Here is a 54277-nt window from a genome sequence, read left to right on the forward strand (position 1 = left end):
GGCGCACCATCTCCGTACCTGCACGGACGGGCCTGACCGGCCGGCACCGGCGAGTCGGAGAACAGATGCAGATATTCACTCTACGACACCATACTGATACTCTGGGTGCCGCTGCGGTAAACGGACCCGGCTCCGCGCGAGAGGATGGCCCGCTATGGTCAAGAAGGTCCTCACCTGGGCCGGCGTCGCATTCTTGATCTTCTTCATCGCCTACCGGCCGAACTCCGCCGCCGACGTGTTCAAGTCCCTGGGCGGCGGCATCATGGACATCGCGCAGGGCTTCGGCGACTTCTTCACCAACCTCGTCGCCTAGCCGCCCATGGGAAGCCCCTCCGGTCCACCCTTCGACCCGGACGACCCCGATCGGGAGCGCCGGGAGCGCGACACCGAGCCGATCCCGCGGATCGACCCCGACGACGGCCCGGGCTTCGGCTCCGGTTCCGGCTACGGCGGCGGCCCGTCCCTTTCGGACGACGCCGCCTTCGGTGACGGCCCGGGTTACGCCGGGGAGGGGCGGTCCGGGCGCGCCTGGATCCGCGACCCCGAGGCCGGCTACCAGGACCCGCAGATCTCCGAGGAGGAGCTGGCCGGGCTGCGCGCCGACGCCGCCGGCATGGCCCCGCGCCGAGTGCTGCCCATGGAGGACGAGCCGAGCGCGCTGGCGGCCCGCTACCTCTTCCCGACCGAGCGTTTCCGGGGCGAGTGGAAGCGGCACTGGGTCCACCTCTCCACGCCGATCATCGTGGGCATCGCGGCGACCTTCGTGCTCGGCTACCTCTCCGGTTTCCTCGCCGGGCGCGACGTCGGTGCGCTGACCACCGTCGCGGTGCTGCTCTGGTTCGGCGTGATGGGCTGGGTCGCCTGGCGGGTCGCCGACTGGTGGTACGACCGCTTCATCCTCACCAACAAGCGGGTCATGGTGGTCAACGGCATCATCACCCGCCGGGTGGCGATGATGCCGCTGGTCCGGGTCACCGACATGAAGTACGAGCAGACCCCGACCGGGCGCGCGCTCAACTACGGCACCTTCGTGCTGGAGTCGGCCGGCCAGGAACAGGCGCTCCGGGAGATCAAGAACCTGCCCAACCCGAACGAGCTCTACCTGCGCGTCGTGGAGGAGATGTACGAGCCGCAGGCCGTCGAGGCGCGGATCGGCAAGGAGCAGGACGAGGCGAAGGCCGACGACGGCGCCTGAAGGTTTCTGTCCGAACATCGGAGGAACTGCGCACCTTTTGCCGTCGACCCATTCCGCCCTGCCGTGAAAGCCTGCCAGGCAGGACGGGGTGTGGAGGTGGGCGTGGCGAGCAGGGATCCGCTGGAGGAGGAGTTCCGCGACTTCGTCGCGGCCCGCTCCGGTGCCCTGCTGCGCACCGCCTACCTGCTCGCCGGCGACTGGGCGACGGCCGAGGACCTGCTCCAGACCGCGTTGACCAAGACCTACCTGGCGTGGAAGCGGCTCGGGGGGATCGACGCCCTCGAGCCGTACGCCCGCCGGGTGCTGGTCAACACCTCGACGAGCTGGTGGCGCCGGCGCTGGCACGGGGAGCGCCCGACCGAGGTGCTGCCGGAGCGGGCCGGGGTCGACGAGATCGAGCAGCAGCTCGACCGGGACGCGCTGTGGCGGCACCTCCAGGCGCTCCCCGCCCGGCAGCGGGCCGTGCTGGTGCTCCGCTTCTACGAGGACATGTCCGAGGCGCAGACCGCCGCCCTGCTGGAGATCTCTCCGGGCACCGTGAAGAGCCAGACCTCCCGGGCGTTGGGCACCCTGCGCCGCCGGCTCGGCTCCGAGGCCGCCCTCGGCCTGCCCGCCGCGCCGCAGGAGACCCCGGCGACGCCCGCGCCGCGTACCCCGCCGCGGGTGGTCCGGCAGCCCGCCCCGCCGCCGCCCGCCCCGGCGGTCCGGCCGACCGTGCGACCCGCCGCGTCCGTCCCGGTGGAGTCCCGATGAGCCGCACGCCGGACTCCTGCGACAACCGGACGGGCCGCCCGGAGCGTCCATTCCCCGTGACCGAGGACGAGCTGGAACGGGCGCTGCGGCAGACGCTGGCCGGCCGCGTCGCCACGCCCCGGCCCCTCGCCGCCGACCCGGCCGGCGCCGTGCTCCGCCGGGCCCGGGGCGCCGCACGGCGCCGCACGCTGACCGGGCTCGCCCTGGCCGGGGTGGCGACCGTGCTGGTCACCACCGGCATGGCCCAGCTCGGCGGGCCGACCGGGCACAGCGGCACGCCCACCGTGGTGCTCGGTGACCCGGGCGGGTTCTCGCCCGTGCCGCTGCCCACCGCCACCAGCCCGGCCCCCGGGAAGGGGCCGATGCGCGCCGAGCTGGACCTGATCGTCGGCTCGTGGCTGGAGACCAGCGGGGGCGAGCGCCGGGAACTGATCGGGTTGAGCGGCGTCGAGCGGGCCCAGCGGATCCCGGACAACGGCGGCTGGCTCGTCACCTCGGCGGCCACGGCGGCCGGCCGTACCCTCTGGTGGGTGCCGCCCAACGGCAGCGACCCGCGGGTGCTGCTCGCCGGTGCGGACGCCGTCGTCGTGGCCGGCGACGGGCGGCAGGTGGCCTGGCGCGACGGCGCCTACCTGGCCGCCGCCGGCGTGGTCGGCGGCCAGCTCCTGGCCAGCAGCCGGACGCCGGCCCCCGCGGGAGCGGTCCCGATCGGCTTCGCCGGTGACGCAGTGCTGGTCCGGCAGCCGGGCCGGGGTGGGGTCAGCGTCTGGCGGCGGCCCGTGGGTGGGCTGCCGGGCCCGGCGAACCCGGACGTGCTCACCGTCTACGGCGCGCAGCCCGACGGCCTGGTGGTCGGTCTGGTCTCCGCCGGCACGCCCCGGCAGCCCTGCCTGGCGCTGCTCGACCCGGCCCGCGAACTCGTCCCCGTCCGCACCGCGTGCGGCACCGCGGTGGCCACCGACGGCCTCGGCGGGGTCTCCGCCGACGGGCGTTGGCTGCTGCTCAACGCCGCGCGCCGGAACGCCCTGCTGATCGACCTGGCCAGCCTCGGCGGCGCCACCGCCGCGACCCACCCGGCCGGCCCGGTGGTCACCGGGGCGGTGGCCTGGACCCGCAGCGGAGCGGCGCTGCACGTCGACGCCACCGGCGGCCTGGTCCGGGTCCGGCCCGACCGGGTGCTGGCCGGCGAGCGTCCCACCGCCTCGGCGCCCGACGCGGTGCCCCCGGGCGAGCGCCTCGTGGTGGTGGCGGACACCCGCTCCTGACCGCGGCGGGGTGGGCGTAGCGTCGGCGGGGTGAGCGCCGCTGCCCGGATCGACCTGCACACCCACTCCACCGCCAGCGACGGCACCCTCGGCCCCGCCGAGCTGGTCCGGGCCGCCGCCGCGGCCGGCCTCGACGTGGTGGCGCTCACCGACCACGACACCACCGCCGGCTGGGAGCCGGCCGTCGCGGCCCTGCCGCCCGGGCTCACCCTGGTCCAGGGTGCCGAGCTGTCCTGCCGCTGGTTCGGTGTCGAGCCGGCGATCCCGCTGCACCTGCTCGCGTACCTCTTCGACCCGGCCGAACCGGAGCTGGCCGCCGAGCTGGCCCGGGTCCGGCGCGCCCGGGAGGAGCGGGGCGAGCGCATCGTGCGGCTGCTCCAGGCCGACGGGATCCCGGTGAGCTGGTCGGAGATCCTGGCCGGGGCCGCCGGCGGGACGGTCGGTCGGCCGCACATCGCGCAGGCGCTGATCCGGGCCGGGCTGGTGGCCACCACCACCGAGGCGTTCGGGCCGCGGTGGCTGGGGGAGCGGTACCGGCTGCCCAAGGAGGACATCGACGTGTTCCGGGCGGTGGCGCTGGTCCGGGCGGCCGGCGGGGTGCCGGTCTTCGCCCACCCCCGCGCCAGCCGGCGCGGCCGGATCGTGCCGGACGAGCTGATCGTGGACCTGGCGGCGGCCGGGCTGGCCGGCCTGGAGGCCGACCACGAGGACCACAGCTCCGCCGAGCGGGAGCACGTCCGCGCGCTCGCCGCCGACCTGGGCCTGCTCGTCACCGGGTCGTCGGATTTCCACGGCACCCACAAGACCGTCCGGCTCGGCGCGTTCACCACCGCCGCCGGGGCGTACGAGCGGATCGTCGAGCTGGCCCGGGGGGTGACCCCGGTCGCTTCGAGCTGAAGCGATCCGGCCACGCGGCTACCGTGTCCGAGTGGATCTCAAGCTCTTCGGCGAGGTCTTCGTGACCCTGCTGGTGATCGTCGACCCGCCCGGCATGATGCCGATCTTCCTGGCGCTGACCGGCCCGCTGGCCGCCCGCGACCGGAACCGGGCCGCCTGGCAGGCCGTCGCGCTGGCGCTCGGGGTGATCGTGGTGTTCGCCGTCGCCGGCCAGACCCTCCTGGCCTACCTGCACGTCGACCTGCCCGCGCTGCAGGCCGCCGGCGGGCTGCTGCTGATCCTCGTCGCGCTGGAACTGCTCACCGGCAAGTCCGACGACCCGAACCAGCAGGCCACCAGCAACATCGCGCTGGTGCCGCTGGGCACCCCGCTGCTGGCCGGCCCCGGCGCCATCGTCGCCACCATGCTCTTCGTGCAGCGGGCCGGTGGCTTCACCGACTACGTGGCCATCGCCGCCGCGATCGTCGCGGTCATGGTCGCCGTCTGGGTGGTGCTGCGCTTCTCCGGCGGCATCGTCAAGGTCCTCCGGCCGGGCGGCATCGAGGTGCTGACCCGGATCGCCGGCCTGCTGCTGGCCGCCATCGCCGTGCAGCTCATCGCCGATGCCATCGCCGCGTTCGTCACCCAGTACCTCACCATGAGCTGAGCCGGCGCGGCGCTGTCGCACCCGGATGGCAGGATCTGAGGCGTGCGACGACCCTCCCCGACCGGGCGACCCACCGGCGGCCGGCCACCCCGGCCCCGCGCCGAGCAGGCCGAGCAGCTCGGCTTCGAGGGCATGCCGGAACGGCTCTTCGTCTGCACCCCCAGCAAGCTGGGCGCCTACACCGACTGCCCCCGGCGCTACCGCTACTCGTACGTGGACCGCCCAGCGCCGCCCAAGGGCCCGCCGTGGGCGCACAACTCGCTCGGCGCCAGCGTCCACACGGCCCTGAAGAACTGGTACGCGCTGGCGCCCGACCGCCGCCGCCCCGAGGTGCTGGGCACCCTGCTCAAGGGCACCTGGGTCCGCGAGGGCTACCGCGACGACGAGCAGGAGCGGGACGCGTTCCGCCGGGCGCTGTCCTGGCTGGAGTCCTACGTGGCGGGGCTCGACCCGGCCGACGAGCCGGTCGGGGTGGAGCGCGTGGTCGCCGTGAAGACCGCCGTTCTCGCCTTCAACGGCCGCACCGACCGGATCGACTCCCGCCCCGGCCCGGACGGCCGGCCCGAGCTGGTCATCGTCGACTACAAGACCGGCCGCACCGGGCTCGACGGCGACGACGCGCGCGGCTCACAGGCCCTCGCGCTCTACGCGTACGCCGCCGAGCGGGTGTTCCGCCGCCCGTGCCGCCGGGTCGAGCTGCACCACCTGCCCACCGGCACGGTCGCCGCACACGAGCACAGCCCCGAGTCGTTGCAGCGGCAGCTCACCCGCGCCGAGGACACCGCGCGGGACATCATGGCCGCCGAGCGGGCCGTCGCCGACGGCGCCGACCCCGACGAGGCGTTCCCCACCGAGCCGGGGCCCCGCTGCGGCTGGTGCGACTACCGGCGCACCTGCCCGGCCGGCTCACGGGCACCGGGCAAGGATCCGTGGGCGGCCGTGGAACGCCCCGCCGAGCCGGCCGCCGACCAGGGCTGACAGCGGCTTCTCAGGCCGCCGCGGCGCGGGCGGCGCGCTCCTTGGCGGCCTGCAGCAACGGGCCCTCCCGGTAACGCCGCGGCACCGCCGCCAGGGCGAGCCGCAGCGCGCGCACGCTCAGGTCCGCCGAGAGCGCGGTGGTCGGCAGGCCCAGACCGCCGTACAGCCGCTGGGCCCAGGCCGGCAGCAGCGCCAGCGCCGTGCCGGCGATCCCCAGGTACGCCCAGCGCGGCGGGCCGAGGTGCAGGCCGAGCTTCAGCGGCAGGCTGAGCTTCCACGGGATCGGCGGGGCGGTCAGGAAGAGCGCCGTCTCCGCCGCCTCCCTGGTCATCCGCAGCTCGGGCCGGATCCGGCGGTAGTAGTCGGCCACCTCGGCGGCGGTGCCCGGCACGCCGGCCGGGTCCAACCCGACAAGCGCCGCCGCCCGGCGCTGCTCGGTGTAGTAGCCGTCCACCTCGTCGTCGGTCAGCGCGAGCCCGGCGCGCCGTGCGGTGCTCACGAACGACTCGACCTCGGTGACGTGCACCCAGCGCAGCAGGTCAGGTTCGTCGATCCGGAAACGCTCGCCGGTGAACGGGTCGGTGGCCCGCATCCGGGCGTGCAGCGTGCGCAGCCGCCGGCCGGCCGCCTCCGCCTCGGCGGTCGTGCCGTAGATCGTCGTGGCCACGTAGGTGGCCGTGCGGACCAGGCGGCCCCAGGCGTCCGTGCGGTAGTTGCTGTTCTGGGCCACGCCCGCCATGGCGCGCGGGTGCAACGCCTGGAGATAGAGCGAACGCAGGCCGGCGACGATCAGGATCGGCTCCTCGTGCACCTTCCACGTGACCGATCCCGGACCGAACAGGCCGAGGTCATCGGTGTCCACCGACCAAGAGTGCCACGCCGGCGGCCCCGTTCGTGCCGGCAGTTCGTCGGGGCCGGCGCGCGCGACGGTCAGTCGTCGGCGGAGCGGCGGGCCTGGCAGGCCGGGCAGAGGCCCCAGAAGGTCACTTCCGCCTCGTCGACCTCGAAGCCGTGCGCGACGTTCGGGTCCAGGCAGGGGGCGCTGCCGGTGGCGCAGTCTACGTCGGCGATCTCGCCGCAGCCCCGGCACACCACGTGGTGGTGGTTGTCGCCGACGCGGGCCTCGTAGCGGGCGGGGCTGCCGGCCGGCTCGATCCGGCGGGACAGCCCCGCCCGGGAGAGCGCGCCGAGCACGTCGTAGACGGCCTGGGTGGAGACCGAGTCGAGGCGCTCACGGACCCGGCGGGTGATCTCGTCGACCTCCAGGTGACCGCCGGCGGCGAGCACGTCCAGCACGGCGAGACGCGGCCGGGTGACCCGTAGGCCCCTCGACCGGAGCAGCTCCTCACCCGTGGACATGCGTCCATGACAGCACGGCGCCCCGGGGCCGACAAGCGAGCGTCACCCCGGGTGGTTCGGGCCACAGGTGAACCACGCCAATGCCCCGTGCGTGTGTCGGTGTACGGAAGCGGGACGGCGGATCATCACGCCGTACGCTGACCGCGCGATCCCGTCCACTCGCCGGAGGTGTCGGTGTTCAGGGAAGTCAACGGCCTACCGGGCCACGTCCTGGTCGTACACGCCGCGGTGGTGCTGGTGCCGCTGCTGGCGTTGCTCTCCGTCGCGTACGGGGTGCTGCCCCGCTGGCGGCCCCGGCTGGACTGGGCGGTGGCGATCCTCGCCGTGCTCACCCCGATCGTCACCTGGGTGGCGACCGAGTCCGGCGAGGCGCTGGAAGAGGTGCTGCGGCAGCGGGGCTACCCGCCCGAGGGCCTGCAGAAGATCCACGAGCACTCCGAGTACGGCGAGAACCTGTTCTGGTTCACCGTCGGGTTGGCCGTGGCGGCGCTCCTGCTGCTGCTGGTGACCAGCGGTCTCGCCCGCACCCGCAACCTGCCCCGCTGGCTGTCCCTGGTGCTCACCGCCGTCGTGCTCGTGCTCGCCGTGTTCGCGCTGGTCTACGTCTACCTGACCGGTGACAGCGGCGCGAAGATGGTGTGGAGCGGCATCGTCTGACCCGGACCGGCCGGGCCGCCCTGAGCCGGGGCGTCCCGGCCGGCTCAGAAGAGCAGGCGCGAGCAGAGCAGGCAGGTGAGCAGCACCAGCACGACACCGACGACGGCGCCGACGCCGTAGGTGAGCCGCTGGGCCTGCCCCTCGGCCTGGTCCATGGCGGCCATGTCCTGCGGCGGCAGCCGGCGCGGTGGCGTCGGCTGCACGTGCACCGGCGGCCGCCAGCCGGGCGGCGGCGGGACGGTCGGCGGCGGGCCCGCATATCCGGCCGGCGCGCCCCCCGGCCCCCAACCACCGGCCGGGACGGGCTGCTGCGGCCAACCACCCGGGGCGGCCGGTCCGGGTGGTTGGCCGCCGCCCGGTCCGGCCGATCCGGGCCAGCCGCCGGCCGGGGCGGCGCCCTGGCCGGGCCTCGCCCACGGGCTGTCGGTGTGGCCGGCGCGCGACCAGGGGCTGGCAGGGGTCGTCGGAGCGTCGCCGGTCGAGCTGTCGGACCGGTCGCTCCCGGCCAGCGGACCGGGAGCCCGATTCTCGCCGGCCGCCGAGCCGGGCTCGTCCTCGCCGGGCGTCACGACCGCGCGGGCCGAGCCGGGCTCGTCCTCGCCGGCCGTGGGGGCCGAGCCGGGCGTGGGGGCCGAGCCGGGCGTGGGGGCCGAGCCGGGCGTCGGGGCCGCGCCGGCCGGCTCGTCCGGGCGTCGCCAGGTCTCGTCCTCGGGGCTGCCACCGCTCGGCGTCGTCACGCCGACCGACGCTACCAACGCGCCGGCCGGTCGGCCGCCCGACGCGACGGGCCACGGCGTCCCGGCGTTCCGCCCGACCTGTCGATCCGTCGCCCTCGCCCCGGTATCCTTGCCGCTCGTGACCGATCCCGGCATCCGTGTCCCGCGCGGCGACGACGACCGCGTGGTCGACCTCAGCGAAGACTTCGTGGTGCTGCCCGAGCAGACCACCGACGACACCGACCGCGGCTGGGGCGAGCGCTCCGCCGGCAACGACGACTGGCTGCTCGCCGAGCGCCCGCCGCACTGGGACTGACCCCACCGGTCATCCGCGCACCACCACGGCGAAGCGGCTGCCCTCGGGCAGGCCGACCGCGCGCTGGGCCTGCTCCGGCCGGAGTGCCAGGTAGAGCGCGGAGGAGCCGTCGACCGCCCCGGCCGCACCGACCACGTCGAGAACCAGCGCCCGCGGCGCGAGCAGGGTGGCCGCGCCCGCCGTGCCGCCGGCCGGCACGACCAGCAGGTCCACCCGGGCGCCGGGGCGCAGCACCGCGAGCGCGGCCGGCTCGGCGAGCCGGACCGGCACCCCGACCGCCCCGGACGGCAGCGGCAGGGCGGCGGCGCGACGGTCACCACCGGCCGGGACGCCCCCACCGGGCGAGAGGCCACCGCCGGCCGGGACGTCGCCGGTCGGGGCGGGAGCCCGGGCCGGGACCGTGCCCGGCGGACAGCCGCTGGGGGTCTGCAGGACGGCCGCGGCCAGCCCGAGCAGCACCGCGACCAGCGTCACCCGGAGCAGGGTGCGCCCCCGGGGCAGCCCGCGCCAGCGCACCGGCCGCAGCGATGCCTCCGCACCCGCCACCAGCACCCTCCCGCCCACCCGATCCGACCGGTACGCAGGCAGGCTAGGCGGGGGACGGCGGCTCCCGCCGCCCCCGGCGGCTCACCTGTGGAAAACCCGCCGGCCTGTGGACAGGCGCCCCGGGGGATCGCCCGGTGACGGCCAGACGGACCCCGGGAAACGCGAAAAGTGGCCACCCGCGCGGGATGACCACTTTCCGGAAGAAGCGTCAGGAGGAGCTGCTGGCCGCCGGCGCCTTGCTGGTCGACGAACCGGAGGACGAGCTGGACGACGCGGCGGACGAGCCGCTGCCCGAGCCCGACGACGAGCTGTCGGACGAGCCGCCGGTCGACGACTCGGACGTGGCCGGCTTGCTCGTGGTGCTCGTGGTGCTGTCGGAACCGGACGAACGGGAGTCCGTGCGGTAGAAGCCCGAGCCCTTGAACACGATGCCGACGGAGTTGAAGACCTTGCGCAGCCGCCCCTCACATGCCGGGCACTCGGTCAGCGGCGCGTCGGAGAAGGACTGCACCGCCTCGAGCTGGTGGCCGCACGCGGTGCAGGCGTACTGGTACGTGGGCACGTTCTCCTCCGGATCTTGGCTCGGCCGGTTGGCACTCGACGGATTCGAGTGCCAATGGTGCGTCATGGAACCCGGGTTCGTCCAGCGGAAGCGCCTTGGGCCACACCGGGCACCTCCACCAGACCCTCCGCCGGTGTGATCACGAAGCGCACCGGCCGGTCGTGCGGCTGCGCCGGGACCGCCTCGACCAGCTCCCCGTCGTGCAGCAGCGCCACCGTGGGGACCGTGGCGGGCACCCGGGCCAGCGCCCGGTCGTACGAGCCACCGCCCCGGCCCAGCCGGAAGCCCCGGCGATCCACCGCCAGCGCCGGCACCACCACGAGATCGGCTCCGGCGACCGCCGCGCTCCCCAGGGACGGTCCGGTCGGCTCGCGCAGGCCCCGACCGGCGGCCCGCAGCGACTCCGGGCCGGTGTAGGCGGCCCAGTCCAGGTCGAGGTCGTCGAGGAGCACCGGCAGCAGCAGCTCGGCCTCCGGCGCCAGCGCCGCCCGCAGCGCGGCGGGCAGGTCGCTCCCGCCCGGCTCGGAGCCGACCGGCACGTACGCGGTCATCCGCGTCGGTCGCAGCCGGCGTACCAGATCGACAAGCTCGGCCCGGACGGACGCGGCCGCCTCGGCCCGGCGCGGCGGCGGCAGCATCCGGCGGTGCGCGAGCAGCGCGACCCGCAGGTCTCGCTTGGTCACATCCGCTCCATCAGAAAATTCCGGCACGCAACACTCCTGACGCAACGCTTGCCTCCCGGTCGCTCTGTGTCAGCATCGCAGGAAGGGGCGCAGGACTTCCGGGGGGCAGCTTGACGCTACGCGGGCGGTTGACGGCGGCCTTCCTCACGGTGGTGCTCGGCCCCGTCCTGCTCGGCGCCTTCTTCGTCGGGTCCACCCTGAGCGCCGTCGACCGCGGCCGGGCCACCGAGCGGCTGGGTGTCGCCGCGGCCGGGGTGCGTACCTCCGTCGACGCCCTCTGCCAGCAGCTCCGCGCGGCGGCCGACGCGGTCGCGCTGGTCGCCGACCCGGTCGCCCGGTCCCGCGCGGCCGACCAGGTGGTGGGCCGGGGCCTGGCCGCCGCCGTGCTGATCGCCGACCCGGCCGGCCGCACGAGCTACGCCACCGCCGGCGGCCCGGCCGGGCCCTGGCAGGACTGCGCCGCCGACGCGACGACCGGTCCGGTGCGCGCCCTCGCCGCCCAGGTCCGGCTCCGGGACCCGGCGGGCGCCGACCTGGGCACGGTCGCCGCCGCGCAGCCCGTCGACCCGGCGTTCGTGGCGCGGCTCGCCGCGGTGACCGGCGCCGGGGTCACCCTCCTCGACGACCCGGGCCGGATCACCCACACGACCGAGGACCGGGAGGTACGCGCGGCCGTGCTGGCCGCCGCCCGCCAGGCGGACGGGGACCGGGTGACCGGCACCGCCGACGGCCGGTACGTGCGCCGGGTCGGCCCCGCCCCCGGCCAGCCGCTGCCGCTGGTGCTCTCGGTGCCGGGGGAGCGCCCGCCCGGGCTCTACGCCGCCCTGGTCGGCGCGGTGGTGCTGGCCGCCCTGCTGGCCGTGGTGGCCGCCTGGCGGCTGGCCCGGGTGACCACCCGGCCCCTGGTCGAGCTGGCGGGCGCCGTGGACCGGGTGGCGCACGGCGACCTCACCACCCGGGTGCCGGTCCGCAGCCGCGACGAGATCGGGCGGCTGGCCGGCGCGTTCAACCGGATGACCCGGGAGACCGGCAGCTACGTGGCCGCCCTGACCAGCAGCCGCGACCAGCTCCGCGGCCACCTGACCGTGCTCGGGGACACCCTGGCCAGCACCCACGACCTGCAACGCATCCTGCGGGTGATCCTGCACAGCGCGATCGCCGCCACCGGCGCCCGGGCCGGCGCCGTGCTGCTGGTCGACGGCGACGGCGCGCTGGTCGGCCAGTGCGTCGAGGGGCTGGACGGCCGCTGGCCGACCGAGGACCCGGCCGATCCGGCGACGCTGAGGGTGCCGGTCGGCGCCGGGGTGCTCGGCAGGGTGGCCGCCACCGGGGAGCCGCTGCGCGGCCGGTGGGAGGCGACGGACGCGCCGACCGGGGAGCCGTCCTGCGAGACGTACGTGGCGGTGCCCTTCGCCGCCCCCCGCGGCACGGAACCGCGCGGTGGCCCGGACCGTCCGGGTCACCCGCCGCCCGACGACCCCGACGGCCCGTGCGCGCTCGGTGTGCTCGCCCTCTACGACCGGCTCGGCGCGGACGAGTTCGACGACGACGACCTGGTCACCCTGCGGACCTTCGCCGGGCACGCGGCGGTGGCGGTGGAGAACGTCCGGGTGCACGAGGAGGCGCAGCGGCTCTCCCTCACCGACCCGCTCACCGGGCTGTGGAACTACCGCTACCTGCGCGAGTCGATCCGGCGCGAGGTGGAGCGGGCCAACCGGTTCGGCCGGATGCTCGGCGTGCTGGCCCTCGACCTGGACCGGTTCAAGCACGTCAACGACACCTGGGGCCACGCCGCCGGGGACGCGGTGCTTGTCGAGTTCGCCCGCCGGGTACGCGGCGAGATCCGCGAGGTCGACCTCGCGTTCCGGCAGGGCGGCGAGGAGTTCGTGGTGCTGCTGCCGGAGACCGACGCCCGGGGCGCCACGATCGTCGCCGAGCGGCTCGGCGCGGTGATCCGGGACCAGCCGGTGCCGGTGGAGGTGCACACGGGGGAGCCCGTCCGGGTGCCGGTGACCGTCTCCATCGGCATCGCCGTCTACCCGGACCACGCGGCCGGTGGGCAGCAGGTTCTCGACGCCGCCGACGACGCTCTCTACGCGGCCAAGGCCGCCGGCCGCGACGGCTACCGGCTGGCCCGGCCCCCCGATCCCGTCCCCACCCAGGAGATCCCCGTGGTGGTCGCCGCGGTCAGCCCGCCCGACGGACTGCCCCGGGCCGGGGCCGGGGACGCCGCGACGGCGGCACAGGGCGGCGCGTCTTCCGGTCCTCACCCGCCGCGGCAGAGCCGTGGCCGATAGTCTCGCGGCATGTCGGAGCACTCAGCGAACCCCTCAGCGACCGCCGCGACCGGTCGCTCCCGCGCCGTCAAGGCCGTCATCCCGGCCGCCGGCCTGGCCACCCGGTTCCTGCCGGCCACCAAGGCGGTGCCCAAGGAGCTGCTGCCGGTCGTCGACCGGCCGGTGCTCCAGTACATCGTCGAGGAGGCCGCGCAGGCCGGGCTCAACGACGTGCTGCTGATCACCGGGCGCGGCAAGACGGCCATGGTGGACCACTTCGACCGCCGGCCCGACCTGGAGGAGCGGCTGGAGAAGAAGCCCGAGCTGCTGGCCGCCGTCAAGCGCACCGAGGACCTGGCCGAGATCTACACCTGCCGCCAGCCCGAGCAGCTCGGCCTCGGCCACGCCGTGGGCTACGCCGAGTCGCACGTCGGCGACGCGCCCTTCGCGGTGCTGCTCGGCGACGAGTTCGTCAAGATGGACGAGCCGCTCCTGCCGGCCATGCTGGACCTACAGGCCCGCACCGGCGGCATCGTGCTCGCCTTCTTCGAGGTCGACCCGGCCGAGACCTCCCGCTACGGGATCGCCTCCGTCGAGCCGGCCGGGCCCGAGTTCGGCGACCTCGCCGAGGTCGTCCGGGTCACCGGCATGGTCGAGAAGCCGAAGCCGGAGGACGCGCCGAGCAACCTCGCCGTCCTCGGCCGCTACGTGCTCCCCGGCCGGATCTTCGACGCGATCCGGCGCACCGAGCCGGGCAGTGGCGGCGAGATCCAGCTGACCGACGCCATGGAGATCCTGCGCAACGAGGGCGTGCCCGTGCACGCCATCGTCTACCGGGGCACCCGCTACGACACCGGCCAGCCGCTCGGCTACCTCCAGACCGTGGTGCAGATCGCCGTCGAGCGGGAGGACCTGGGCGCCGAGTTCCGCAAGTGGCTCACCGAGTTCGTCAACGCCGGCGACGAGACGGTCACCGCGGCGATTCTCAACGGGATGCGCGACACGTCCGGCGGTGCCGGTACATGACCGCGACGGCCGACGCCGAGGCGGCCGCGAACGAGTTGACGCCGCTCGCCGACTACCTGGGCAGCGTGCTGCGCAGGTTACGCGCGCTGCCTCCGCTCGACCTCGACCTCACCCAGGCGTACGGCAACGTCCTCGCCGAGGACGTGGTCGCGCCGCACTCGTTCCCCGCCTTCGACCAGGCGGCGGTGGACGGGTACGCCGCGCGCTGGGAGGACATCTCCGGAGGGAGCCGGGGGCCGGGCTACGTCCCGGCCCCCTCCGGTATCCCCGGCGGCCGCAGCATCCGGCTGAACGTGGTCGGTGACCTGGGCGCGGCGAGCTGGCGCCCGGTCCGGCTCACCCCCGGCTCCTGCTTCTCCGTGGCGGCCGGCGCGCCGCTGCCCGTCGGCGCCGACGTGGTGGTCCCCGTGGAGTGGACCGACCAGGGCATGGCCGCCGTGGAGATCTTCCGCGCCCCCAAGCGGGGCTACGGCGTCCGGCGCGCCGGTGAGGAACTGCCCGCCGGCACCCTGCTCGCCCGCGCCGGCACGTACGTCTCGCCCGCCCTGGTCGCGGTCTGCGCCGCCACCGGCATCGGTCACGTCGTGGTCCGGCCCAGCCCGCGGGTGGTCATCGTGGCCACCGGCGACGAGCTGGTCGACGTGGGCCGGGGCAGCCAGCCCGGCCAGGTGGTGGACACGAACTCGCACGCGCTGACCGCCGCCGCGGCCGAGGCGGGCGCGCTGGCGTACCGGGTCGGGATCTGCGACGACGACCCGGAGGCGCTGCGCGGCCTGCTGGAGGACCAGACCCTGCGGGCCGACCTGATCATCACCACCGGCGGCACCGGCACCGGCCCCGGCGACATGGTCCGCCGGATCCTGTCCCGCCGGGAGGGCGGCCGGGCCGGGCCGGTCACCTTCACCGAGGTCGCCCTCTATCCCGGAACGGCCCTCGGATTCGGTACGGTCGGCGCCGAGGAGGTGCCGGTGGTGTGTCTTCCCGGTGAGCCCGGCGCGGCGCTTATCGGCTTCGAGGTGCTGGCCCGCCCGGCCATCCAGTTGCTGGCCGGCGCCGAGCCCGTGTTCCGGCCCAGCGTCCGGGCGCACCTGCTGGAGACGGTCTCGTCCCCGGTGGGCCTGCGCGAGTTCCGCCCGGCGCACGTGGCCGAGCGGCGCGGCGGCGGCTACACCGTGCAGCCGCTCGCCGGTGGGCCGTTCACCCTCTCCGGCCTGGCCGAGGCGAACGGCCTGCTCGTCCTCGGCGAGCGGGTCACCACCGCGGCGGCCGGGTCGACTGTGGACGTCCTCCTGCTGGACCGGCGCCGGTGAGCGCGAGTGGGTTCGCGAGCCGCGCGGGAGCGAACGGATGGCTGACTCGGTGAGTTGGTTCCGGCGGCAGCCGGGATGGCCGGCGGTGCTGGTGGACGGTCCGGTGGTGCTGCGGCCGTACCGGCGTTCCGACGCGACCGGCTGGTCGGAGATCCGGCGGGCCAACAAGGCCTGGCTGTCCCCCTGGGAGTCGCACCTGCCCGGCAGCTGGGACGAGATGAACTCGCCGGCCGCGTTCCGCTACGTCCACGCCGACCAGCGCCGGTCCGCGCGGACCGGCGACGGCATGCCGTTCGCGGTCTGCCTGCGCGAGAACGGCGAGGAACGACTCGTCGGCCACCTCAACGTGGGCAGCATCGTGCGGCGCGCGTTCTGCTCCGGCTACGTGGGCTACTGGGTGGACTCCCGGGTGGCCGGTCGCGGCGTCATGCCCACCGCGGTGGCCCTCGCCGTGGACCACGCGTTCGGCCCCGGCGGGCTGCACCGCATCGAGGTGAACATCCGGCCGGAGAACCAGCCGTCCCGCCGGGTGGTGGAGAAGCTCGGCTTCCGCGAGGAGGCCTACCACGTGCGCTACATGCATATCGACGGCGCGTGGCGTGACCACATCGGATACGCGATGACAAGTGAGGAAGTGGTCGCCGAGGGCGGGCTGCTGGCCCGTTGGCACCGCGTGCGTGACAACCGCGGTTGAAGGCTCCCACCCGCCACGCCCGGCGCGGCGCACGGTGAAGTGGGTCGACGGCCCGTAACCTCAAGTAACTGCAAGCTGTGGCAAGCGCTGCCTGCCCGCACGATCTGCGCCATCAACGACGGGCGACGGAAGAAGTTGCGGTCGTGTGGCGCTCGCCCCGAACTTGGTGACGGGAGGGGTGAGGGTGCCGACCTCGGTGCTCCTCGCCGTCCTCGCCGCCGCCGGTCTGCTCGCCCTCGCGCCGGCGCTGGTCCGCCGGTACGACGCCACCGAGCGGCTGGTGGCGGAGCGGGCGCAGTCGACGGCCCGGGTGCTCCAGCGCCGCCGTCGACGTCGCACCGTGCCCGGACGGCGGCCGGTGCACCCGCCCCGCTCCCTCGTCGTCACTCTCAGTGAAGACACCGACACGGGCGGTCTCTCCCGTCCGGTGTCGGCGCCACCCGCACGCCGCCGGTCGGGCCGGCTCCGCTCGGTGCCGCCCGCCCCCGCCAAGTCCCGCCGACGGCACCCCCCGAGGCGCCGGCACACCCCGGCCGTCTACCGACGGCGCCGGGTGCTCGCCGCGCTGCTGCTGCTCAACTTCGTCGAACTGGTCGGCGTGGTGCTGGTGAGCCCCGGCTTCTGGATCAGCGTCTCGGTCACCGGCGCCCTGCTGGTGGCATACGTCGTACACCTGCGGCAGCGGGCCCTCGCCGAGCGCCGGCGGCGGCGCGCGGAGGCCCGCGAGGCGGCGTGGCTGGCCGCCCGCCAGGCCGAGGTACGCCGCGAGCAGGCGCGGCGCGCTGCCGCCCGACGGGAGGCGCAGCGCCGGCTGGCCGCCCAGCGGGAGGCCGTCCGGCGCACCGCCATGGGGCTGGACCGGCCCGCGGACCTGCCGCCCGCCGCGAGCGGCGGCTCGGTCTCCTACCGCCGGGCGGGTGGCCTGCGGGGGCGGCCGTACCAGAGCGGGCGGGGCGCCTGAAAAGGTCTTCCCCGCTGATGCGTGCCCTCGAAGAGGCGCCGGCCGTGCCCCACGGCGATCACGATCTTGGCCATCACAAGCTCCCCTGTCCGCGGCCGGCTTCCGCACCGGCCTTCATCAACCCGTCGGATGAAGGACGCCGGATTCGATCTTGGAGGGTTTCGGCCCCTATGGGGGCCGTTTCCCTCCAAGATCTCCTGCCGCGGTGGGGCGGTTCGCCTCGGCGGCGCCCGACCTGTTAGCCTTGTCGCCGGCCCGCCCGGTGCAAGCCGGGTGGGACCGACGCTGGTACGCCAGCGGAGGGGCTGTGGCGCAGACCGGTAGCGCACCTCGTTCGCATCGAGGGGGTCAGGGGTTCAAATCCCCTCAGCTCCACCCAGTTCGAAGGCCGTTTCCGCTCGTCGGAGACGGCCTTTCCCGCGTTCTGGCGGGATCGGCGGCGCCCCGCCGACCTCGGCACTATGGTCGATCAATGATCAATGGTGCTCATGTGATCATCTACAGCCGCGACCCGGAGGCGGACCGCGCCTTCTTCCGGGACACGCTCGACTACGGCCACGTCGACGCCGGCCATGGCTGGCTCATCTTCACGCTCCCACCGGCCGAGCTCGCCGTGCACCCGACCGGGGGCGCGCCGGCCCACGAGCTGTTCCTCATGTGCGACGACCTCGCGGCGACCATGGCCGACCTCGCCGGGAAGGGCGTCGAGTTCACGATCCCGGTCACCGAGGAGCGGTGGGGGCTGCGCACCGCCCTGCGGCTGCCCGGCGGGAGCGAACTCGGTCTCTACGAACCGCGCCACCCCGTCGCGATCCGACACGACCGGTAGGACGACGGGTTGACTCGTCAGACCCGGCGCACGTCGGTGACCATGGCGGGATAGGGCCCGGCGGACTTCTCGGCCGTGGCCCGGTCGGCCGGGATGACGTTGTCCATCCGCATCCGCAGGTTTGCCGCGTCGGCGGCGTCGAAGACGATCCGCCACGCCCAACCGCCGCCGTACTCCGCCGACAGTTCGAACGTCGCGTCCGACCCCGGGCCCCCGGTCAACGACATGGGCGTCGGCTGCTGGTGCCACGAGTCGCCCCAGACGGCGACCAGCGAGCCCTCCCGGTCGCCGGCCCCGATGACGACCAGGCCGTCCTGCGGCCCGTCGTCCGGGTGGGTCCAGGAATAGGCGACCGAGGTGAGATGACCGCTGGCGGCGGTCGTCACGGTCAGCGTGGCCGGCGACTCGACGAGCGGGTCGGCGGGCATCAACCGGAACCCGTTGGTGCCGGCCCAGGATCCGGCGAAATCGGCGAGGATCATCCGCCCACCCTAGGGGCGAGGTGGGACTCCCGGCCGCCGACGCACTGCCCCGTCTGACTGCCAGCGGCCCGACCACCGTGGTACGACTGCGGGAAACCGGTGCGAAGCGGACAGGGGCGTTGGCGGTAGATGTCGATCGGTGGCTGGCGCGGACTGCTGCAGGGCCGGGAGGGGGAGCTGCTCCTCGACCTGGTCTTCGTCTTCGTGCTGACCCGGTTCTCGCAGCGCCTGATCGAGGACTTCACCACCGACCGTCAGGTCGTCCTGCCCGAGGTCGGTCAGACGGTGCTCCTGCTGCTGGCCCTGTGGATGGTCTGGGTCCACGCGGCGTGGGTGACCAGCCGGGTGGAACCCCGGCAACCGGTGACCCAGCTGCTGATCGTCTGGACGATGTTCGGCAGCATGATCATCGCGGTCACCCTGCCGCACGCGTTCGGCGCGCGAGGGCTGCTCTTCGCGGTCACGTACGTCGCCATCCAGGTCGGAAAGCCCCTCATCCTCCTGATCGCGCGCCGGGACGTCGAGCGGCACAGCCCCGCGCGTCACCTGTGCTGGGCCACGCTCTCCGCCGTGCCGTGGATCGCCGGAGCGGCGCTGTTTCCACAGAGTCCCGCGCGCGGAGCGCTCTGGACGCTGGCGGTCGCCCTGGACTACGCGGGTCTCGTGTTCGGCTGGCCCGTCCCGAAGCTCGGCCGGACCGGGGCGGAGGACTGGCGGCTGGCGGGCGAGCACCTCGCGGAGCGCTACCAGCAGCTCATCGTCATCACGATCGGCGAGACCATCCTGCTCACGGGCGCGACGTTCGCCGACGCGTTCACGCCCGACCGGGTGGCGCCGGCCGTGTTGGCCTTCGCCACCGCGGTGCTGATGTGGCGGATCTACTTCCACCGTGCCGGGGCGGTGTTCTCCGCCGCCATCGAGGTCGCCGCTCGCCCCGACAAGCTCGGCAAGTCCGGGTACTACACCCAGCTCGTCATCGTCACCGGCATCCTGGCCGCCGGCGTCGGCTACGCGCTGATCATCCGGGAGCCGCGCGGGCACCAGGATCAGCTCTGGCTCGCGGTCATCCTCGGCGGGCCGGGACTCTTCCTCGCCGGGCGGTCCCGCATGGAGTACGAGGTGTTCTCCCGGCTGTCCCCGTCCCGGGTGATCGGACTGGTCGCGCTCGCCGCCCTGACACCGGCGCTGCTGCACCGCTCGCCGGTGCTCGCCGCCGCTGCCGCCACGGCCGTCCTCGCCGGGGTGGCGGTGTGGGACGCGGTGCGCGAGCGCCGGAACCCCGCGGAGGCGCCGTCACCGCCGTCCTAGCGGACCCGCGAACAGCCCGCTGGACCGCGTCGCAGGAGCACCGGTTCGAGGTACGGCCCACCGGGCGCACCAGAGCGCCCGGCGGTTCCGCCGTCAGTCGTCGCAGGCGATCCCGTCGCCGTCGCGGTCCAGGTCGTAGATGTCGCTGCCCACCACCCGCACCGGACCGCGGACGTACGCGGGACCGTTGCCACTGCCGCCCGCGCAGTCGACGTCACTGGCGATCGGCACGCAGGCGCCGCTGTAGTTCGGGTCGCACTGCCGCGTCTGCTTGGTCCCGACGGCGACCACCTGCGTGACGGGCGCCTTCGTGACCACCGACCGCACCAGCTTCTTCCCGGTCTGCACGCCGTCGGTGACGGTCACCTGGTACGTGAGGGTGCGGACGCCGGTGACCCCCCGGGTGCGGATCTTCTTCGTGCCCTCCGGCAGGGAGGAGTCCTTGACCGTCCTGGTCGAGTAGGCGATCTTCTCGGTGGCCGTGACGGTCCTGGTCACCACCTGTGGGGACGGCGACTCGCTCGGCACCACCTCGCTGGGGCTCGCCACCGCCGACGGGCTGGCGACATCGGCCACGGCCGGAGCGGGAGCGGCGGCCTCGCCGCCGTTCGTCGCAGAGGTGGCCGGGGCGGCGTCCTTCTTGTCGGTGTTCGCCGGCGGATCGGTCACCGCGCCGATCGCGATGCCGCCACAGCAACAGAACATCAGGACGCCCGCCGTCACGATGGCGACCTGCGCTCCGCGAGAGAGCCGGCGCCACCAGGACTGCTGCGGCGCCGTGGCCGGATACTGCCCCGTCGGATACGGGACCGCGCCGAACTGGGCGGTCGGCGGCTGGGGTGGCGGCGGGGGCGGCGGCGCCTGCCCGTGCCACGGGTCCTGCGGGGGTGGGTACGTCACGCCTCTCAGTGTGCTTGCGGCCGCAACAATTGCTAGCGGCCGATCGGCACCGTCGGTGCCGACACCTCGACGGCCTGTCAGGGCGGAACGTTCCGACTGGTTGCCCGGAGCGACGAGCGGTGATCAGCTACCCGGCTGGCGGGATGCGCCGGACAGCGGGCACCCCCACCGGTCGAGACCGGGACACCTCAGGCGGTGAAGTCGTCCCTCGCGTCGGCGGCGTCCTGCTGCACGTGCTCACCGGGCCGCTTGCCCCGGATCTCGTCCTGGCGCCGCACCTCGTCGGCCTCGCCCCGTTCGTCCCGGTTCATGTCACCCAGGCGGGCCCGGGCCGGACCGGCCAGATCCTCAAGGTCGTCCTTCGCCCGTTCGACGCTCATGCCGTCTCCCCTGTCGTCGTGGGCGCCGTCGCACCCCTCCGCCAGCGGCGTCCCCGACCGTCGGAGAGTGAAACCCCGATGGCCCGCTGGGGCGTGCGCGTGGGGTGGGTCAGTCGCCGGACGCGGCGAGGTCCGCCGCGTGTCGCAGGGTGGCGGCCAACCGTTCCCGGCCGTCCTCGCTCAGCGGGACGGCTTCCGCCCGCTCCAGCAGCTCCCGGGCGGCCGCCGGCTCGTCCAGGACGAGGGCCAGCTCGGCCCGGTAGACCAGCGCCTCGACGTGGACGAGCGGGTCGTCGGCGGCGTCCGGCCGGGACAGCGCCGCGTCGAGGATCCGGGCGGCCTGCCGGTGGTCGCCGCGCGAGTCCGCCTGCACCACCGCGTTCTCCAGTGTCCGGGCCAGCCGCCCGGTCGGGGCGTCGTCGGCCGGCGGCGCGGTGCGGGCCACGAACCGGATCCAGTTGCCGCCGGGGTCGACGATGCTGAAGCCGCTGTGCCCGTCCTGGTTCTTCCGCGCCCGGGGCCGGGTCATCCGCGGCACGCCGGAGATCAGCACCTTGCCGTAGGCCGCGCGCATGCCGGCGGCGAAGTCACGGTGGATCGCCGCGATGTCGTCCACCAGGACCAGGCAGGTGCCGTACGAGGTGGCCGGGTCGAACTCGGGCATGCCGAAGAAGTGCAGGTGGAGATCCTCCCGGTGCAGCGCGAGGTACGGGTTGGGTCGCGCCTGCCGGTATCCGACCTGGAAGCCGAGGGCCTGGTAGAAGGGCGCCACGTCGTCCAGGGAGCGGCACGGCAGCAGCGGGATGGTCGTCTCGTGGGCCATCCGTTCTTCCTAGCGCCGCGGCGGCGGCGTTCGCACATGGAAATGTCCGAACGGACGAGGGGCCGGTCCCTTTCGGACCGACCCCTCGCTCACACGGCGGACCTTGTCACGGCTTCCAGGAGCCCGCGGTACGCAGGTGGTGCTCGTACTCCAGCGTGCCGTTCTTGTTCTTCACGTCGAAGATGAGCTGGCCGCTGCGCTTGCTGCCGGTGGGCAGGTTGTTGCCCGAGCCCATCAGCTTGCCGCAGCCGGAGAAGGCGCCGCCGACGCCGTTCTCCTCGGTGCCGTCGGTGCCGACCCACTTGAAGAAGAACGGGTTGATCGAGCCGGTGCCCTTGGTGACCTCTGCGGTCACGTCGGCGATCAGGTACATGCCGTTCTTCGGCCCCGGCATGAACTCCTGGCAGGACTTGTCCTTGGTCCGGAAGTTGCTGACCGTGATCTCGACGGTGCCGTCGTCGTCGTTGACGATCAGGGTGTCGCCGGACGGCATGTTGAAGGTCTCGTTGTCGGTCCGGCCCGGCTCCGGGGTCGCGGAGGTGCCGCCGGTCGGGGTGTCGTCGACCGGGTTGCTGTAGGTGACGCCCGGGGTGGGCAGGCTGTCGATGGCGTCCTTGGTCTTCTGCGCCCCGCTGTAGATGGCGAAGATGCCGCCGCCGCAGCAGAGCAGCAGCATGACCGCCGCCACGATGCCGACGGTGATCCAGACGTTCTTGTTGGACTTCTTCGCCGGCGGGCCGAACTGGCCCGGCGCGGGCGGGTACGGCCCGGTCGGCGGGTAGGCCTCACCCGGGGGCGGCGGGTACTGCCCGGGCGGCGGGGGGAACCCGGCGCCGGTGGGCGGGTACGGCGGCTGCGCCCCGCCCGGCGGCGGGTACGGCGCACCCGACGTCGGCGGCTGCGGCGCGTAGGGCGTGCCGGAGGTGGGCGGCGGCGCGTACGGCGACTCCGGGGCGGGCGGGTACCCGCCACCGGAGACCGGCGGGTACGGCGCGCCGGAGGTCGGCGGCTGCGGCGGGTACGGGGCGCCCGAGGTCGGCGGCTGCGGCGGGTACGGCGCGCCCGAGACCGGCGGCTGCGGCGCCTGCGGGCTGCCGGGCAGCGGCGGCATCGGCGCGGTGGGGAACGCCTGGGTCGGCGGTTCCTGAGGCTGCTGGTTCGGGTCCTGCGGTCCGAACGGAGGCTGAGGGTGGCTCACCGTACTCCTTGGGCACCTTCGAGATCGTCAGTCGGGACGACGGTACAAGCCGGCCGCAACGCGACCGTCAGGCCCTCACCCGGGTACCAGAACGGCGGCGGTGCGCACCAGTTCGGCGTCCACCGCGAACTGACCGGCTATCGATGATGGCGGATCGGTCAGCGGGGTGGCGGTGAGCCGGGCCGGCGCGATGCGGGCGGTGAACGTGCCCGCCTCGGGATCGAGCGTGACCCGGGCGTCGGAGAAGTCCAGCCAGGTGCCGACGAGCGGGTGCCAGACCTTGTAGACGGTCTCCTTGGCGCTGAACAGCACGACCGACCAGGCCACCCCGCCGGGCAGGCGGGCCACCTCGGCCTCCTCCTCGGGCAGGCAGACCTTCCGGCGTACCCCGGTGGGAAGTTCCCGGTGGCCCTCGGCGTCGATGCCGACGGCGCGGACGTCGGCGGCGCGGGCGGCGGCGGCCGCGCAGTAGTCCCGCGTGTGGGTGATGGTGCCGACCACGCCGGCCGGCCAGACCGGGGCGCGGTCGGGGGCGGCGGGCACCGGCGTGGGCGGCAGGCCCAGGCCGGCCAGCGCCCGGCGGGCGCACACCCGTCCGGCGGTGAAGTCCCGGCGGCGGCCGGCGGCGGCCCGCTCGCCCAGGCAGGCCCGCTCGGCCGGGAGCAGCGCGCCGGTCCAGTCCGTGGCGCCGGCCACCGCCACGGCGACCTCGGGCGGCAGCAGGTCCCGCATGACGCCGAAACCTACCGCAACCGTGTAACGCCGAAGCGTTCCGGAGCGCTGTTGGGTCGTTGCGGGGAGGCACCGTCCACACACACGTGTTCATTGACGAGAGGAACGGCCGATGACGCCTGGTGCGAAGGCGTCGGAATCACGACCGGGCGAGCACGCCCCCGTGACCCCCGACTGGACCTGCGGTTCCTGCGACGAGGACTGGCCCTGTGCCACGAAACGCCGGCAACTGCTGGACGAGTACCAGGTGGACCGCGCCTCGTTGAGCGTCTATCTGGGCTCCTGCCTGGCGGCCGCCACGCAGGACCTCCGCACCGCTCCGGACTCATCCCTCCAGGACCGCTTCATCGGCTGGGTGCCGCGCGGCCCGCGCACCCTCTGACCCCCCGCTTCCGGTGGCCGCCCCGCACCCGACGCGGCGGCCACCGGTCGCGGGCTCAGGGGCGGCGTCGCCGGGTGAGCGCGAAGCCCACCACGCCCCCCACGGCGGCGAGCACCCCGCCCGCGCTGGTCCACACCCAGCGCGAGCCGGCCTCAGGGAGCCAGCCGGTGAGGCCGATCTCCTCCTCGGCGACCGGCTCGGGGGCCGGCTCCGCGGTGAGCACCGTGCCCGCCCTGGTGTTCGCCACCAGGGGCGCCGCCAGCTCCCCGTCGTCGCCGGACCCACCGCCCGCGGTGGCCGCACCGACCAGCAGGTCCACCTCGACCGGCAGGCCGAGGTCGGGCTCGGGCAGGTCGGTGACCGAGAGCCGGAGGTAGTAGGTCCCGGGCAGTGGGTCGCCGGACCAGGGCTCCGCCCAGGGCCGGACCCGGCGCAGCGTGCACCCGAGGGTCACGCTTGTCGCGGTCGCCGCGACGGTCGGGGTCTGCGCGCCGGCCGTGCACGCCTGACGCCGGCGCAGCCCGTCGAAGACGTCGACGGTCCAGGTGGACGGGCCGGTCCGCGCTCTGCCGCCGAACGAGACCGTCGCGCTGACCTCGTGAACGTCGCCGGCCTCGGCGCGGAACGACCAGTAGAGGTGGTCGCCGGTCGAGGCTCCCACCCGGACCGGCTGGCCGGGGGTGATGGTCGTGGCGGTCAGGAACGAGGTGCCGGCCTTGGTGACGGTGGCCGCGCCGGGCGACGGGGTGGGCGCCGCGGCGGCGGCCGTGGGGGTGAGGGCCAGCCCGGCGGCGGCCAGCGCCGCCGCGGAGCGGATCAGGGTACGCATCCTCAGTTCTCCCTCCACGTGGCCACCCACCAGCGGGTGAGCAGCCCGGCGACCAGCCCGGTGACCAGTCCGGCCAGGGTGAGCAGGACCAGCAGCGCCCAGCCGCGGCCGAGGTCGGGCCCGTCCGGGGCGGGGGACGCGGCGACCACGTCCACGGTCAGCTCCACCGGCATGCCCGGGGTGACCTGGGTGCCGGCGCGCGGCGCGAACGAGTTGCTGACCACCAGGCAGACGGTCCGCGCCGGCTGCACCCCGCTCGGGGTGGGCTCGGGGCTCTCCTCCTCGGCGGCCGACCAGCGCAGCCCGGCCGAGACCACGTCGGTACGCCCGCTGCCGGCGTCGACCCCTCGGACCAGTTCCCGCCCGTCCGCGGCGGTGGCCCGCAGCAGCACGCCGTAGTCCGGGTTCACCGGCCGGTCCAGCGCGACGCTCACCGAGGCGCGCAGCTCCTGCCCCTGCCGCACCGGCACCCGGTACCAGCGGTGCTCGGCGAACGCCTCCCGGTCGGTGTAGACGCCGGGGGCGAGCAGCGGCGCGCCGTCGCACCCGGCCGACCCGCCGACCACCGTCGGGGTGGCGGTGTACGTGTCCCGGGCCCGGTCCACCAGTTGCTTGATCCGCCCGGTCAGCTCGTCGGCGCTCTGCGCCGCGGTGTACGTGCCGCCGGTGGCCGCGGCGATGCAGAGCAGTTGCCGGCGGACCTTCTCGTCGGGGGCCAGGCCGAGGGTGTCGACGACCAGCCTGGTGCCCTGGGCGGCCAGCTCCCGGGCCACCTGGCAGGGGTCGGGCGGCGCGCAGGTGTCCTCGCCGTCGGTGATCAGCACGATCCGGCGGGCCGTGCTGCCGGTGCCCAGGTCCTGCGCGGCGGAGCGGAGCGCGAGCCCCACCGGGGTGAAACCGGTCGGGCGCAGCGTGGCGACGGCGGCCTTGGCCTGCGTACGGTCCACGGGGCCGACCGGCACGATCTGCTGGGTGTCCCGGCAGCCCTGCTTCTTGTCCTCGCCCCGGTAGGTGGCGCCGAGCACCCGGATGCCGAGCTGGGTCTCGTCCGGCAGCGCGTCGACCACCTCGTTGAACGCCTGCTGCGCCACGGAGATCCGGCTGCGCCCGTCGATGTCCCGGGCCCGCATCGAGCCGCTGACGTCCAGGACCAGTTCGACCTTGGGCGGTTCGGCGGGCGGTTCGGCGGTCTCGTCGTCGGCCGCGGCGGGTGGCGCGCCGAGCAGCGCGGTCGCCGCCAGCAGTCCGATCAGGACGGCCGCCGGTCGTCTCTTGTTGATCACCGGGCGAAGTGTAGTGAGATCCACTGTGGAAGATCATCCGGGTCAATCAGATCAAGGTCGATCGATATGATCGGCGGCATGATCAGGAGTTGCGGCGCCGGGCCGTTCGCGCGCCGGCGAATGGTAAGGAATTCGTGACGTTTCCGCAGGGTGACCCACCGTGAAGTGCCCGATGTAAACCTTTTGTGGGGTGGCGCATTCGTCGGAAATCTGACCAGGGTCGACCCGTTGTGCCACTGCCGCACTGTGGTTAAGCTCTGTCTTGCGCGCCCCAATCGCCCGCTTCCCCCGTGGCAGGCGATCGGGGCGCGCTTTTTCGTACCCGAAGCCGCCGTCGACGGACGGGCCCGTGATCGCAACCGGTTTTCCGGCCCGGCGGGTGCCCCGCCGGGCCGCGCCGGTCAGATCCAGCGACCGTCCAGCCACATCCGGGCGGACCAGTCCGCGTAGGCCATCAACCGGCCCACGAAGACCGGGTAGAAGTAGCCGAAGCAGAGGGCGACCAGCAGCACGTACGCGCCCGCGATGATCCCGCCGACCAGGCGGCGGTCGGCCGTGGCCTCGGCGCTCGGTGGCGGCGCCGTGCCGGCGACCGGGGCGGGCGAGACGATCGCGCCGAGCACGTAGACCACCGCCAGCACGAGGAACGGCACCGCCGGCGCGGCGTAGAAGGAGAACATCGTGCGGCCGTCGAGGGCGAACCAGAACCAGGGCAGCAGGCCGGCGGCCACGCTGAGCAGGATGGCGCCGGCCCGCCAGTCGCGCCGGGCCAGCCCGAGCCAGACCGTCGCCACCAGCGCCGGCAGGAACGACCACCACAGCAGCGGGGTGCCCAGCAGCAGGATCTCCGAGGCGCAGCTCGGCGCTCCGCAGTTGCCGTCGCCGGACCAGTAGAAGGCGACCGGCCGGCCGAGCAGCAGCCACTGCCACGGCCAGGACTGGTACTTGTGCGGGTCGTCGAGCTGGGTGTGGAAGCCGTACGCGGCCTTGTGATATTCCCACAGGTTGATCAGCGGCCCGACGACCGGGGTGTCGCTCAGCCCCGGGGTGTTCGGGTAGCGGCTGGCCAGGCGGTAGTAGCCCTCGTCGCCGAGCAGCCAGCCCGACCAGGTGAGCACGTAGGTCACGACCATCAGCGCGCCGGCCGCCAGCAGCCACGGCCCCTCGTCCAGCAGGGCGTCCCGCCAGGGGCGGCGGACCCCGGCCGAGCGGCGCACGCCGACCTCCCAGAGCAGCACGAGCAGCGCGAAGGCCGGGACGAAGTAGAGGCCACTCCACTTCACCGCGCAGGCGCAGCCGAGCAGCACGCCCGCGGCCAGCCGCCACCACGGCCAGTCCCGCCAGGTCGACGTCGGCCGGCCCGCCCGCCCCGGCAGCGTCGGGTCGAGCCCCGCCTCCAGCGCCCGGGCCCACCGCCGCCGCCGGGCGTCCCGGTCCAGCACCAGCGCGCCGAACGCGGCCAGCACGAACAGCAGCAGGAAGATGTCGAGCAGCGCGGTGCGGGAGAGCACGAAGTGGAAGCCGTCCAGGGCGAGCAGCAGCCCGGCCGCGCAGCCCAGCGTGGTGGAGCGGAACATCCGCCGGCCGATCCGCACCAGCAGCAGCACCGACAGGGTGCCGGCCACGGCCGCCGCGAACCGCCAGCCGAACTCGGGGGCGGTGGTGACCAGGTGCCCCGGCACGGAAATTTTGGTCTCCGCGTCCTGGTAGCCGAAGGCCCACTCCCCGAGGCCGATGAGCCACTTGCCCAGCGGCGGGTGCACCACGTACGACGGGCCGTTGTCCTTGTAGTTCCACTCGACGCCGCGGTCGATCAGCCCGTACGCGTCACGCGCGTAGTAGATCTCGTCGAAGATCTTTCCGTTGGGGCCGCTCAGCCCCACGAAGCGCAGGATGGCCGCGATCGCCACCACCACCCCGGTGGCCAGCCAGGCGTGCCACCGGTCGAGGCGGGCGTCGACGGTGTCGAGCCGTCGCCGCACGACGGCCGGGATCCGGCCGCCGCCGCCGCTCGCGGCGGGGTTCGTGGCCTGGTCGGCGCTCGTCGGCCCGGCGGCGGACCCGCCCGCGTTCGCGCTCTGTGCTGTCGACGCACTCGTCACCCGGCGATCGTAGGCTGCGGAGGTGCCCGGTGGCGCCCGTCGTCTCCGAGATTGGTACGGCCGTCGATGAAGGAGCGCACGTCGTGGGTGAAATGTCCGAGGTTGGCCGCCTGGTGCTGCTCGGTGCGCCGCTGGGCAACCCGGCCGACGCGTCCGCCCGGTTCCGCGAGGTCCTCGCCGCCGCCGACGTGGTCGCCGCCGAGGACACCCGCCGGCTCACCCGGCTGGCCCGCGACCTGGCGGTCAGCGTGCCGGGCCGGATCGTCTCCTACTTCGAGGGCAACGAGGAGCGGCGCACCCCGGAACTGGTCGACGTCCTCGCCGGCGGCTACACCGTCGCGCTGGTCACCGACGGCGGGATGCCCAGCGTGTCCGACCCCGGCTACCGGCTGGTCCGGGCCGCCCTGGACGCCGGCGTCCCGGTCACCGCGGCCCCCGGGCCGAGCGCCGTGACCACCGCCCTGGCGCTGTCCGGGCTGCCGTGCGACCGGTTCTGCTTCGAGGGCTTCCTGCCCCGCACGCCCGGCGCCCGCCGGTCCCGGCTGCGCGCGCTGGCCGCCGAGGAACGCACCCTGGTGCTCTTCGAGGCGCCGCACCGGATCGCCGGGGCGCTGGCCGACCTGGCCGAGGCGTTCGGCCCGGACCGGCCCGCCGCGCTGTGCCGCGAGCTGACGAAGACGTACGAGGAGGTGGTCCGCCGGCCGCTCGGCGAACTGGCCGAGTGGGCCGCGGCGGGCGAGCCGCGCGGCGAGATCACCCTTGTCGTGGCCGGCGCGCCGCCGGCCGCGGCCGTCCGGCCGGACGACGACACGCTGCGCGCCGCGGTGGCCGCGCGGGAGGCGGCCGGGCTGTCCCGGCGGGACGCCGTCACCGAGGTGGCCACCGAGTTCGGGCTGCGCCGCCGCGAGGTCTACACGGTCGTGCACAGCTGACGGCAGGGCCTCCGGCACCGCCCTGCCCAGCGGCTACCAGGCCGCGGCCAGGAACCCGAGGGTGATCAGCAGCGGGCCGGCCAGCGCCACACCCACCGCCCAGCGGCGGTGCCGGCGCTCCGGCAGCCGGGTGGCGCCGGTCCAGCGGGCGATCCCGGCGGCGCAGCCGGCCACCAGCAGCAGCCCGAGCAGCCAGCGCAGGTGCCGGCCGGCGCCGGCGTCCGCGTAGGCGGTGCCGGCGGCGGGCCCGGTCATCCGGGCGGGCAGCAGCGAGCCGGTGGCGGTGCGGTCGGCCGGCACCCCGCTGACCCGCACACCGTGGGCCAGGAAGCGGTCGCCGTCGGCCAGGAAGAGCCCCCGGCAGCGCTGGGTCAGCCCGCCGCCGCTGCAGTCGGTGATCACGGCCGTGCCGCTCGTGCCGTGCCCCACCGCCAGCCAGAGCGGCCCGGCGCTCACCCAGGCGAAGAACGCGGCAACCAGGCTCAACGACAGCAGCACGGACAGGCCGGTGACCGGGTCCGGCGGACGGGCCGGACGGGTGCGGTCGCGCCGGGACGCCGACCGGCGGAGCGACCACCGGCGGGGGCGGTGCGGCTCCTCCCGCAGCGGGGTGCCGTCCCAGTGCACCTCCTCGATCGGCGCCCAGGTGGTCCCGCCGTCGACCGCGGCGGACCGCCGGTGCCAACGGGGCTGCCGGACCGGCACCCGGCGCGGGACGGCGTCCACCGGCGCCCCGGTGGTCGGCTCCACCTCGACGGGCGGGTCCGCCGGGTCCAGCCGCGGCTGCGGAGCCACCGTGCCGCGCGCCGGGAACATCCGCGCGGCCTCCCCGGTCGGGGGCGCGGAGGAGGGCCCGCCCGGCCCGGGTGCCGCTGGTCTGCTGGTCACGCCGTTCATTTGACACCGGCGGGACGGGCCCGCCGGGCAGCTCAGGCCGCGTGTCGGCGACAAATCGGGCGTACGGCCGGGGCCGGCGCGTGGTACGCGCCCTATTGGTTCGCCGGTGCCCCGCGGCAATCACTAGGCTTGGCGCTCATGAGTCACGTTCTCGCCGCGGTCGCCTGGCCCTACGCCAACGGCCCGCGCCACATCGGCCACGTATCCGGATTCGGCGTTCCCTCCGACGTCTTCGCCCGGTACATGCGGATGGCCGGTCACGACGTGCTCATGGTCTCCGGCACCGACGAGCACGGCACCCCGATCCAGGTGCAGGCCGACGCCGAGGGGGTCACCCCGCGCGAGCTGGCCGACCGCTACAACCGGGTGATCGCCGAGGACCTGCGGGCGCTGGGCCTGTCGTACGACCTGTTCACCCGGACCACGACCCGCAACCACTACGCCGTGGTGCAGGAGCTGTTCGAGGGGCTGCACCGCAACGGCTACATCGTCCCCAAGGTCACGACCGGCGCGATCTCCCCGTCCACCGGCCGGACCCTGCCCGACCGCTACATCGAGGGCACCTGCCCGATCTGCGGCTACGACAGCGCCCGCGGCGACCAGTGCGACAACTGCGGCAACCAGCTCGACCCGATCGACCTGATCAACCCGAAGTCGAAGATCAACGGCGAGACGCCGGAGTTCGTGGAGACCGAGCACTTCTTCCTGGACCTGCCGGCCCTGGCCGACGCGCTGCGGCAGTGGCTGGACAGCCGGGAGGGCTGGCGCCCCAACGTGCTGCGCTTCTCCCGCAACCTGCTCGACGACCTCCAGCCCCGGGCCATCACCCGGGACCTGGAATGGGGCGTGCCGATCCCGCTCGACGGCTGGCGCGACCGGCCCGACAAGCGGATCTACGTCTGGTTCGACGCGGTGATCGGCTACCTGTCCGCCTCGATCGAGTGGGCCCGCCGCACCGGCGACCCGGAGGCCTGGCGCAAGTACTGGAATCCAAAGGACGGCGAGGGGTCCGCCGTCTCTGCCAGCGGAGCTGGCGGTGACGCCCGCGGCTACTACTTCATGGGCAAGGACAACATCGTCTTCCACTCGGTGATCTGGCCGGCGCTGCTCGGCGGCTACTCCGGCGAGGGCTCCCGGGACGGCGAGCCGGGCGAGCTGGGCCGGCTCAACCTGCCCACCGAGGTCGTCTCCAGCGAATACCTGACCATGGAGGGCCGCAAGTTCTCCTCCTCCCGCAAGGTGGTCATCTACGTCCGCGACTTCCTGGAGCGGTACGACGCCGACGCGCTGCGCTACTTCATCGCGGTGGCCGGCCCGGAGAGCAACGACACCGACTTCACCTGGGCCGAGTTCCTCCGCCGCAACAACGACGAGCTGGTGGCCGGCTGGGGCAACCTGGTCAACCGGTCGATCTCGATGGCGGCGAAGAACTTCGGGGCGATCCCGCCGGTCGACCCGGCCGGGCTCACCGACGCCGACCGGGCCCTGCTGGAGACCGCGAAGGCGGGCTTCGCCACCGTCGGCGACCTGATCGCCCGGCACCGGCAGAAGCAGGCCATCGGGGAGGCCATGAAGGTCGTGGCCGAGGCCAACAAGTACCTGTCCGAGCAGGCGCCCTGGAAGCTCAAGGGCGAGGACGACAAGCCGCGGATGGGCACCATCCTGCACGTCGCCCTCCAGGTGGTCAGCGACGCCAACACGCTGCTCACCCCGTTCCTGCCGCACTCCGCACAGAAGATCCACGAGCTGCTCGGCGGCACCGGGGTGCACGCCCCGATGCCGAGGATCGAGGAGGTCGAGGACCTCGACGGCGGGCCGGGATACCCGGTGCTGACCGGCGACTACACGGTCGGCGCGCGCTGGGAGTCCGTACCCCTGGAGGTGGGCCGGCCGCTCGCGGCGCCGAAGCCGGTGTTCCGCAAGCTCGACCCGTCGATCGTCGACGAGGAGCTGGCCCGGCTGGCCGGCTGACGGCCCGACACGCGACGCGGCCCCGGGGTGTCCCCGGGGCCGCCGCCGTCGGTGGGTCAGGCGCGGGCCATCTGCGGCGCGCCGATGAACTCCATGATCGCCTTGTTGACCTCGGTCGGGTGGGTCCACGGGGTGCCGTGCGGCGCTCCCTTGAGCATGACCAGCCGGCAGTCGGACAGCATGTGCTGCAACCGCTGGCCGGTGGCCGGGAACGGCAGCACGTTGTCCTTGTCGCCCTGGATGATCAGCACCGGCACGTTGATGTTCGGCAGGTCGCCCCGGAAGTCCGTGAGCCAGGCGTCCACGGAGTCGTGGCTGCCCTTCGCCGACGCCCGCGCGCCGATCTCCCAGTGCGCCCGGTACGCCTCCTCGCTGACCCATTTGCCCTTGGTCTCGCTGTAGTTGAAGAAGGCGTCGCAGAACTGGGTCAGGTAGGCGAAGCGGTCCTGGATGATGGCCGCCTTGAACCCCTCGAACAGGCTCTGGTCGACCCCTTCCGGATTGTCGGCCGTCTTCAGCAGGAACGGCGCCAACGGCGCCATCAGCACCGCCCGCTCCACCCGGTCCGACCCGTACGCGCCCAGATAGCGGGTCACCTCGCCGGTGCCCATCGAGTGCCCGATCAGGATCGCGTTGCGCAGGTCCAGCTCCGTCATCAGCACGTCGAGGTCGGCGGCGAAGGTGTTGTAGTCGTAGCCGAACGACGGTTGGGCGGAGTTGCCGAATCCGCGCCGGTCGTACGTGATCACCCGGTAGCCGGCCGCGAGCAGCGGGTTGGCCATCTTCTCCCAGGTCGCCCCGTTGAAGGGGAAACCGTGGATCAGGACGATCGGCTGGCCGGAGCCGTGATCCTCGTAATAGAGGTCGATGGGTGCGGAATTCTCCGTACCGACGGTGACGAAAGGCATGTCGGGTTCTCTCCCCTTGCGTGCGTCTCGGACGCCCGCGCTTTCCCGGCCCGCTCCCCGTTATGCCGTCCGGTACGGCAGATCCACCACCCGGTCGTCGGTCAGCTCGGCGCCCGGCGCCCACGTCTCGTAGACGCCCCGCTCGTGGCACTGCGCCCCGGTTGTGGCCACCGCGTCCGGATCCGGCCGGCACAGCCGCAGCCGCAGCCAGCCCGCCTCCTCCCGCAGCACCAGGCAGGGCACCCCGCGCCAGGCCGCGTAGCGCAGCCGGCGGGCCGCCGACTCCACCGGGTAGCGGGCCGCCCGGGTCATGGCCAGCAGCCGGAACCCGCCGGGCTGGTCGGCCACCGCCTCGTACTCGACGCCGCCGTACCCGCCGACGAGCTGGGTGGAGCGGGGCGCGTCGCCGGTCGGCACGTACTCCTGGTCGGGGGAGAGGCCGGGCACCGCGGCGAGCAGGTGCCGCCACTGCGGGCCGACCATGCGCAGCCAGCCCCGCTGCTCCGCCTGGTAGGTGTAGAGCACCACCTCCACCCCCTCCGCCGGGTAGGCGAGCAGGGTGGCGTTCGCCGGCATCGGCAGGTCGGCGAAGTCGCGGGTGACGAACTCCGGGATGAGCTGGGCGTTGCTCGGCACGAACCCGGTGCCCAGCACCGGCGGCCCGAGCCGGTCCCGCGGCGGCAGCGCCGTCAGCCCCCGGTGCGCCGGCCCGACCGGCACGTCGTAGTCCGCCGGGTCGGTGGCGCGCCAGCGCAGCGCGTACGCCACGTCGCCGCCCTCCGAGTCGCCCCGCAGCACCGCCATCCCGGCCGGGGTGCGCAGGTGCGCCACGTCGTGCTCCCGGTGGCAGAAGCCGTGCGGCAGCCAGCCCCGCACGTAGCCGGCGAGCTGGCGGGCGGAGAGCACCTTCACCATCCGGGTGCCCGGCCGGATCACCGCCGAGCCGCGCGCCGCCGCGAGGGTCGGGTCGCCCGCCGCGCCGGGCTGCTGGCTGAGCTGGTGCAGGTACGCCCAGCCGTGCTCCCGGTGCAGCGGCATGAGCAGCGGCGGGTCGACGTCCTCCGTCGGCTCGGCCGCCCCGTGCACCGCGCTCACCTCGGTGACGTGCACGAACTTCCGCCACGGGTACGCGACCCCGGGCCGGGGCGCCCACTCGAACCCGGGCGCCTCCTCGGCGCTGAACAGCTCGTACGCCGCGCCCCGGGCGATCTCCTCCGCCGGGTGGACGCGGCCGTCGTACGTCACGCGCAGCCCGGTCCGCTCGGGGGCGGCCTCGCCGGCCTGGGGAGTGACGGTCACGCACCGCACCGTAGGCGTGGCAGATGTGGTGCACGTGAACAGTCGGTGGCGGTCCGGAAACGCCGGCCCCCGGCGGTGTGTGATGCTGGCCGCGATGAGCGAGCAGACCGAAACCCGTAAGCAGCGCGCCGCCCGCCGGGCCGGTGAGTTCCCGCCCGCCCCGGAGCCGCTGGCGGTGCCCGTGCTGGACAGCCACACCCACCTCGACATCACGGTCAGCGAGTACGGGATTCCCCCGCTGGCCGGGCGGTCTCCGGCCGACGGCGGCTCGGTCGGGCCCGCCGGCGACCCGGTGGCGGCGGCGATCGCGGTGGCCGCCGGCGTCGGCGTGGACCGGCTCGTGCAGGTCGGCGTCGACGTCGAGTCGTCCCGGTGGGGCGCCGACGTCGCCGAGCGCCACGGCGCGGTGCTGGCCACCGTGGCGCTGCACCCGAACGAGGCGCCCCGGCTGGCCGATCTGGACGAGGCGCTGCGCGCGATCGAGGCGCTCGCCGGCCGCGACCGGGTCCGGGGCATCGGCGAGACCGGGATGGACTTCTTCCGCACCGGCGACGAGGGGCGGGCCGCGCAGGAGGAGAGCTTCCGGGCGCACATCGCCATCGCCAAGCGGCACGGCAAGGCGCTGGTCATCCACGACCGGGACGCGCACGCCGACGTGCTGCGGATCCTCGACGACGAGGGCGCCCCGGACACCGTGGTGCTGCACTGCTTCTCCGGCGACGCCGACTTCGCCCGCGAGTGCGTCCGCCGGGGCTACCTGCTCAGCTTCGCCGGCACGGTCACCTTCGGCAGCGCCACGGCCCTGCGGGAGGCGGCCGCCGTCACCCCGCCCGGGCAGCTGCTCGTCGAGACCGACGCGCCGTACCTCACCCCGATGCCGCACCGGGGGCGGCCGAACGCCTCGTACCTCATCCCGCTGACCGTCCGGTTCCTGGCCGAGACCACCGGGGCGGACCTCGACGAACTCTGCGCGGCGATCTCCGCGACCGGCGAACGGGCCTTCGGGCCGTGGTGAAAGGATGCCCGGCGTGACCGGACTCCTCGGCCCGGCGGAGATCCGGGAACTCGCCGCGCGGCTCGGCGTCACGCCGACCAAGAAGCTCGGCCAGAACTTCGTGCACGACCCCAACACGGTCCGCCGGATCGTCACCACGGCCGGCCTCGCCCCGGACGACGTGGCGCTGGAGGTCGGCCCCGGCCTCGGCTCCCTCACCCTGGCCCTGCTGCCGGTGGCCGCGCACGTGCACGCCGTCGAACTCGACCCGGCCCTGGCCGCCGCGCTGCCGGAGACCGCCGAGCGGTTCGCCGGCCCGGACGCCGCCCGGCTCACCGTGCACCCCGCCGACGCGCTGCGGGTCACCGCCGCCGAGCTGGCCGACCCCGCGCCGACCGCGCTGGTGGCGAACCTCCCGTACAACGTTGCCGTGCCGGTGGTGCTGCACCTGCTCGCCGAACTGCCCACCCTGCGCCACGGCCTCGTGATGGTGCAGAAGGAGGTCGCCGACCGGCTCGTCGCCGGTCCCGGCTCCAAGGTGTACGGCATCCCGTCGGTCAAGCTCGCCTGGTACGCCCGCTCCCGGGCCGCCGGCAAGGTCCCGCCGAACGTCTTCTGGCCGGTGCCGAACGTCGACTCCGGACTGGTCGCCTTCACCCGGCGCGAGCCGCCCCGCGCCGACGTGCCCCGGGAGGCCGTCTTCGCGGTGGTCGACGCGGCGTTCGCGCAGCGCCGCAAGACCCTGCGCGCCGCCCTGGCGGGCTGGGCCGGCGGCGCGGACCGGGCCGCCGCGGCGCTCACGGCCGCCGGCGTCGACCCCGGCGCGCGCGGCGAGTCACTGACCGTGGAGCAGTTCGCCGCCATCGCCGCGTCGGCCCCGGCCGGTTCCCCGGCCGCCCAGTAGGCTGGCGCCGTTGCCGACCCCGCCGAGGAGCTGACCGTGCAGAAGCCGTTCGACATCCGCCTGCGCCCGCGGGACGTCGTCCCGTGACCGAGGCCTGGCGACCGGACGACGAGGACGGGCAGCGGCGCGGGGCGAGCGGCCCGGTGAAGGTGCGGGTGCCGGCCAAGGTCAACCTGCACCTCGGGGTGGGCCCGCTGCGCCGGGACGGCTACCACGAGCTGAACACCGTATACCACGCGATCTCCATCTACGACGAGCTGACCGCCCGCCGGGGCGACACGCTGACCCTCACCATGGAGGGCGAGGGCGCCGGGGAGCTGGCCCTGGACGACTCCAACCTGGTCATCCGGGCCGCCCACGCCCTCGCCGGCTACGCGGGCGTCCTGCCGCACGCCCGGCTGCACCTGCGCAAGCAGATCCCGCTCGCCGGCGGGCTGGCCGGGGGCAGCGCCGACGCGGCCGCCGCGCTGGTCGCCTGCGACGCGCTCTGGGGCACCGGGCTGTCCCGCGACGAGCTGGCCGGGATCGCCGCCGACCTCGGCTCCGACGTGCCGTTCCTCATCCACGGCGGCACCGCGCTGGGCACCGGCCGGGGCGAGGCGGTCAGTCCCGTGCTGGCCCGCCCCACCTCCTGGCACTGGGTGGTGGCCCTCGCCGACGGCGGCCTCTCCACCCCGGCCGCCTACCGGGAGCTGGACCGGCTCCGCAACGCCGGCACCGCGGGGGCGCCGCTGGGCAGCACCGACGGGCTGCTGGGCGCGCTGCGCCAGCGCGACCCGCGGGTGCTCGCCGCCACGCTCGGCAACGACCTCCAGGCCGCCGCGCTGGCCATGCGCCCGTCGCTGGCCGAGACGCTCAAGGCGGGGGAGGCCGCCGGGGCGCTCGCCGGCCTCGTCTCCGGCTCCGGCCCGACCTGCGTCTTCCTCGCCACCGACGAGGCGCACGCCGGCCGGATCGCCGCCGACCTGTCCGCCGCCGGTGTCTGCCGGGAGGCGCGCGTCGCGCACGGCCCGGTCCCCGGCGCCCGCATCGTCTGAACCCCGCTCCGCCCGGTCCGCGTACCCTTGACGTGGGCGTCCCGGGCACCGGGGCGCCTTTGATCATGAAAGGTGGGTTCGTGGCCAACATCGTCAACCTGGACCGGGTGTCCAAGGGGTACGGCGCCGCCGGGCCGCTGCTCACCGACGTCTCGCTGGGCCTCGACGACGCCGACCGGGTCGGCGTCGTCGGCCTCAACGGCGCCGGCAAGTCCACCTTGCTGCGCCTGCTCACCAAGCAGGAGGAGCCCGACGACGGCCGCGTCACCCACCGCCGGGACCTGCGGGTCTCCTGGCTGCCGCAGAGCCTCGACCTGGCCCCCGAGGCCACCGTGCGGGACGTGGTGCTCGGCACCGCCTGGCTCGGCGAGAGCATGGGCGCCGAGCACGAGTGGGCCGGCGACGCCGGCGTCCGGGCCATCCTCGACGGCCTCGGCATGCCCCACCTCGGCCTCGACGCGCCGGTCGGGACGATGTCCGGCGGCGAACGCCGCCGCGTCGCGCTCGCCGCCCTGCTGGTCCGCGACGCCGACCTGCTCATCCTCGACGAGCCCACCAACCACCTCGACGTCGGCGGCGTCGACTGGCTGGCCCGGCACCTCGTCACCCGCAAGGGCGCGCTCGTGGTGGTCACCCACGACCGCTGGTTCCTCGACGCCGTCTGCACCACCACATGGGAGGTCGCCGACCAGACCGTCCGGGCCTACGAGGGCGGCTTCGCCGCCTGGACCCTGGCCCGCGTCGAGCGGCAGCGCGTGGCCGCCGCCACCGAGGCCCGCCGGCAGAACCTGCTCCGCAAGGAGATCGCCTGGCTGCGCCGCGGCGCGCCGGCCCGCACCTCCAAGCCGAAGTTCCGGATCGACGCCGCCAACGCGCTCATCGCCGACGTGCCGGAACCGCGCGACACCACGTCACTGCAACGGCTCGCCACCGCCCGGCTCGGCAAGCAGGTGTACGACCTCGACCGGGTCAACCTGCACGCCGGCCCGAAGGAGATCCTGCACGACACCACCTGGCAGGTCGGCCCCGGCGACCGGGTCGCCATCCTCGGCCGCAACGGCGCCGGCAAGACCACCCTGCTGCGGATGCTCGCCGGAGTGACCCGCCCCGACGGCGGGCGGTTCGCCGCCGGGCAGACCGTACGCCCCGCGTTCCTCTCCCAGGAACTCGCCGAACTCCCCGGCAACCTGCGCGTCCTCGAAGCCGTCGAGGAGGTGGCCCGGCGGGTCCAGCTCGGCGACCGGGAGATCAGCGCCGCCCAGCTCGCCGAGGTCTTCGGCTTCGACGACCGGCGGCTCTGGACCCCGGTCAGCGACCTCTCCGGCGGCGAGCGCCGCCGGCTCCAGATGCTGCGGCTGCTCGCCGGCGAGCCCAACGTGCTCCTCCTCGACGAGCCCACCAACGACCTGGACACCGACACCCTCGCCGCGCTGGAGGACCTGCTCGACTCCTGGCCCGGCACGATCGTCGTGGCCAGCCACGACCGCTACCTGATCGAGCGCGTCACCGACGTCGCGTACGGGATGTTCGGCGACGGCCGGCTGGTGCACCTCCCCGGCGGCGTCGACGAGTACCTGGCCCGCGCCGCCGCGCGCGGCGGCCCCGCGCCCGCCGACCTCACCCCGGCCGCGGCCGCCCCGGCCCGGGAGGGCATGTCCGCCGCCGAGGTACGCACCGCCAAGAAGGAGCTCAGCCGGCTGGAACGGCAGATCGCCAAGCTCGAACAGAAGGAGGCGACGCTGCACGAGCGGCTCGCCGCGAACGCCACCGACTACGCGAAGGTCGCCGAGCTGGACGCCCAGCTCAAGGAGGTCCGTGCCGAGCGGGACCGCACCGAGGAGGCCTGGCTGGCCCTCGCCGAGGAACTGCCGGCCGGCTGACACCGACCCGCCGGTGGGGGGTGTGCGGCGTCACTGACGGGCGTGCGGGACAATCGCAGGCGACCCCTCTTCCGTTCGGTCTTGGAGACGCACAGATGGCCCACACCCCCGTCAACCACCCCGCGCGGCCTGTCTACCGGGCGATCGGCGGGCTCGTTGGTCTGTACTTCGTCGTCTTCGGCGTGCTCGGCATCATCGCCAGCGCCGGCGACGACGTCCTCGCCCAGGACGACACCAAGGTCCTCGGTCAGGGCACCAACCTCGGCTTCTCGATGCTCGCCATCCTGCTCGGCGCGGCGATCCTGGTCGGCACCGTGATCGGCCGCAACCTCGACGTGGCGATCAACCAGTGGCTGGCCTACGCCCTGATGGTCCTCGGCCTGGCCGAGCTGGCGTTCCTCCACACCGACGCCAACATCTTCAACTTCTCGATCATGACCGACATCGTGGTGCTCACCCTCTCGCTGGTGCTCCTGATGGTCGGCATGTACGGCAAGGTCGGCACGGACGACGAGCACGAGGCCTGGCAGAAGGCCCGCCTGGTGCTCTGACCCGCAGACACCCCCGAAGGCCCGGCGCCCGCCGGGCCTTCGGCGTTTTCCGGGGACGGGAGCGGGCGGCGCGAGGGACAATTGGGCCAAACCAGTCACCCGACCGGAGGTTCCCATGGCGCACTTCCCGGTGAACCACCCCGCACGGCCGCTCTACCGGGTGCTGTCCGGGCTCATCGGCCTCTACATCCTGGTGTTCGGCGTCTACGGAGTCTTCGAGACCTGGGGCGACGGGCTCTTCAGCCGGGAGGACACCACCGCCCTCGGCCTCCGCACCAACCTGGCGTTCGCCCTGGTCTCCGTGGTCTTCGGCGCCTTCCTCATCATCGGCGCGTCCCGCCGCGGCAACCTCGGCCACTACATGAACCTGACCGCCGGGGCGGTCTTCCTGGTCACCGGCATCCTCATGATGGCCGTGCTGCAGACCTCGGCGAACTTCCTCAACTTCTCGATGTCCACCGTCCTCATCTCGCTGGTGTTCGGGCTGGTCCTGCTCGCCACCGGCCTCTACGACAAGGTCGGCACGGACGAGCACGCCGCCGAGGAACGGCGCCGCCGCGAGCACCCCGTCGCCGAGGCCCACCGCTGAACGCGGATCAGCCCCGCTTGCGGACCGTGATCAAACCCGGCTTCGCCTCCAGGTGGGACAGGCCGTTCCAGGCCAGGTTCACGAGGTGCGCCGCCACCGTCTCCTTCCGCGGCTTGCGCACCTCCAACCACCAGCGCCCGGTCAACGCCACCATGCCCACCAGCGCCTGCGAGTAGAGCTCCGCCAGCTTCGGGTCGTAGCCGCGGCTGGAGAACTCCGCACCCAGGATGTGCTCCACCTGGTGCGCCACATCGTTCATCACGCTGCTGAAGTTGCCCGTCGCCGACATCAACGGCGACTCCCGGACCAGCACCCGGAACCCGCTGGTCTCCTCCTCGATGTACGTCAGCAGCGTCAACGCCGCCTGTTCCAGCAGCTCCCGCGGATGCCCCGCCGTCAACGCCGTGGTGATCCGGTCCAGCAGCGAGCGGACCTCCCGGTCCACCACCACCGCGTAGAGCCCCTCCTTGCCGCCGAAGTGCTCGTAGACCACCGGCTTGGACACCTTCGCCCGGGCCGACACCTCCTCGATCGAGGTGGCGTCGAACCCGCGCTCGGCGAAGATCTGCCGGGCGATCGAGATCAACTGCTCGCGCCGTTGGGTCGCGGACATCCGCACCCGGGAAGGCTTCGCCGCCGGGACGGCCCGCCTGCGGGCGGAGCTGGCGTCGCCGCCGGGAACGTCGGTCACCCGGCCCATCCTGCCAAACCCCACCCGCGCCGAACGACCGGTTACCGCGCCGGTCGGCCGCGCACCCGCCCCGGCTCCACCAGCTTCGCCGTGATCCGCTCCGGTTTCGGCCACCGCACCGACCAGGCCGCACCGACCTTCTCCAGCAGCCAGATCACCCGCGCCGACGGATCGATCTGCCCGCGCAGCACCCCGTGGCGCGCGCTCGTCGGCTCGGCGTGGTGCAGGTTGTGCCAGCTCTCCCCGAACGACAGCAGCGCCAACGGCCAGAAGTTCGACGCCCGGTCGCCCTGCCGCACCGCGAACGGGCGCTCACCGTAGACGTGGCACACCGAGTTGATCGACCAGGTGACGTGGTGCAGCAGCGCGACCCGGACCAGCCCGCCCCAGAAGAACGCCGTCAGCGCGCCCTGCCACGACCCGGTGAGCAGCCCGCCCATCGCCGCCGGCCCGAGCACCGAGACCACCACCAGCACCGGGAACAGCCGGTCGACGCGGCGGGTGATCGGATCGGCGAGCAGGTCCGGCGCGAACCGCTCCCGGTTCGACAACTCCCGGTTGAACAGCCAGCCGACGTGCGCGTGGAAGAGCCCCTTCGTCAGCCCGCCGATGCTCTCCCCGAACCGCCACGGCGAGTGCGGGTCGCCCTCCTGGTCGGAGAACGCGTGATGCCGCCGGTGGTCGGCCACCCACTGGATGACCTCGCCCTGCACGGCGAACGAGCCCGCCACCGCCAGGGCCGCCCGCAGCCACGGTTTCGCCTTGAACGAGCCGTGGGTGAAGTAGCGGTGGTAGCCGACCGTGATGCCCAGGCCGGACAACACGTACCAGAACCCGGCCACCAGCACGTCGGTCCAGCCCAGCCAGCCGCCCCAGGCCACCGGCACGGCGGCCAGCAGGGCGAGGAACGGTACGACCACGAAGGCCCACAGTGCGATCAGGATTCCGGGTGACTGGTGGCCCTGGGTGAGTGGCTTCGGGCCACTGTCCGGGCCGGTCAGGGTGGTCGACATGGCACCTCCCAGTCGTACGGGGTACGCCTACGTCACCGTAACCAGGAGCGTGCTAGATCGCAGCGGACACGTCGCTTCGTCGATGGCCCGACCTGTCGTACGGGTGTCCTAACCTGCCGGAATGACCGACCGCGACCCTGTCGTCACCGCCTCCCGTCCCTATCGTGGCCGCAAGCCCGTGCTGTACGCGCAGGCCCTCCTCCTGCGTCAGCAGGGTTGCCCGGTGGGTGAGATCGCGGAGCGTCTCCGGGTGTCGAAGTCGACCGCCTATCTCTGGACGCGTCACCTGCCGCTCGACCCGGAGCTGGTGTCGCGGCGACGCCAGGCCGGTCAGCGCGCACGCACGGATGCCCAGTGGAGCGCGCACCGGGCGGCACGCGACGCCGCGCGGACCGAGACCGTCACGGCGGCGGCACGGTGGGTTCGTCGACTGAGTTACCGCGAGCTGGTGCTGATCGGCGCGGCGATCTACTGGTGTGAGGGTGGCAAGGCCAAGCCGTGGCGTCCGCACGACTGCCGGATCAAGTTCGTGAACAGCGACCCGATGCTGGTCGGGCTCTTCCTTCGCTTCCTCGACGCGCTCGGCGTCCCGCCGGCGGACCGGCGTTACCGCGTGAGCATCCACGAGACCGCCGACGCGGCGGCGGCGGTCCGCTGGTGGGCGGAGCGGGTCGGAGTGCCGCCCGAGCGGTTCCAGCGCACCTCCCTGAAGCGGCATCGGCCGCTCACCATCCGTAAGAACGTCGGCGCCGACTACCGCGGCTGCCTCACGGTGCACGTCGTCGGGGCGAGTCGGGTCTACTGGAGGGTCGAGGGGATCATGAAGGGAATGACCGATGAGGATCCACCTCACGACCGGTAAGGTGTAGTCAGCCATCGAGCGGGCTCCCTTTTGCCCGTTTTCGACCTTCCCGGGTCGTCTAATGGCAGGACGTCAGGTTTTGGTCCTGATTATAGGGGTTCGAATCCTCTCCCGGGAGCTTCCGCCTTTTGCATCCGGTCGCGTGGTTAGCATGGCCGCGAGACTGTCGCCGTCCCGACTGGAGCCACGTCGTGTCCCAGCCCCACCTCCGCACCGTTGTCGTGCTCGCCGCCGGTGAGGGCAAGCGGATGAAGTCGGCCCTGCCCAAGGTGCTGCACCCGCTGCTCGGTCGTACCCTGCTCGGTCACGTGCTGGCCGCGGCCGCGCCGCTCGGCGCGGACCGTCAGGTGGTCGTGGTCGGCCACGGCGCCGACCAGGTGCGCGCGCACCTGGCCGAGATCGCCCCGGCGGCCACCCCCGTGCTCCAGGAGCGGCAGCTCGGCACCGGGCACGCGGTCCGGATCGCGCTGGACGCGGTCCCGGAGGCCGCCGGCACGGTCGTGGTGATCAACGGGGATGTGCCGCTGCTGCGGCCGGAGACCGTGGCGGCCCTGGTCGAGGCGCACGAGGGCGCCGGCGCGGCGGCGACCGTGCTGGCCGCCGAGGTGCCCGACCCGACCGGCCTGGGCCGGATCGTGCGGGACGCGCAGGGGCGGCTGGCGCAGATCGTCGAGGAGCGTGACGCCACCCCGGAGCAGCGCGCGCTGCGGGAGATCAACGCGGGCATCTACGCGTTCGACGTGGCGCGGCTGCGGGACGCGCTGGGCAAGCTCTCGACGGACAACGAGCAGGGCGAGGAGTACCTGACCGACGTGTTCGGCCTGCTGCGGGACGCGGGGGAGCCGGTGGCGGTGCACTGCGCGGCCGACCACGTGGAGACGCTGGGCTGCAACGACCGGGTCGAGCTGGCGGCGCTGCGGCGGCTGCTGCGGGACCGGGTGAACGAGGGTTGGATGCGGACCGGGGTGAGCATCCTGGACCCGCACACCACCTGGATCGACGTGACGGTGACCGTCGAGCGGGACGCGGTGATCGACCAGAACACCCAGTTGCAGGGTGCGACGGTGGTCGGCGCGGGCGCGCTTGTCGGTCCGGACACCACGCTGGTGGACACCACGGTGGGCGCGGGCGCGAGCGTGGTGCGCAGCCACGCGGTGGGCGCCGAGGTGGGCCCGGAGGCGAGCGTCGGGCCGTACGCGTACCTGCGGCCGGAGTCGCGGCTGGGCCGGAAGGCGAAGGTCGGCACGTTCGTGGAGACGAAGAAGGCCGCCATCGGCGAGGGGTCGAAGGTGCCGCACCTGTCGTACGTGGGTGACGCGACGATCGGCGAGCACAGCAACATCGGCGCGGCGACGGTGTTCGTCAACTACGACGGGGTGAAGAAGCACCACACCACGATCGGCAGTCACGCACGCACCGGGGCGGACAACATGTTCGTGGCGCCGGTGCGGGTGGGTGACGGCGCGTACACGGCGGCGGGCTCGGTGATCATCTCGGATGTGCCGGCGGGCGCCATGGCGGTGGCCCGGGGTCAGCAGCGCAACGTCGAGGGCTGGGTGCTGCGCAAGCGGTCCGGCACGGCGGCCGCGGAGGCGGCGCAGCGGGCCCGCGAGGGTGCGTCGGACCCGGCCGGTGCCGCAAGCGAAGGTGACTGAATCCACGGGGGGCCGGAGACCGTGGGAGGACCGGTGAACGCGGGGGATACTGCAACCGAATAGTCCCCGGCTCACCGCGCCGGGAACCACCGACATACGGGAGCAGACGGGCCCATGGGCAGCATCGTCGCCGAAAACCGCAAGAGCCTGATGCTCTTCTCCGGACGGGGTTTTCCGGAGCTGGCCAAGGAGATCGGTGAGGTGCTCGGCGTCGCGCCGACTCCCTCCGACTCGTACGACTTCGCCAACGGTGAGATCTTCGTACGCTTCAAGGACTCGGTACGCGGTTCGGACGCCTTCGTGGTGCAGTCCGTGACGCACGGGGTCAACACGTGGGTGATGGAGACCCTGATCATGGTCGACGCGCTGAAGCGCGGTTCGGCCAAGCGGATCACCGTGGTCCTGCCGTTCTACCCCTACTCGCGGCAGGACAAGAAGCACCGTGGCCGGGAGCCGATCTCGGCGCGGCTGGTGGCCGACCTGCTGAAGACCGCGGGCGCGAACCGGATCCTGACGGTCGACCTGCACACCGCGCAGATCCAGGGCTTCTTCGACGGCCCGGTGGACCACCTGTTCGCCATGGACGTGCTTGCCGAGTACGTGGAGCACAAGTACGCGGGCCGGCCGATGACCGTGGTGGCGCCGGACTCGGGTCGGGTGCGGGTGGCCGAGCGCTGGACGGACCGGCTGGGTGGCTGCCCGCTGGCGTTCATCCACAAGACGCGGGATCCGCTGAAGCCGAACCAGGTGGTGGCGAACCGGGTGGTCGGCGAGGTCGAGGGCCGGGTCTGCCTGATCGTCGACGACATGATCGACACCGGTGGCACGATCAGCAAGGCCGCCGACATCCTGAAGGAGTCGGGTGCGGCGGAGATCGTGGTGGCCTCCACCCACGCGCTGCTGTCCGACCCGGCGACCGAGCGGCTGAAGAACAGCCCGATCAGCGAGGTCGTGGTGACCAACACGCTGCCGTTGCCGCCGGAGAAGCAGCTCGACAAGCTGACCGTGCTGTCGATCGCCCCGCTGCTGGCCCGGGCGATCCGGGAGGTCTTCGACGACGGCTCGGTGACCACCCTGTTCGGTGGCCTGAGCTGAGTTCCGCGCCCGACCGGCGGCGGCCCTCCGCGTGGGGGTCGCCGCCGGTCGGGAAAGTGGCCGGCACGGTGTCGCCGGTGGTGATATGGGGACTGCCGGAAAGCTCGGAAATCGCTCGGGTAGACTGGTGCGGTTGCCACGGCGAGGGTGCCCGGCGGGCCGCTGAAAAGCACCGCACGGAGGCGCCGTCATCGACGCGGTGCTCCGGGCGGTCGTTCACGACGTTGAGCCCCAGCGAGCCCCTCGCCCAGCACCGCCAGACGACAAGCCGCCGCAGCGAAGCATCAGGAGTTTCCCCGTGTCCGAGGTAAAGATCAGCGCCGAGCCCCGTACCGAGTTCGGCAAGGGTGGTGCCCGTCGTACCCGCCGGGCCGGCAAGGTGCCCGCCGTGCTGTACGGCCACGGCGAGAAGCCCAAGCACATCGCGCTTCCGGCGCGTGAGTTCGCCGCCGCGATCCGCAAGGGCGGTGCGAACCAGCTCTTCGCGATCGAGGTCAGCGACGGCACCCAGGTGCTGGCGCTGCCGAAGGCGATCCAGCGTGACCCGATCAAGGACACCTTCGAGCACGTGGACCTGCTGCTGGTCCGCCGCGGCGAGAAGGTCACCGTCGAGGTCCCGATCCAGCTGACGGGTGAGGCCGCGAAGGACACCCTGATCGTGCACGACCACGACACGCTCACGGTGACCGCCGACGCCACGAAGGTGCCGGACCACCTGGAGGCGTCGATCGAGGGCGCCGAGGCCGGCACCCAGATCACCGCCGCCGACGTGACGCTGCCGGCCGGTGTCGAGCTGGCCGCGGACGGGGAGCTGCAGGTCGCCTCGGTGACCGCCGCCCCGACCGCCGAGCAGCTCGAGGCCACGCTCCCCGAGGTCGAGGTCGCCGAGGAGGAGGCCGAGGCCGAGGTCGGCGAGGAGACCGCCGAGGCTCCGGAGGGCGCTCCGGCCGAGGGCGAGCCGGCTGCCGAGGAGCCGAAGACCGAGGCCTGATCGGTTTCGCAGGCTGTGCGACAGGCGTCCCCGGTTCCCGGGGGCGCCTGTCGGCGTATCGGAGACGGTTCGGCGGGTCGAGCGGAAGGGACGTGGCGTGACGGACGAGGTGGGGCCGTGGCTGGTGGTCGGCCTGGGCAACCCCGGTCGGGAGTACGCGGGGAACCGGCACAACGTCGGCTTCATGGTGGCGGAGCTGCTGGCCGCCCGGGTGGGCGGCAGGTTCGGCCGGCACAGGCGCGCGGTGGCCGAGGTGGCCGAGGGGCGGCTGGGTTTGGGCGGCCCGAAGCTGGTACTGGTGAAGCCGCTGACGTACATGAACCTCTCCGGCGGCCCGGTGGTCGGGCTGGCGCAGTTCCACAAGATCCCGCCGGGGCGGGTCATCGCGGTGCACGACGAGCTGGACATCCCCTACGGCCAGGTGCGGGTGAAGTGCGGCGGCGGCGAGGGCGGCCACAACGGTCTGCGCTCGATGTCGAAGTCGCTGGGCACGAAGGACTACGTGCGGGTGCGGTTCGGCATCGGCCGGCCGCCGGGCCGGCAGGACCCGGCTGACTACGTGTTGTCGGACTTCTCCGCGGCCGAGCGCAAGGAGCTGGAGTTCCTGGTGGACCGGGCGGCGGACGTGGTGGAGTCGGTGGTGACCAAGGGCGTGGAGCCGACGCAGAACCTGTACCACGGGGCCTGAGGCGCCGGGCGGGGCATCCCGGGCGGGTCGGTCCGGTGCCGGTAGTCTGCGCCTTCTGACGTGCGACGGCGGGCGACGGGAGCGGGAACACCATGGGCAGTCCTCCGATGATCGACGGCGCGTTCGCCCGGTGGTTGGCGGCCCGGGCCGGGCAGGCGCTGATGGGCCTGCGCGCGGAGCTGGGCTTCGCCGACGCGGGGGCGCTGAAGTCGGCCGGGGACAAGGTCTCGCACGATCTGATCCGCACCGAGCTGGCGAAGTGGCGGCCGGCGGACGCGGTGCTGTCGGAGGAGGACGAGGGTTCCCGGCTGGCCTGGACGGCCGAGGTGAGCAGCGACGCGGTGTCCCGGCTGAACGCGGACCGGGTGTGGATCATCGACCCGCTGGACGGCACCCGGGAGTTCGCCGAGGAGGGCCGCTCGGACTGGGCGGTGCACGTGGCGCTCTGGTCGCGCAGCGCGCCGACGCCGCACGGTCTGGTCGCGGGCGCGGTGGGGTTGCCGGCGCAGCACCGGGTGCTGGGCACGGACTACCCGCCGGCGTACCCGCCGATGACCCTGGAGGCGGCCACGGCGGGCGGCGGCAGGACCATCCGGTTGGCGGCCAGCCGTAGCCGTCCGCCGGTTTTCCTGACCGATCTGGCAGAGGACATCGGCGCGCATCTGGTGCCGATGGGCTCGGCGGGCGCGAAGATCGCCGCTGTGGTCACCGGTGAGGTCGACGCGTACATCCACGCGGGCGGTCAGTACGAGTGGGACTCGGCCGCTCCGGTCGCTGTGGCGACGGCCACCGGACTGCACGCTTCCCGGATCGACGGATCTGCGCTGAAATACAACGAGGCCGACCCACGCCTGCCCGACCTGCTGGTCTGCCGCAAGGATCTCGCCAGCCGGTTGCTTGCAGCGCTGCAGAGGCATTCCGGGTAACCTGAGCGTTCTTCTTCACGAGTCCGACCGGAAAGGTCTGGAATCCCGATGTGCGGATCCGAGCGAATCGAGTTCGTGTCATGACGGCCACCGCCGCGTACCAGGTGTCCCACCTGGACGCTCTCGAGGCGGAGAGCATCTTCGTGATGCGTGAGGTCGTCGCCGAGATGGAGCGCCCAGTGCTGCTCTTCTCCGGCGGCAAGGACTCGATCGTGATGCTCCGGTTGGCCCAGAAGGCGTTCGCCCCGGCCAACATTCCCTTCCCGGTGATGCACGTCGACACCGGCCACAACTTCCCCGAGGTTCTCGAATACCGGGACCAGCGCGTCGCCGAGCTGGGTCTCCAGCTCATCGTGGCCAGCGTGCCGGAGGCCCTCACCAAGGGTCTGGTGCACGAGTCGGCCGACGGCATGCGCAACCGCATCCAGACCCCGGTGCTGCTCGACGCGGTGGAGAAGCACCGCTTCGACGCGCTGTTCGGCGGCGCGCGCCGGGACGAGGAGAAGGCCCGGGCCAAGGAGCGGGTGTTCAGCTTCCGCGACGAGTTCGGCCAGTGGGACCCGAAGAACCAGCGCCCCGAGCTGTGGGCGCTCTACAACGGCCGGCACCACCCGGGTGAGTCGATCCGGGTGTTCCCGCTCTCCAACTGGACCGAGCTGGACGTCTGGCACTACATCGCCCGGGAGCGGATCCCGCTGCCGTCGATCTACTACGCCCACGAGCGCGAGGTGATCGAGCGCGACGGCATGTACTACGCGGTGAACGAGTTCTTCCGCCCCCGCGCGGGTGAGCAGCCGTTCAAGGCCCAGGTGCGGTACCGGACCGTGGGTGACGCCTCCTGCACCGCGGCGGTCCGTTCGGACGCCGACACGGTGGAGAAGGTGATCGAGGAAGTGGCCGCCACCCGGATCACCGAGCGCGGCGCGACCCGCGGCGACGACCGGGTCAGCGAGGCCGCCATGGAGGACCGCAAGCGGGAGGGCTACTTCTGATGAGCGTGGAGACGCTGGCGCCGGCCGAGAGCGAATCGGCACGCCCCATGGACCTGCTGCGGTTCGCCACCGCGGGCAGCGTCGACGACGGCAAGTCGACCCTGATCGGCCGGCTGCTGTACGACACGAAGTCGCTCTTCACCGACCAGCTCGCCGCGGTCGAGGCGGTCAGCGCGGCCCGGGGCGACGAGTACACCAACCTCGCGCTGCTCACCGACGGCCTGCGCGCCGAGCGGGAGCAGGGCATCACCATCGACGTGGCGTACCGCTACTTCGCCACGCCGCGGCGGAAGTTCATCATCGCCGACACCCCGGGGCACATCCAGTACACCCGGAACATGGTCACCGGCGCCTCCACGGCCGACCTGGCGCTGATCCTGGTGGACGCGCGCAAGGGCCTGGTGGAGCAGTCCCGCCGGCACGCGTTCCTCTGCTCGCTGCTGCGGGTGCCGCACCTGGTCCTCTGCGTGAACAAGATGGACCTGGTCGACTGGTCGCAGGAGGTGTTCGAGCAGATCGCCGACGAGTTCACCGCGTTCGCCGCGAAGCTCGACGTGCCGGACCTGACCGTGGTGCCGATCTCCGCGCTGCGGGGCGACAACATCGTCACCCGTTCGGAGAACATGCCCTGGTACGAGGGCCCGTCGCTGCTGCACCACCTGGAGCGGGTGCACATCGCGTCCGACCGCAACCTGGTCGACGTCCGCTTCCCGGTGCAGTACGTGATCCGGCCGCAGTCCACCACGGTCACCGACTACCGCGGCTACGCGGGCCAGGTGGCCTCGGGCGTGCTCAAGGCCGGCGACGAGGTGATGGTGCTGCCGTCGGGCTTCACCAGCCGGATCGCCGCCGTGGAGACCGCTGACGGTCCGGTGGACGAGGCGTTCCCGCCGATGTCGGTGACCGTCCGGCTGACCGACGAGATCGACATCTCGCGCGGCGACATGATCTGCCGGCCGAACAACGCGCCGGCGGTCGCGCAGGACATCGAGGCGATGGTCTGCTGGATGGACGAGAGCCGCCCGCTGCAGGTCGGCGGCCGGTACGCCATCAAGCACACCACCCGCTCGGCCCGGGCCATCGTGCGCGGGCTGCACTACCGGCTGGACGTCAACTCGCTGCACCGCGACGAGACGGCCGGTGAGCTGAAGCTCAACGAGATCGGCCGGGTGCGGCTGCGCACGACGGTCCCGCTGCTGGCCGACGAGTACCGGCGCAACCGCACCACCGGCGGTTTCGTCATCATCGACGAGGCCACCAACCGCACGGTCGGCGCCGGCATGATCGTCGAGGCCGGCTGACCGCTGCCCACGCGCGAGAGAGGGCCCCCGGTCGACCGGGGGCCCTCTCTCGTCGTCAGTCGAGGCGGGTCGTGCCGCCGGCCGGGAGGACCGGGAGGGTGTGGGGCGCGGTGAAGCCGCGGTCGGCGTACGCGGCGGCCACGGCGGCCGCCACCGCGTCGGCGGCGTCCGCGTCGACCAGGGCGAGCACGCAGCCGCCGAAGCCGCCACCGGTCATCCGTGCCCCGTACGCCCCGGCGGCCAGGGCCGCCTCGACCGCGGTGTCGATCTCCGGCACGGTGATCTCGAAGTCGTCCCGCATCGAGGCGTGCGAGGCGGTCAGCAGCGGGCCGATGTCGCGGATCCGGCCGGCGCGCAGCAGCCCGACCGTGTCGAGCACCCGCTGGTCCTCGGTGACGACGTGCCGGACCCGGCGGCGGGTCTCGGGGTCGTCGAGGCGGGCCAGCGCGGCGTCCAGGTCGGCGGTGGCGACGTCGCGCAGGGCGGCCACCCCGAGCGCCTTGGCGGCCCGCTCGCAGGACTTGCGGCGGGCGGCGTACTCGCCGTCGGCGTGCCGGTGCGGGGCGCGGCTGTCGACCACCAGCACGGCCAGCCCGGCGGCGTCCAGGTCGAACGGGATCTGCTCGACCTCCTCCGTGCGGCAGTCGAGGAAGAGGGCGTGCCCGGACCGGCCGCGGATCACCGCGGACTGGTCCATGATCCCGGTGGGCGCGCCGACGTAGTCGTTCTCGGCCCGCTGGGCGAGCCGAGGCCACCGGTCGGCGGGGAGGTCCAGCCCGCCGAGGTCGACCAGGGCGGCGAGCACCGCCGCCTCGATGGCCGCCGACGAGGAGAGCCCGGAGCCGACCGGCACGTCGGAGGCCACGGCAAGGCGGGCGCCCGGCACGTCGTGGCCGGCGGCGCGCAGCGCCCAGACCACCCCGGCCACGTAGGCGGCCCAGCCGTCGACGCGGCCGGGCTTGTCGGCCTCGGCCGGCCCGAACTCCACGGGCTCGTCGTCCAGCTCCGACCAGACGGACCAGCGCCCGTCGTCGGCTGCCGCCGCGGCCACGACGGTACGCAGCGGCAGCGCGAAGGGCAGCACGAACCCGTCGTTGTAGTCGGTGTGCTCGCCGATCAGGTTGACCCGGCCGGGAGCCGCCCAGCGGCCCGCCGGCTCCGCGCCGTACCGCTGCCGGAAGCCGGCGGTGGCGCGGGCCGCGACGTCGCCGGCGCCGCTCATCGCCGTTCCAGGATGTGCGTGCGGTAGAACTCCCAGGCGTCGCCGACCATGTCCTGGAGGGTGGGCTTCGCCGGCACCCAGCCCAGCTCGGCGCGGGCCAGCGCGGAGGAGGCGACCAGCTCGGCCGGGTCGCCCTCGCGGCGCGGGGCCACCTCCACCGGCACCGGGTGCCCGGTGACCTCGCGGACCACCTCGATCACCTGCCGGTTGCTGAAGCCGTTGCCGTTGCCCAGGTTGTAGATCCGGTGCCGGCCCCCGGTGGCGGCGTCGAGAGCCAGCAGGTGCGCGCGGGCCAGGTCCTCGACGTGGATGTAGTCGCGGACGCAGGTGCCGTCGACGGTCGGGTAGTCGTCGCCGAAGAGCTGGAACTTGTCGCGCCGGCCGGCGGCCACCTCGAGGGCGAGCGGGATGAGGTGGGTCTCGGGGTCGTGCCGTTCGCCGATGGTCCGTCCGTCGTGCCGGTAGGCCCCGGCCACGTTGAAGTAGCGCAGCGACACGGCGGCCAGGTCGTGCGCGACCGCCTCGGAGGTGAGCGCCAGGTCGACGGCCAGCTTGGTCGCGCCGTAGGTGTTGGTGGGGGCCTTGACGGCGGTCTCCGGGATGGGCAGCTCGGTGGGGTTGCCGTAGACGGCGGCCGTGGAGGAGAAGACCAGCCGGGGCACCCGGGCGGCGCGGACCGCGTCGATCAGGGCGAGCGAGCCGACCGTGTTGGTCTGCCAGTAGAGCTCCGGCTTGACCATCGACTCACCCGCGGCGATCAGGGCGGCGAAGTGCAGCACGCCGTCGAAGCCGGCGTCGGGGGTGAGCACGCGGGCGGCCTCGTGGATCGGCAGGTCGACGTGGGTCGCCTCGGGGGCGAGCGCCTCCCGGTGGCCGGTGCGCAGGTCGTCCAGGACGGTCACCTGGTGACCGTGGTCGAGCAGCATCCGGGTCACCACGCTGCCGATGTAACCGGCGCCGCCGGTGACGAGCAGTTTCACGTCGCTCCTCCTGCCTGGGCCGCGTCCCGCGGCGGCCGTCCGTGATCACCCTACGGCCGCGGGCTGTGGCGCGGCGGTGAGTGGGGGCGTCCCCTATTCCACCACAATCCTTCATGATTGAACAGATCCGAACATCGCCCCGGATGGCCGGCGCCCGCTGTCTACCATCCTTCTCATGCGGGAGGGAGGTGGTCCCGGGCCCCGGCGACGCCCGCCGGGGCGGCCGAGACGCGAACCCGGACCCGTGGCCCGCACCGTGGCCCGACTCGTGGTCCGCGCCGCCGACGGCGCCACCCGCCTGGTCACCGACCTGCTCGGAGCCAGCCCGACCGCCGGCCGCGAACGGATCAGCGAGGCCGAGCTGCGTGACCTCGTCGCGGCCAACACGGTGCTCGACCCCGACGAGCGGCGGATCATCGACGAGGTGCTGGTGGCCGGCGCGCGGCTGATCCGCGAGGTGATGGTGCCGCGCACCGAGGTGGTCTTCCTCGCCGCCGGGCTCACCGTGGCCGAGGCCGAGCGGCTGGTCCGCGCCGAGCCGCACACCCGCTACCCGGTGGTCGACGGCACCCACGACGACGTGGTCGGCTTCGCCCACCTGCGGGACGTGCTGCTCCGCCCCGAGCGGGACCCGCGCGCCACGGTCGCCGAGCTGACCCGCGAGGTGAAGCGGCTCCCGGGCAGCAAACGCGTGCTGGCCGCGCTGACCGAGATGCGCCGCGAGGGCCACCACCTGGCCGTGGTGGTCGACGAGTACGGCGGCACCGCCGGCATCGTCACCTGCGAGGACCTGGTCGAGGAGCTGGTCGGGGAGATCCACGACGAGGACGACGCCCCGCCCGAGGCGGCCCACGCCGGCCTGCCGGCCGTGGTCGACGGCCGGCTCAACCTGGCCGACTTCGCCGAACGCACCGGGGTGCCGCTGCCCGCCGGGCCGTACGAGACGGTCGGCGGCTTCGTGATGGCCGCGCTCGGCCGGCTGCCGGTCACCGGCGACGAGGTGCCGGTGGCCGTCGACCCGGACGACACCGGCGGACCCGACCCGGACGACCCGCCCGGCGGCTGGCTGCTGCGGGTCGTGGCCCTCGACGGGCGGCGGGTGTCCCGCCTCGCGGTCTCCCCGGCCCGCCTGCCCGAGCCGCGGCGCGAGGTCACGGCCCCGCTCCCGCCCGTACCCACCCGACCCACCGGCCCGTCATGACGGACGCCGGGGCTTGCTGACAGAATTGCCGGCATGTCCGACGTACCCGCCCGCCCGCGCGTCTTCTCCGGCATCCAGCCGACGGCCGACTCGTTCCACCTCGGCAACTACCTGGGCGCGGTACGGCACTGGGTGGCCCTTCAGGACAGCCACGACGCGTTCTACTGCGTGGTGGACCTGCACGCGATCACCGCCGGGCACGACCCGAAGGTGCTCAGGCAGCGCAGCCGCGTGGCCGCCGCGCAGCTCTTCGCGGTCGGCCTCGACCCCGAGCGCAGCACCCTCTTCGTCCAGTCGCAGGTGCCCGAGCACCCGCAGCTGGCCTGGGTGCTCGGCTGCATCACCGGCTTCGGCGAGGCCAGCCGGATGACCCAGTTCAAGGACAAGTCCCAGAAGCAGGGCAGCGAGCGGGCCAGCGTCGGCCTGTTCACCTACCCGATCCTGCAGGCCGCCGACATCCTGCTCTACCAGGCCCACGCGGTGCCGGTCGGCGAGGACCAGCGGCAGCACCTGGAGCTCTCCCGCGACCTGGCCCAGCGGTTCAACTCGCTGTTCGGCCCGACCTTCACGGTGCCCGCCCCGCACATCGTCAAGGACACCGCGAAGATCA

57 protein-coding genes, 2 tRNA genes and 2 pseudogenes (2 of these 61 running past the window's edge) are annotated in these 54277 nt (G+C 73.9%); 39 read left to right on the plus strand and 22 right to left on the minus strand.

The genetic code is table 11. The features are described from left to right. The 8 genes from ACZ6PY_RS03375 to ACZ6PY_RS03410 all read left to right on the plus strand — a co-directional run. On the plus strand, positions 1-36 hold the 3' portion of the coding sequence (locus ACZ6PY_RS03375) for a DUF6758 family protein (protein ID WP_466069386.1). 651 nt of this gene lie to the left of the window's left edge; the window shows 36 of its 687 coding nt (coding positions 652-687); its start codon lies beyond the left edge, outside the window; it ends in the stop codon at positions 34-36. Positions 37-154: 118 nt separating this feature from the next. Then, positions 155-313 carry a hypothetical protein gene (locus ACZ6PY_RS03380; protein WP_466068797.1) on the plus strand — a complete coding sequence of 53 codons (159 nt, stop codon included), beginning with the start codon at positions 155-157 and terminating at the stop codon, positions 311-313. A 6-nt stretch (positions 314-319) separates the two neighbouring features. Beyond that, positions 320-1195: a PH domain-containing protein gene (locus ACZ6PY_RS03385; protein WP_313723210.1), complete on the plus strand. Its 876-nt coding sequence runs from the start codon at positions 320-322 to the stop codon at positions 1193-1195. A 102-nt stretch (positions 1196-1297) separates the two neighbouring features. After that, positions 1298-1948, plus strand: coding sequence for a SigE family RNA polymerase sigma factor (locus ACZ6PY_RS03390; protein ID WP_466068799.1), 651 nt, complete (start codon positions 1298-1300; stop codon positions 1946-1948). Beyond that, positions 1945-3213, plus strand: a complete 1269-nt coding sequence (locus tag ACZ6PY_RS03395) for a hypothetical protein (protein ID WP_466068801.1) — start codon at positions 1945-1947, stop codon at positions 3211-3213. Before ACZ6PY_RS03390 ends, ACZ6PY_RS03395 begins: the two co-directional genes overlap by 4 nt. Before the next feature lie 30 nt (positions 3214-3243). Beyond that, on the plus strand, positions 3244-4110 hold the full coding sequence (locus ACZ6PY_RS03400; protein ID WP_466068802.1) for a PHP domain-containing protein: 867 nt from the start codon (positions 3244-3246) through the stop codon (positions 4108-4110). Between the two features lie 31 nt (positions 4111-4141). Continuing rightward, positions 4142-4756 (plus strand): MarC family protein, encoded by a 615-nt coding sequence (locus ACZ6PY_RS03405; protein WP_466068804.1) that lies wholly within the window; start codon positions 4142-4144, stop codon positions 4754-4756. Positions 4757-4888: 132 nt separating this feature from the next. Continuing rightward, positions 4889-5734 (plus strand): RecB family exonuclease, encoded by an 846-nt coding sequence (locus ACZ6PY_RS03410; protein WP_466069387.1) that lies wholly within the window; start codon positions 4889-4891, stop codon positions 5732-5734. A gap of 10 nt (positions 5735-5744) precedes the next feature. Here ACZ6PY_RS03410 and ACZ6PY_RS03415 read toward each other — a convergent pair whose 3' ends face one another. Next, a complete protein-coding gene (locus tag ACZ6PY_RS03415; RefSeq protein ID WP_466068806.1) occupies positions 5745-6596 on the minus strand; it encodes an oxygenase MpaB family protein in 852 nt (283 codons plus the stop codon). 68 nt (positions 6597-6664) lie between these two features. Beyond that, on the minus strand, positions 6665-7093 hold the full coding sequence (locus tag ACZ6PY_RS03420) for a Fur family transcriptional regulator (RefSeq protein WP_466068808.1): 429 nt from the start codon (positions 7091-7093) through the stop codon (positions 6665-6667). A 174-nt stretch (positions 7094-7267) separates the two neighbouring features. Here ACZ6PY_RS03420 and ACZ6PY_RS03425 point away from each other — a divergent pair, with 174 nt between their 5' ends. After that, positions 7268-7750, plus strand: a complete 483-nt coding sequence (locus ACZ6PY_RS03425) for a DUF2231 domain-containing protein (protein WP_466068810.1) — start codon at positions 7268-7270, stop codon at positions 7748-7750. A 44-nt stretch (positions 7751-7794) separates the two neighbouring features. Here ACZ6PY_RS03425 and ACZ6PY_RS03430 read toward each other — a convergent pair whose 3' ends face one another. After that, the gene (locus ACZ6PY_RS03430; protein WP_466068812.1) at positions 7795-8487 is read right to left on the minus strand and encodes a hypothetical protein; all 693 of its coding nucleotides are present in this window, start codon (positions 8485-8487) and stop codon (positions 7795-7797) included. Between the two features lie 118 nt (positions 8488-8605). Between ACZ6PY_RS03430 and ACZ6PY_RS03435 the strand changes: the two genes are divergently transcribed. Continuing rightward, on the plus strand, positions 8606-8782 hold the full coding sequence (locus tag ACZ6PY_RS03435; RefSeq protein ID WP_466068814.1) for a hypothetical protein: 177 nt from the start codon (positions 8606-8608) through the stop codon (positions 8780-8782). Positions 8783-8791: 9 nt separating this feature from the next. Here ACZ6PY_RS03435 and ACZ6PY_RS03440 read toward each other — a convergent pair whose 3' ends face one another. Beyond that, positions 8792-9328 carry a flagellar biosynthesis protein FlgA gene (locus tag ACZ6PY_RS03440; protein WP_466068816.1) on the minus strand — a complete coding sequence of 179 codons (537 nt, stop codon included), beginning with the start codon at positions 9326-9328 and terminating at the stop codon, positions 8792-8794. 185 nt (positions 9329-9513) lie between these two features. On the opposite strand from ACZ6PY_RS03440, the gene ACZ6PY_RS03445 reads away from it, so the two are divergent. Continuing rightward, complete coding sequence (locus tag ACZ6PY_RS03445; protein ID WP_466069425.1) at positions 9514-9735, plus strand: hypothetical protein; 222 nt, start codon at positions 9514-9516, stop codon at positions 9733-9735. A 62-nt stretch (positions 9736-9797) separates the two neighbouring features. Here ACZ6PY_RS03445 and ACZ6PY_RS03450 read toward each other — a convergent pair. Both ACZ6PY_RS03450 and ACZ6PY_RS03455 read right to left on the minus strand, forming a co-directional pair. Then, positions 9798-9956: pseudogene (locus ACZ6PY_RS03450) on the minus strand (FmdB family zinc ribbon protein); the annotation flags it as partial. Further along, positions 9953-10600, minus strand: coding sequence for a 5-formyltetrahydrofolate cyclo-ligase (locus ACZ6PY_RS03455; RefSeq protein WP_466068817.1), 648 nt, complete (start codon positions 10598-10600; stop codon positions 9953-9955). The gene ACZ6PY_RS03455 and the pseudogene ACZ6PY_RS03450, both read right to left, overlap by 4 nt. Before the next feature lie 83 nt (positions 10601-10683). On the opposite strand from ACZ6PY_RS03455, the gene ACZ6PY_RS03460 reads away from it, so the two are divergent. The 7 genes from ACZ6PY_RS03460 to ACZ6PY_RS03490 all read left to right on the plus strand — a co-directional run bounded on the left by ACZ6PY_RS03460 (position 10684) and on the right by ACZ6PY_RS03490 (position 17669). Then, a complete protein-coding gene (locus ACZ6PY_RS03460) occupies positions 10684-12870 on the plus strand; it encodes a GGDEF domain-containing protein (RefSeq protein WP_466068819.1) in 2187 nt (728 codons plus the stop codon). A 9-nt stretch (positions 12871-12879) separates the two neighbouring features. Next, positions 12880-13875, plus strand: coding sequence for a UTP--glucose-1-phosphate uridylyltransferase (locus ACZ6PY_RS03465; protein WP_466068821.1), 996 nt, complete (start codon positions 12880-12882; stop codon positions 13873-13875). Further along, positions 13872-15185, plus strand: coding sequence for a molybdopterin molybdotransferase MoeA (locus ACZ6PY_RS03470; protein ID WP_262286934.1), 1314 nt, complete (start codon positions 13872-13874; stop codon positions 15183-15185). Before ACZ6PY_RS03465 ends, ACZ6PY_RS03470 begins: the two co-directional genes overlap by 4 nt. A gap of 37 nt (positions 15186-15222) precedes the next feature. Next, a complete protein-coding gene (locus tag ACZ6PY_RS03475) occupies positions 15223-15879 on the plus strand; it encodes a GNAT family N-acetyltransferase (RefSeq protein WP_466068822.1) in 657 nt (218 codons plus the stop codon). Between the two features lie 178 nt (positions 15880-16057). After that, positions 16058-16840: a divisome protein SepX/GlpR gene (gene sepX, locus ACZ6PY_RS03480; RefSeq protein ID WP_466068824.1), complete on the plus strand. Its 783-nt coding sequence runs from the start codon at positions 16058-16060 to the stop codon at positions 16838-16840. 301 nt (positions 16841-17141) lie between these two features. Next, a tRNA-Ala gene (locus ACZ6PY_RS03485) sits at positions 17142-17215 on the plus strand. Positions 17216-17312: 97 nt separating this feature from the next. Further along, on the plus strand, positions 17313-17669 hold the full coding sequence (locus tag ACZ6PY_RS03490) for a VOC family protein (protein WP_466068826.1): 357 nt from the start codon (positions 17313-17315) through the stop codon (positions 17667-17669). 17 nt (positions 17670-17686) lie between these two features. Here the strand turns inward: ACZ6PY_RS03490 and ACZ6PY_RS03495 are convergent, their stop codons facing one another. Beyond that, a complete protein-coding gene (locus ACZ6PY_RS03495; RefSeq protein WP_466068828.1) occupies positions 17687-18151 on the minus strand; it encodes a hypothetical protein in 465 nt (154 codons plus the stop codon). Between the two features lie 129 nt (positions 18152-18280). Here ACZ6PY_RS03495 and ACZ6PY_RS03500 point away from each other — a divergent pair, with 129 nt between their 5' ends. Further along, a complete protein-coding gene (locus tag ACZ6PY_RS03500) occupies positions 18281-19459 on the plus strand; it encodes a low temperature requirement protein A (RefSeq protein WP_466068830.1) in 1179 nt (392 codons plus the stop codon). A gap of 93 nt (positions 19460-19552) precedes the next feature. Here ACZ6PY_RS03500 and ACZ6PY_RS03505 read toward each other — a convergent pair whose 3' ends face one another. From ACZ6PY_RS03505 to ACZ6PY_RS03525, 5 genes are all read right to left on the minus strand, one after another. Further along, a complete protein-coding gene (locus ACZ6PY_RS03505; protein ID WP_466068831.1) occupies positions 19553-20359 on the minus strand; it encodes a G5 domain-containing protein in 807 nt (268 codons plus the stop codon). A 188-nt stretch (positions 20360-20547) separates the two neighbouring features. After that, the gene (locus ACZ6PY_RS03510) at positions 20548-20739 is read right to left on the minus strand and encodes a general stress protein CsbD (RefSeq protein ID WP_466068833.1); all 192 of its coding nucleotides are present in this window, start codon (positions 20737-20739) and stop codon (positions 20548-20550) included. A 109-nt stretch (positions 20740-20848) separates the two neighbouring features. Further along, positions 20849-21562 (minus strand): VOC family protein, encoded by a 714-nt coding sequence (locus ACZ6PY_RS03515; RefSeq protein WP_466068835.1) that lies wholly within the window; start codon positions 21560-21562, stop codon positions 20849-20851. A gap of 106 nt (positions 21563-21668) precedes the next feature. After that, positions 21669-22760 (minus strand): DUF4352 domain-containing protein, encoded by a 1092-nt coding sequence (locus tag ACZ6PY_RS03520; RefSeq protein WP_466068837.1) that lies wholly within the window; start codon positions 22758-22760, stop codon positions 21669-21671. 75 nt (positions 22761-22835) lie between these two features. After that, positions 22836-23492: a 4'-phosphopantetheinyl transferase family protein gene (locus ACZ6PY_RS03525; RefSeq protein ID WP_466068839.1), complete on the minus strand. Its 657-nt coding sequence runs from the start codon at positions 23490-23492 to the stop codon at positions 22836-22838. Between the two features lie 112 nt (positions 23493-23604). On the opposite strand from ACZ6PY_RS03525, the gene ACZ6PY_RS03530 reads away from it, so the two are divergent. Then, on the plus strand, positions 23605-23874 hold the full coding sequence (locus tag ACZ6PY_RS03530; protein WP_466068841.1) for a hypothetical protein: 270 nt from the start codon (positions 23605-23607) through the stop codon (positions 23872-23874). A gap of 55 nt (positions 23875-23929) precedes the next feature. Here the strand turns inward: ACZ6PY_RS03530 and ACZ6PY_RS03535 are convergent, their stop codons facing one another. The 3 genes from ACZ6PY_RS03535 to ACZ6PY_RS03545 all read right to left on the minus strand — a co-directional run bounded on the left by ACZ6PY_RS03535 (position 23930) and on the right by ACZ6PY_RS03545 (position 28088). Next, positions 23930-24703 (minus strand): peptidase, encoded by a 774-nt coding sequence (locus tag ACZ6PY_RS03535; RefSeq protein WP_466068842.1) that lies wholly within the window; start codon positions 24701-24703, stop codon positions 23930-23932. Positions 24704-24705: 2 nt separating this feature from the next. Further along, positions 24706-25986 (minus strand): VWA domain-containing protein, encoded by a 1281-nt coding sequence (locus ACZ6PY_RS03540; RefSeq protein ID WP_466068844.1) that lies wholly within the window; start codon positions 25984-25986, stop codon positions 24706-24708. A 401-nt stretch (positions 25987-26387) separates the two neighbouring features. Further along, a complete protein-coding gene (locus ACZ6PY_RS03545; protein ID WP_466068846.1) occupies positions 26388-28088 on the minus strand; it encodes a dolichyl-phosphate-mannose--protein mannosyltransferase in 1701 nt (566 codons plus the stop codon). 92 nt (positions 28089-28180) lie between these two features. Here ACZ6PY_RS03545 and rsmI point away from each other — a divergent pair, with 92 nt between their 5' ends. Further along, positions 28181-29020: a 16S rRNA (cytidine(1402)-2'-O)-methyltransferase gene (gene rsmI / locus ACZ6PY_RS03550; RefSeq protein WP_466069389.1), complete on the plus strand. Its 840-nt coding sequence runs from the start codon at positions 28181-28183 to the stop codon at positions 29018-29020. Positions 29021-29053: 33 nt separating this feature from the next. Here rsmI and ACZ6PY_RS03555 read toward each other — a convergent pair whose 3' ends face one another. Next, the gene (locus ACZ6PY_RS03555; RefSeq protein WP_466068847.1) at positions 29054-29917 is read right to left on the minus strand and encodes a hypothetical protein; all 864 of its coding nucleotides are present in this window, start codon (positions 29915-29917) and stop codon (positions 29054-29056) included. A 138-nt stretch (positions 29918-30055) separates the two neighbouring features. Between ACZ6PY_RS03555 and metG the strand changes: the two genes are divergently transcribed. After that, on the plus strand, positions 30056-31888 hold the full coding sequence (gene metG / locus ACZ6PY_RS03560) for a methionine--tRNA ligase (RefSeq protein WP_466068849.1): 1833 nt from the start codon (positions 30056-30058) through the stop codon (positions 31886-31888). Between the two features lie 56 nt (positions 31889-31944). Here metG and ACZ6PY_RS03565 read toward each other — a convergent pair whose 3' ends face one another. Further along, positions 31945-32796 (minus strand): alpha/beta fold hydrolase, encoded by an 852-nt coding sequence (locus ACZ6PY_RS03565; RefSeq protein WP_466068850.1) that lies wholly within the window; start codon positions 32794-32796, stop codon positions 31945-31947. A 60-nt stretch (positions 32797-32856) separates the two neighbouring features. Continuing rightward, positions 32857-34095 carry a hypothetical protein gene (locus ACZ6PY_RS03570; protein ID WP_466068852.1) on the minus strand — a complete coding sequence of 413 codons (1239 nt, stop codon included), beginning with the start codon at positions 34093-34095 and terminating at the stop codon, positions 32857-32859. 82 nt (positions 34096-34177) lie between these two features. Between ACZ6PY_RS03570 and ACZ6PY_RS03575 the strand changes: the two genes are divergently transcribed. From ACZ6PY_RS03575 to ACZ6PY_RS03600, 6 genes are all read left to right on the plus strand, one after another. Further along, the gene (locus ACZ6PY_RS03575; RefSeq protein ID WP_466068854.1) at positions 34178-35110 is read left to right on the plus strand and encodes a TatD family hydrolase; all 933 of its coding nucleotides are present in this window, start codon (positions 34178-34180) and stop codon (positions 35108-35110) included. Positions 35111-35123: 13 nt separating this feature from the next. Continuing rightward, a complete protein-coding gene (gene rsmA / locus ACZ6PY_RS03580; RefSeq protein WP_466068856.1) occupies positions 35124-35993 on the plus strand; it encodes a 16S rRNA (adenine(1518)-N(6)/adenine(1519)-N(6))-dimethyltransferase RsmA in 870 nt (289 codons plus the stop codon). 83 nt (positions 35994-36076) lie between these two features. Next, the gene (locus tag ACZ6PY_RS03585; RefSeq protein ID WP_466068858.1) at positions 36077-37030 is read left to right on the plus strand and encodes a 4-(cytidine 5'-diphospho)-2-C-methyl-D-erythritol kinase; all 954 of its coding nucleotides are present in this window, start codon (positions 36077-36079) and stop codon (positions 37028-37030) included. 80 nt (positions 37031-37110) lie between these two features. Next, complete coding sequence (locus ACZ6PY_RS03590; protein WP_466068860.1) at positions 37111-38910, plus strand: ABC-F family ATP-binding cassette domain-containing protein; 1800 nt, start codon at positions 37111-37113, stop codon at positions 38908-38910. A 95-nt stretch (positions 38911-39005) separates the two neighbouring features. Then, the gene (locus ACZ6PY_RS03595; RefSeq protein WP_313723170.1) at positions 39006-39461 is read left to right on the plus strand and encodes a DUF4383 domain-containing protein; all 456 of its coding nucleotides are present in this window, start codon (positions 39006-39008) and stop codon (positions 39459-39461) included. A gap of 115 nt (positions 39462-39576) precedes the next feature. After that, a complete protein-coding gene (locus tag ACZ6PY_RS03600) occupies positions 39577-40050 on the plus strand; it encodes a DUF4383 domain-containing protein (protein WP_466068862.1) in 474 nt (157 codons plus the stop codon). Positions 40051-40057: 7 nt separating this feature from the next. On the opposite strand, the gene ACZ6PY_RS03605 is transcribed toward ACZ6PY_RS03600, so the two are convergent. Next, positions 40058-40741, minus strand: a complete 684-nt coding sequence (locus tag ACZ6PY_RS03605; RefSeq protein WP_466068863.1) for a TetR family transcriptional regulator — start codon at positions 40739-40741, stop codon at positions 40058-40060. 41 nt (positions 40742-40782) lie between these two features. Next, entirely contained in the window at positions 40783-41754 is a 972-nt protein-coding gene (locus ACZ6PY_RS03610; protein WP_466068865.1) for an acyl-CoA desaturase, read from the minus strand. Positions 41755-41875: 121 nt separating this feature from the next. On the opposite strand from ACZ6PY_RS03610, the gene ACZ6PY_RS03615 reads away from it, so the two are divergent. The 9 genes and pseudogenes from ACZ6PY_RS03615 to cysN all read left to right on the plus strand — a co-directional run bounded on the left by ACZ6PY_RS03615 (position 41876) and on the right by cysN (position 50264). Next, positions 41876-42616, plus strand: a complete 741-nt coding sequence (locus ACZ6PY_RS03615) for a resolvase (protein WP_466068867.1) — start codon at positions 41876-41878, stop codon at positions 42614-42616. A 47-nt stretch (positions 42617-42663) separates the two neighbouring features. Next, positions 42664-42734 (plus strand) — tRNA-Gln (locus tag ACZ6PY_RS03620). Between the two features lie 73 nt (positions 42735-42807). Further along, positions 42808-44334, plus strand: a pseudogene (gene glmU / locus ACZ6PY_RS03625) (bifunctional UDP-N-acetylglucosamine diphosphorylase/glucosamine-1-phosphate N-acetyltransferase GlmU). 51 nt (positions 44335-44385) lie between these two features. Then, positions 44386-45366: a ribose-phosphate diphosphokinase gene (locus ACZ6PY_RS03630; RefSeq protein WP_262287165.1), complete on the plus strand. Its 981-nt coding sequence runs from the start codon at positions 44386-44388 to the stop codon at positions 45364-45366. 298 nt (positions 45367-45664) lie between these two features. After that, positions 45665-46357, plus strand: a complete 693-nt coding sequence (locus ACZ6PY_RS03635) for a 50S ribosomal protein L25/general stress protein Ctc (RefSeq protein ID WP_313723163.1) — start codon at positions 45665-45667, stop codon at positions 46355-46357. Between the two features lie 97 nt (positions 46358-46454). After that, the gene (gene pth / locus ACZ6PY_RS03640; RefSeq protein WP_466068870.1) at positions 46455-47045 is read left to right on the plus strand and encodes an aminoacyl-tRNA hydrolase; all 591 of its coding nucleotides are present in this window, start codon (positions 46455-46457) and stop codon (positions 47043-47045) included. A 92-nt stretch (positions 47046-47137) separates the two neighbouring features. After that, positions 47138-47971: an inositol monophosphatase family protein gene (locus ACZ6PY_RS03645; RefSeq protein WP_466068872.1), complete on the plus strand. Its 834-nt coding sequence runs from the start codon at positions 47138-47140 to the stop codon at positions 47969-47971. Between the two features lie 80 nt (positions 47972-48051). Beyond that, a complete protein-coding gene (cysD, locus tag ACZ6PY_RS03650) occupies positions 48052-48963 on the plus strand; it encodes a sulfate adenylyltransferase subunit CysD (protein WP_466068874.1) in 912 nt (303 codons plus the stop codon). Then, positions 48963-50264 carry a sulfate adenylyltransferase subunit CysN gene (gene cysN, locus ACZ6PY_RS03655; protein ID WP_466068876.1) on the plus strand — a complete coding sequence of 434 codons (1302 nt, stop codon included), beginning with the start codon at positions 48963-48965 and terminating at the stop codon, positions 50262-50264. The genes cysD and cysN overlap by 1 nt, the downstream gene beginning before the upstream one ends. A gap of 55 nt (positions 50265-50319) precedes the next feature. Here the strand turns inward: cysN and galK are convergent, their stop codons facing one another. Both galK and galE read right to left on the minus strand, forming a co-directional pair. Further along, positions 50320-51486: a galactokinase gene (gene galK / locus ACZ6PY_RS03660; protein WP_466068878.1), complete on the minus strand. Its 1167-nt coding sequence runs from the start codon at positions 51484-51486 to the stop codon at positions 50320-50322. Then, on the minus strand, positions 51483-52412 hold the full coding sequence (galE, locus tag ACZ6PY_RS03665) for a UDP-glucose 4-epimerase GalE (protein ID WP_466069391.1): 930 nt from the start codon (positions 52410-52412) through the stop codon (positions 51483-51485). The genes galK and galE overlap by 4 nt, the downstream gene beginning before the upstream one ends. 229 nt (positions 52413-52641) lie before the next feature. Here galE and ACZ6PY_RS03670 point away from each other — a divergent pair, with 229 nt between their 5' ends. Both ACZ6PY_RS03670 and trpS read left to right on the plus strand, forming a co-directional pair. Continuing rightward, positions 52642-53667 (plus strand): hemolysin family protein, encoded by a 1026-nt coding sequence (locus ACZ6PY_RS03670; protein ID WP_466068881.1) that lies wholly within the window; start codon positions 52642-52644, stop codon positions 53665-53667. Positions 53668-53700: 33 nt separating this feature from the next. Then, positions 53701-54277, plus strand: partial view of a tryptophan--tRNA ligase gene (trpS, locus tag ACZ6PY_RS03675; protein ID WP_466068882.1) — the 5' portion only. 449 nt of this gene lie beyond the right edge of the window; only the first 577 of its 1026 coding nucleotides appear in the window; its start codon is at positions 53701-53703; the stop codon falls past the right edge of the window.

The organism is Micromonospora sp. NPDC048907, assembly GCF_055586885.1.

What these genes read in the sequence shown, in the direction of transcription:
- ACZ6PY_RS03380 (WP_466068797.1), top strand. Translation starts at nt 155, where the DNA reads ATGGTCAAGAAGGTCCTCACCTGGGCCGGCGTCGCATTCTTGATCTTC.
- ACZ6PY_RS03385 (WP_313723210.1), top strand. Translation starts at nt 320, where the DNA reads ATGGGAAGCCCCTCCGGTCCACCCTTCGACCCGGACGACCCCGATCGG.
- ACZ6PY_RS03395 (WP_466068801.1), top strand. Translation starts at nt 1,945, where the DNA reads ATGAGCCGCACGCCGGACTCCTGCGACAACCGGACGGGCCGCCCGGAG.
- ACZ6PY_RS03410 (WP_466069387.1), top strand. Translation starts at nt 4,889, where the DNA reads ATGCCGGAACGGCTCTTCGTCTGCACCCCCAGCAAGCTGGGCGCCTAC.
- ACZ6PY_RS03420 (WP_466068808.1), bottom strand. Translation starts at nt 7,093, where the DNA reads ATGTCCACGGGTGAGGAGCTGCTCCGGTCGAGGGGCCTACGGGTCACC.
- ACZ6PY_RS03445 (WP_466069425.1), top strand. Translation starts at nt 9,514, where the DNA reads ATGACCACTTTCCGGAAGAAGCGTCAGGAGGAGCTGCTGGCCGCCGGC.
- ACZ6PY_RS03465 (WP_466068821.1), top strand. Translation starts at nt 12,880, where the DNA reads ATGTCGGAGCACTCAGCGAACCCCTCAGCGACCGCCGCGACCGGTCGC.
- ACZ6PY_RS03470 (WP_262286934.1), top strand. Translation starts at nt 13,872, where the DNA reads ATGACCGCGACGGCCGACGCCGAGGCGGCCGCGAACGAGTTGACGCCG.
- ACZ6PY_RS03475 (WP_466068822.1), top strand. Translation starts at nt 15,223, where the DNA reads ATGGCTGACTCGGTGAGTTGGTTCCGGCGGCAGCCGGGATGGCCGGCG.
- ACZ6PY_RS03490 (WP_466068826.1), top strand. Translation starts at nt 17,313, where the DNA reads ATGATCAATGGTGCTCATGTGATCATCTACAGCCGCGACCCGGAGGCG.
- ACZ6PY_RS03495 (WP_466068828.1), bottom strand. Translation starts at nt 18,151, where the DNA reads ATGATCCTCGCCGATTTCGCCGGATCCTGGGCCGGCACCAACGGGTTC.
- ACZ6PY_RS03500 (WP_466068830.1), top strand. Translation starts at nt 18,281, where the DNA reads ATGTCGATCGGTGGCTGGCGCGGACTGCTGCAGGGCCGGGAGGGGGAG.
- ACZ6PY_RS03510 (WP_466068833.1), bottom strand. Translation starts at nt 20,739, where the DNA reads ATGAGCGTCGAACGGGCGAAGGACGACCTTGAGGATCTGGCCGGTCCG.
- ACZ6PY_RS03515 (WP_466068835.1), bottom strand. Translation starts at nt 21,562, where the DNA reads ATGGCCCACGAGACGACCATCCCGCTGCTGCCGTGCCGCTCCCTGGAC.
- ACZ6PY_RS03525 (WP_466068839.1), bottom strand. Translation starts at nt 23,492, where the DNA reads ATGCGGGACCTGCTGCCGCCCGAGGTCGCCGTGGCGGTGGCCGGCGCC.
- ACZ6PY_RS03530 (WP_466068841.1), top strand. Translation starts at nt 23,605, where the DNA reads ATGACGCCTGGTGCGAAGGCGTCGGAATCACGACCGGGCGAGCACGCC.
- ACZ6PY_RS03535 (WP_466068842.1), bottom strand. Translation starts at nt 24,703, where the DNA reads ATGCGTACCCTGATCCGCTCCGCGGCGGCGCTGGCCGCCGCCGGGCTG.
- rsmI (WP_466069389.1), top strand. Translation starts at nt 28,181, where the DNA reads ATGTCCGAGGTTGGCCGCCTGGTGCTGCTCGGTGCGCCGCTGGGCAAC.
- ACZ6PY_RS03555 (WP_466068847.1), bottom strand. Translation starts at nt 29,917, where the DNA reads ATGAACGGCGTGACCAGCAGACCAGCGGCACCCGGGCCGGGCGGGCCC.
- metG (WP_466068849.1), top strand. Translation starts at nt 30,056, where the DNA reads ATGAGTCACGTTCTCGCCGCGGTCGCCTGGCCCTACGCCAACGGCCCG.
- ACZ6PY_RS03565 (WP_466068850.1), bottom strand. Translation starts at nt 32,796, where the DNA reads ATGCCTTTCGTCACCGTCGGTACGGAGAATTCCGCACCCATCGACCTC.
- ACZ6PY_RS03575 (WP_466068854.1), top strand. Translation starts at nt 34,178, where the DNA reads ATGCTGGCCGCGATGAGCGAGCAGACCGAAACCCGTAAGCAGCGCGCC.
- ACZ6PY_RS03595 (WP_313723170.1), top strand. Translation starts at nt 39,006, where the DNA reads ATGGCCCACACCCCCGTCAACCACCCCGCGCGGCCTGTCTACCGGGCG.
- ACZ6PY_RS03600 (WP_466068862.1), top strand. Translation starts at nt 39,577, where the DNA reads ATGGCGCACTTCCCGGTGAACCACCCCGCACGGCCGCTCTACCGGGTG.
- ACZ6PY_RS03610 (WP_466068865.1), bottom strand. Translation starts at nt 41,754, where the DNA reads ATGTCGACCACCCTGACCGGCCCGGACAGTGGCCCGAAGCCACTCACC.
- ACZ6PY_RS03615 (WP_466068867.1), top strand. Translation starts at nt 41,876, where the DNA reads ATGACCGACCGCGACCCTGTCGTCACCGCCTCCCGTCCCTATCGTGGC.
- ACZ6PY_RS03630 (WP_262287165.1), top strand. Translation starts at nt 44,386, where the DNA reads ATGGGCAGCATCGTCGCCGAAAACCGCAAGAGCCTGATGCTCTTCTCC.
- ACZ6PY_RS03645 (WP_466068872.1), top strand. Translation starts at nt 47,138, where the DNA reads ATGGGCAGTCCTCCGATGATCGACGGCGCGTTCGCCCGGTGGTTGGCG.
- cysD (WP_466068874.1), top strand. Translation starts at nt 48,052, where the DNA reads ATGACGGCCACCGCCGCGTACCAGGTGTCCCACCTGGACGCTCTCGAG.
- cysN (WP_466068876.1), top strand. Translation starts at nt 48,963, where the DNA reads ATGAGCGTGGAGACGCTGGCGCCGGCCGAGAGCGAATCGGCACGCCCC.
- galK (WP_466068878.1), bottom strand. Translation starts at nt 51,486, where the DNA reads ATGAGCGGCGCCGGCGACGTCGCGGCCCGCGCCACCGCCGGCTTCCGG.
- galE (WP_466069391.1), bottom strand. Translation starts at nt 52,412, where the DNA reads ATGCTGCTCGACCACGGTCACCAGGTGACCGTCCTGGACGACCTGCGC.
- ACZ6PY_RS03670 (WP_466068881.1), top strand. Translation starts at nt 52,642, where the DNA reads ATGCGGGAGGGAGGTGGTCCCGGGCCCCGGCGACGCCCGCCGGGGCGG.